The organism is Pelagicoccus sp. SDUM812002 (genome assembly GCF_031127835.1).
Lineage (GTDB): Bacteria > Verrucomicrobiota > Verrucomicrobiia > Opitutales > Opitutaceae > Pelagicoccus.
In genome coordinates this window covers 402191-458747 of sequence record NZ_JARXHX010000001.1, presented here as the reverse complement: position 1 = coordinate 458747, position 56557 = coordinate 402191, and the positions used below count along the sequence as shown (strand labels likewise).

Sequence of the window (56557 nt, the reverse complement as noted above, 5' to 3'; positions counted from 1 at the left end):
GACTTTGAAGGCAGCGCCGCCATCCCAGTACCCGTAGATCCGCTTGCTGAATCCCGGCCCTTCGAGGTCGATCCAGCAGGTTACGTCGACGTACGGGTTGTCGTAGTCGCCGTTCGCCTCCAACAGGATTTCCTGCATTTCCCAAACGCGGACTTCATTCGCCTCCGCGCGAGCATGTCTCAAGTCTAGGCCGCTCCAGGCAAGTGCCCAGACGCAGCAAAGCATCACAATAGGGGTAGAAAAAAGCATGCCCCTAAGCTAGGCCGCCCCTAGCCCCCAGCAAGAGCGAATTGCCACCAACGCAGCTCAAGCTATAGCGCTTGAAACGCTGGCCGGCTGAAACCGTTGGGAACCTACTGAATATATCGAGGTAGTGCTCTTTTTAACCGCGAATGGACGCGAATGGACGCGAATTTTTGGTTTAAGGCGTAGCCTGATGGCTACGAAGGTGAGGATTGAGGATTATCACTCTGATTCACCTATTCGCTTTGAGCAGAACACAGGTTGCGGTTAACCGCATCGTTTGTTTTCGAAAATATTTGTTCGATGATATTCGAGGAATTCCTGGTTGGGGCCGAACCGAGTGGGGAGAGTGATGGTCTTGCCTTCGTATTGAATGAAGTTTTCTCGGATCGAATCCACTGTCATGTGACCACGGATACGTTTTGAGAGCACGATTCTCAGCTTTTCGTCTAAGGTGATAAGACCCTTGTCGAAGGCGGCGTCTTGGGTTTTGGCGAGGCAGAGGCCGTTGCTGGGATTGAGCTTCTCCTCCGCAGTGCTGGCCGCCCAGGGCTTGATGTGGCTGGCGGTGAGGAGCTGGGGAAGGGGAATATCTGTGATGCAGCAGCGCTGCTGGTAGTTATCTAGAGTGTAACGACGGAATACATTTTGGTTGAAGCGGGCCTTGATGGTGCGGAGGGTCTCTATGCCTTCCTCCCCCTACCAGTTTTCGAGCAGGTGTTTGGGACCGTGATTTTGCGCTTGAGGCGGGACGCGGTTCTTCCGCTTCGCCTTGGAAGGAATCGTAGCGTTCTAGGAGATCGCTCTCGTAGGCGTGTTGGATGAGGAATTCCTGATAAGAGCGGATGGCGGCGGTGCAGTAGCCGTTTTGCAAGTAGCTGCGGGGAATTCCACGAACCACCCAGATGCTCTTTCGCCCGAGATGCTTTTGCTCGTTGGTAACTTCGTAGAGCTCGTTGAGTCGCTTGAGGGAATGAACCGAGAAGATGTCCTGGCAATCAGCGAAACCGAGCGGCTCGTATTCAATCATCCGCGACAAGTGCTCCAATGCCTTGAGGTAGGAGCTCGCCTTGCCGCTGCCGGGAAGGTTGACCGACTCAAGGTGTTGTTGGAAGAGGTGGCGCAAGTGATCTTGTTCTTTTTATTCAGTGCCGAAGTTGCCGTTGTGCGATGTTACTAATCAGAGAGTCGAGTAGTAGTTTTTGAGTTTTACGGCCATAAGCATGCGGCGTTGTTTGAGGAACTCGTCGTAGTTCTCTAGTTTCAACTCATGTAAGTTTTCCGGAATGCAGTTCGTTTCAAGGTTGGCGGCTAGGTCTGCTGGATTGTTGATGGCACCGTAGCTCATTTCACCGCCATTTGTTTGGTTCACTACATCGGCAAAGTAGACGCTAGGTTCGCGGTCGCGGATTTTGATATTAGTCTCGGTCTGAGTGATGGCGAAGTTGGCGATTTGATTGTAGCGACTGCGGGGGATCCCATGCTTCTTGAGGAAGTTCCTGGGGAAGATGTGGTGGAGATCGCCGCGATTGAGAATGATGTCGGTGACTGTGATATCCTTGGAGAGGAAAGCCTTGTCGTTGGCTTTGATTTGAGCCGCTAGAAAGAGCTTGAAGAACGGACTGCTGGCTACGGAAGTCTCTAAAGACTGAACAAGGCCGAATTGCCAGTAGGCGTCTCCTAGCTCCGCTTGTTCGATCGATTCGAGATGTTCTATCGGACCGCGTTCGTTGATACGACGGATATCCAGGTCGAAGGCAGATTCGGGATTGCCGCTGTATCTGCGTGTGAGGATTGACATGACAAACCATCTTCGCACGGCGGATTCGATGAGATTGGAGTCAAGGCCCAGAGAACGCATGTGTAGGTAGAGTACATACGCGAAATTCAAGGTGTTGCCGGATCCAATGAGTGAGGGATCCACAAAACCGGTTGAACGGATGATCATAACGAAACGCTTGAAATTGGTCTCGCTCATGAATGCATCGAGGCCGTCCTGTAGTTTTGCGAAGCTGGATTCAGCGATGCTTTCCTCGTAGCTGCGTGTTTCGAAGTTACGTCCGGAAAGCAGGGCGACTAGATCCTGAAGTTTCCCGCGACCGAATTGTGTGGTGAAGGCCACTCGCAGCATGTCAGTGTATTCGGGATCGTAGAGATTGTCGTTCTCGTTGCGGAGCCAGGCCATGCGTCTGAAGCGGTCCGACTGGCAGTACTCGGAATCGCCATCTACGAGCGTCTCGTAGAACTCTGGCGCGATCGCGAGGTGACAGAAGTAGTCGATTGTCTTGCGGATTTTGTCTCCGCCATACTTTTCGCTGGAGGCGATTTTCGACATGGCGAAGTCCGCTTGGCTGAGCACGGCACCCTTGCCGTTGATGCGTATGAAAATTTCGGTGACGGTTTCGATATCGAGGGAGCCGTCCAGTTCGATCAGGCCAAGTTGATTGCTGGTGATGCTAGTGAGTAGATCCATGCCTTCGAAGGCTTTGTCCTCGTCGGCCTCTGGATTGGCTTCGCAGTATTTTCCAACCCACTTGTGCGTTTTGAATTCGGGAGCAAAAGCGAGTGCTATGTCGGTTAGCCAAGCGCTATCCTTTTCAATCGCTTTGTTGAAAACTTCGAAGCGTTGATCGATGGGGTGGTAGGCGATGCGGATGCGGGTGGACTTGTAGTCCTTGTCGAGAACCTTCATTCCGCTGACGGCAGTCATGAGAGCGGTGACGCGTTGCTGGCCATCGATGAGGATACGTTTCCCTTCGGAGGTGGTTCCGTCCTTGAGCTTAATGTTGGGATTCTTCCATGCGATCAGGTAGCCGACGGGGAATCCGCGAAGCAGGGAGTCCATAAGGTCGCGAACTTGAGTCTTGCTCCAAACGAAGGGGCGCTGGATTTCCGGAATAGCAATTTCGCCCTGTTGTATCCATGCGAGCACTATGGAAATGGGGTGTTGGTTTACGGAGTATTTGGCTTGGGACATAATTCAGGAGTTGGTTTGAGGAGTTGATGCCGAATCTTCCTCTTGTTCAAGTGGACGCACCATTGCTTCTCTTTCGAAACGGAAGAGATGGTTTAGAACCAGAAACACTGAGAGGAGATCTTCGGGCGAGGAGTTCTTTTCGCGGTGGGCTCGTGGGTTGCGGAAGCAGGAGTAACTCTCGATGATGAAGTTTGCTCGGACGGCTTGTTCGCTGTGGGGGATACCTTCCCATTGGAGAACAGAGTCTTTGTCGCGGAAAGCTCGCGAGAAGAGTTTAGCTCCGTGCTCGTCGCTTTCGCAACGTTGGCGTACGGAGTCTTCGAAGCGGCGGAAGCCGGTCAGAATGTGGTCGCCGGGGCTTTGCCAAAATTTTATCGCCAAATCTTGGATACGTGAATCGATGATTCGAAAGGGAACGGGCAAAGGGAAGCGTTTCCAGGATTCAGATTGTTTTGTTCGTCGATTGACTAAGGTGTAGTCGTGATAGCGTGTTGGGCGAACGGGTGGTAGTGACTCCAGCTTTTCAAGATCACTCCGCTTGAGAAGAGCTTGGTTGATGCGATTGAATAGTTTCTCGCCTACTTCGAACTCGTCAATTTCGACGTCGAAGTCTTCGAGAAGGGATAGGGCATAGGCAAGTCCGCTTGGTCCTTCGCCTCCGTAACCGGATGCAAATCCGGCACGGACAACGATCGTGTTGCTCGTTTCATTTGGATTTACCTCAGCGTAGAGAATGAGGCAGTGATGATTGCCGCAAGTAATGATCTTGGCTTTGCGGATCGGGTCGTCGCACTGGAGGTAGCGTATGACGCTGTCTATGCAATCGCGAGTAGTACCGGTTGTTCCGACGTATTGAATATGTTCACACGGTGGATTTTCGGTAGAAAAGATGGATTCCAATTTAAGCTGAGGCTGAGAGTTTGGGGGATTTTGATTTGAGCGTACTGCAGATCCTGTAGTTCAGTTCGCAGCGGCTGTGACGAAGGATTGATTCGATAAAAGAGAATTCACCATGAGGAAACCAGATCGGTGTAATGCCTAGGTTTAGTAGCTCGGCGTTTCTCGAAATCAGTCCTTGTTCGGATGGCTCGCTGTTGTCATCGACAGGTATTTGTTCGAGAGAGAAATGTTGTGGCAGGTCGAGGTCGCCTATCGCCTCTTTTACAGCTCGAAAGACTTGAATCGTTCGGTCGTTGTTGAGGCTGCACCCGACAAAAAGCAGACTATTCGTAATATAGTGGTATTTTAGAAGTTTGGGAATTGGTAGCGACAGGTCGATGGACTCCGAGCCATATGCATCATCATATTGTGACCTGCCGAGGATGCAGCGTTGGGGAGATCGTATGTCGCCATGGAGTTTGATGATTGTAGTCCTGTTGGAGGCGGGCTTCACCATCGCGTCGAAACTGTGGAAAACCTCAAATTCATCCTCTGGCCCAATGTCGAAGGATGTTTCGATCAGTCTGTCGTAGTTTGTGGTGATGAGAGTGTCGGTAAAAAGGTCTGTAATGATCAGTGTGATTTCTTCGAGATCACCGGTCTTTGAGAAAACATCACGTATTTCCTGAGCGAATACATCCTTGCCTAGTGTGGATTCGATTTTATCGATGATTGTCTCGAATTGTCCGTCTGAGAGTAACGATTCAATAGTTTCTAGTGGGATGCCTGCTGTCTTTCCTTGTTGCCTGAGATGGTTTTTCCAAGTGGGAAATCCGCCTGCAACAGAAACGCCGGCACCGATAAAAGGAACCGCTGCATTGTCGAAGAGCTGGTCTAAAAATTGATCGAAACGCGTTTCGTTTCGTTCTGACCAATGAGAGTCGCCAAATGCGTCATCAAGGAACTCCGTGCTTAGGACCTCCTTTCGTTTCTGCAACCTGTATTCGCGAAATGCTTGTTCGTAGGCTTCGCGGTCGCTTGCGAAGAAGGCTTTGCTCGGATGGGTTAGCTTATTCAATCCGAATCTTGTCTTAAGGGCTTTCGCCTCTTCCTCGTCACTATCAATCCAAGCGTTGAAGTCGGTGAACCGGTCGAACGACTCGTGCTCATCTTCGCTACACCAACTCTTGGTTTTCTTGGCCATGCTAGTTGCCTACAGCCGAACTGGCGAGGGTGTCGGTGAGGTGGAGTTGGGTGGTTTGGGCGGCTTGGAGCTTGGCTTTTAGGGCGTCGCAAAGCGACATCAGTTCATCGACTTTGGCCACTATGCGACGTTGCTCGGCGAGGGGGGGAATTGGGATTTTGACAGTCTTTATCTTCCCTGCACTTAGGCCTATATTTCCCGCAGTGGTTGCACACATTGCCTCAATTGTTTGGCGGGTTTGTGCTGAATTCATTGCGAAGCAGATATAACGAGGAGAGTATTTTGATTGATCGAATCGAAATCTAATAAGTTTGTCTGGGTTTACTTGAGTTTTGCCCGTAAAACCTCGGTATTCACTGAATTTCCCGACGAAGTGTAGATTTCCATTGTAGCGGCACGCTAAAAGATCTCCAGGTTTCAATTTGTACTTTTCTACTTCTGAAGACTGGAGATCAACATGCTTGAAATCGGTTTCATCGACATAGAAGTCATCTCTAGACGTTCCGGCACTGATCTTGAGAACTTCAATTGCCGATGAGTCTTGTGTAGGACCTTTGGATACGCCATTTATTGATGCGATTGAAAGCAATTCCCCTAGTGAGCTGAAATCAGGAGAACTCTTTCGTTCGACGAGTTTGCCCATGACGGCGAGTTGGAGGATGGTTTGCTTGAGGTGGTCGATGCTGGATTCGGTGGTGAAGAGGGTGTCGAAGTGGGCGGCGATGCGTTGCCAGGCTTGGGCTAATTGAGCTGGGGTGCTGGCGGCGTCAGTGAGGGCGGCGAGCAGGGTCTCGACGAGGGTTTGATGTGTGTCGAGCTGCGTCTCCGTCTCCCGCTCCAGTCGATCGCAAAGCTCCATCAGCTCATCGACTTTGGCCACGATGCGTCTTTGCTCGTTTTCAGGAGCTAACGGAATTAGTGCGGCCCGAGCCTTGTCCGTACCCATTCGCGGTAAATTCATACCGTGAGTTGAGTCATTGGCATACTTGATGAAGCTCGGAGTCTTCATGGATAAACGGAGAAATTCAGGCTTGATTGACGAGTAGCCTCTCAGCGGAATCATCTCTGTTGTGCACACCCCTGGTTCGTCAGCGACTATGACTTTGTCGAGATAGGGCCGTAGCTTTCCATAAACTACATCATTCTTTCTGAAACGATTTTTTGAACTCTTGAAATTTCGATCTTTGAATCTAACTTTTTGAAGAAGCTTAGAGGTCGATTTTTCGATATCTTCGAGTTCCAAGACCCAAGTGCTTTCGTTTACGTCTGATGATTCGGCCTTATCGGATTTGCCATAGTTGGTTGCCTCTCCGAGTCTGGTCCACTCCCACGATTCGGGAAGAGCGAATGGTATGTCCGAATCATTGATTCTGGGCAGCTTCTTCTGTTTCTTGATTTCTCCATCCTTGATCAGTTTCGCCTTTACGCTCGCGATCCGCTTCAGCAGTTCCGAAGCCGGTTCATCGTTCGGATCCTGTGGAACGAGCAGGCCGCGGACGGCGAGTTCTAGGATGAGTTCGCGGAGTTTTTTGATACCGTAGAGTTCGCGCTTCTTGCCGGCACCGCGCCCGGCGCTGGACTTTGTTTTTACGGAGGCGGTCCAGGTTTCGAGATGCTCGGTGATGAGTTTTTCAGCGGCGGACATTAGTTGCGGGTACTGAGAGCGTCGGAAAGGATGGACTTGAGCTGGTCGCGGAGGGATTGGATTTCCGCCTGTTGAGTCTCGTGTAGGGCAAGCAGTTCCTCGGGATCGTGGACGGTTTGTTCGCCGACGTGTGGATTTATTATATCCAAATTATAGTTACGGGCGACGATGTCTTGGATGCTGACCTTCCAGGCTTGCTCGGTTTCGACGCGGGTCCTGAAGCCGTCGGACTCTTGGCCCCACCAGGCACGTTCGGTCTCGAACTCTTCGAAGCGCATGGGCTTGGTCTTGTTGTAGCTGGAGACGCCTTCGGGGTAAGGGTGCTCGTAGAACCAGACTGACTGGGTGGCGGGCTGCTCGCTCTCGGGCTTTTTGGTGAAGAAGAGGATGTTGGTCTTGATGCCGGTGTAGGGGGCGAAGACGCCGTTTGGCAGGCGCACGATGGTGTGGAGGTGGCACTTTTCGAGCAGGTCCTGCTTTAGGCGGGTTTTCATGCCTTCGCCGAACAGGAAACCGTCAGGGAGGACGACAGCGGCCCGGCCGTTGTTTTTGAGCAGCTTAACGATGAGGGCCATGAAGAGGTCGGCGGTTTCGCGGGTGCGGTAGGTGGCGGGAAAGTTGTTTTCGATGCCGTCCTCTTCCATGCCCCCGAAGGGAGGATTGGTGCCAATGACCTGCTTGCGGTCGCTTTCGCCGTACGATACGTAGGATTTGGCGAGGGTGTTGTCGTGGAGGATGTTGGTGGGAGTATCGATGCCGTGCAGGATCATGTTGGTGACGCAGAGCATGTGGGGGAGGGCTTTCTTTTCGACGCCGTAGATGGAGGCGGCGATGGTATCCTCGTCCTTGGCGGACTTGCGGTACTTTTCGCGCTTGTGGTCGATGGCACAGGCTAGGAAGCCGCCGGTGCCGCAAGCGGGGTCGAAGAAGGTTTCGTCGAGCTTGGGATCGAGGCGGTCGATAATGAACTTGGTGACGGCACGCGGGGTGTAGAACTCGCCAGCGTTTCCGGCGGACTGGAGGTCCTTGAGGATTTGCTCGTAGATAGAGCCGAAGGTGTGGCGGTCGGCGGTGTTGTTGAAGTCGATCTCGCAAATCTTGTTGACGACCTGGCGGATGAGGGTGCCAGACTTCATGTAATTGTAGGCGTCCTCGAACACGTCGCGGATTATCTTGGCGCGTTTTCCGGCGGCACCCTGAAGAGAGAGCTTGTCCTTGAGCGTGGGGAAGAGCTGGAGGTTGACGAAGTCGGAGAGTTCGTCGCCAGTCATGCCTTCGGAGTCGACCGCCCAGTTGCGCCAGCGTAGGTGCTCGGGGAGCGGGGACTTGTAGTTGTCTTCGAGAAGCTCGATTTCCGCTTCGCGGTCATCGTAGATCTTGAGAAAGAACATCCAGACGAGCTGAGAGATGCGCTGCGCGTCGCCGTCGACGCCGACGTCTTTGCGCATGATGTCTTGGATGGTTTTGATGATGCCAGAGATGTTAGACATGGGAGAAAGGGTGAAATGGGTTAGGAGAGGGGCTGGTTATTTGAAGGATTGCAATCGGAGTCAACCTGTGCTTCGTAGAGTGCATAGCCTGCCATTACTGAAAGTCGTCTCCATGACGTCGCCGCGAAAGCGGCTTAGGTAATCGGCGGGCTTAATTTGTTTTTGGAGGTCAGCGGATTCTTCTTGTCGTACCAGTTTTTGTAACCTTCGTAGTTCGCGCTGTCGTAGAGATCGACTACGAGACGAATGCGTTGCTGTAGGTAGTCGTAGTAGCGTGTTTCGCCTTTTTCGAACACGCGCTGAACGGCCCAGCAAAGGTAGTCAGCAATGTTGAGCAGTGGCTCAGTGCGAGGTGTTTGAACATTGAATACAACGTGGCTTTTCAGGTCTTCCTTACTCCATTTCTTCAGGGCCCGTTCATTGGCGATAGAGAGAGCCTCGGTGAGGATCTTGTCGCGTGTGCTGGAGCCGCGAGCGGCTATGTTCAGTACGAGCTTTCCGCTGCGTTTGACGCGTCTTTTGATGAGATGGGAAAGGAGGTCCGCGTAGAATTCGTTTTCTTTCGCGTGGTGTTGTTTTTCGAAGAGCGGTGGGATCTTGCGAGCGACAACGGCTTCGAGCTCGCACGGGAGGGAGCGGATGTACTTCAGGAAAGGGCTCCTGACATCGGGCGTATCCTTGCAAGCATGGAAGTAAAAGCCGCCGGATTCTACTCTTTTGACGACGCTGGGAAGCGTGTTGAAAAGAGGGTCGTCCTGGATGTCGGCTTGGAGTTGGGCGACTTCCTTTCGCACGTCTTGAATCGGGCGGTTGATCTTGAGGATCCCGATTCCAAACGAGAGGGAGACGCCCTGGTCGCCGACAATGAGCTTACGGCCCTTCCCGAAGAAGGTGGTGTCTCCCATCTCGTCGAGGTAGCGATGAAAGGTTTCGGGGCTTTTCTCTTTTTTGGTTTCGCTCACGAGATGAGTGGAAAGAGGCGAGCGGATCAGGCCGAAGATCCCTCCTCGAAGAGGTGGCTCTCGAGGTCTTGTATGGCGGCCTCGTACTTTGCCTTTCCGCCGAAGATGTCTCTGATAATTTCCGTAGGTGTCCCGATATGATCAAAGGGAGTGAGCTTCAGGACGTGGGGGCTCTCGATGGTGAGAACGCCTTCGTCGGCGTATTTGTCCAGTAGGGCTTCGAGGACGGCCCGGGCTCGCTCGCCGTACTTGGTGAAGTAGTTGCGCTTTTTGACGTTGTTGGCCCTTTCTTGGCGGGTGAGAGGGGGCTGGTCGTAAGCGATGTGTCGGATGAGGTCGAAGGCATCGTAGTCCTTGCCCACTTCGTCGGCTAGCTTGGGTAGCTCGATGCCGTACTCTTCTAGCTCCTTGACGATAGCCTGTTTTTTCTTGGTGGCGTTCCAAGTGTTGAGAAATTCGTCGAGAGAGTCGAATTCACCCCGAATGTGTTTACGGCTGTAGTCGCGGTAGGACTCGGTGACGAGCTCGCCATCTTCGTTTCGGTATTCAACCCGCTTGGACAGGATCTTTACGTCTACGCCACTGACGCGGATCTTTTTCGATCCGTAGCCGCCGGGTTCTTCTTCGACGGGATCATCGTCTGGGTCTGGCTCTGGGTCGGGCGGTTCTGGATCGTCGTCTGGACCGGGCTCGAAAATGACGACAGGCTCTCCATCGAATGCAGGGTCACTGAAGAGTTCGGTAGCCCGCTTGAAGTCCATAATGGTGAAGTAGAACTTGCCGTGTTCTTCCTCGATGCGGGTGCCGCGCCCAACGATCTGCTTGAATGTCGTCATCGAGGTGATGGTCTTGTCGAGAACGATCAACTTGCAGGTCTTGGCGTCGACGCCGGTGGTAAGGAGTTCGGAGGTCGTGGCGATGACTGGGAATTTCGACTCTGGGTCGATAAAGTTGTCGAGCTCCGCCTTGCCCTCGACGCTATCGCCAGTGATGCGCATGACGTATTTGGGATTGTCCAGAGCAAGCTTTCCAGCGGCGTTGGTAATGGCGACGCGCATCCGCTCTGCGTGGTCGATGTCTTCGCAGAAGATGATTGTTTTCGAGAATGGGTCGGTCGCGTTGAGTAGCTCCATGACCAGCTTTGCGACGAGTTTGGTACGCTTGTTTAGGACCAGGATGCGGTCCATATCCAACTGGTTGTATTGGCGTCGCTCGATTTCCTTTCCCAAATCGTCGACCATGCCTTTCGGTGGAGTCCACCCAAGCAAGTCTTTGTCCAGGTCGTAGCGAACGACTTTGTAGGGTGCTAGGAAGCCATCCTGTATGCCTTGCTTGAGGGTGTAAGTGTAGATGGGGTCTCCGAAGTATGTAATGTTGGATACATACTTGGTTTCCTTCGGTGTCGCGGTGAGGCCAAGCTGGATCGCGTCCGAGAAGTAATCGAGAATTTCCCTCCAAGCAGAATCCTCTGCCGCGCTACCTCGGTGACACTCGTCGATGACGATGAGATCGAAGAAGTCTCTGGATACGGTCTTGAAGATTTTGTCTTCTTCATCTGGACCGGTGAGGGCTTGGTAGAGACCGAGGTAGATTTCGTAGGAGGGGTCTATCTTGCGGTTTTTGATCTTGGTCATGACCGAGCCGAAGGGCTTGAAGTCGTTGACCAAGGTTTGGTCGGCTAGTACGTTGCGGTCGACAAGGAATAGGATACGCTTGGCTCTCTTGGCCTTCCAGAGGCGCCAGATGATCTGAAACGTAGTGTAGGTCTTGCCTGTACCAGTTGCCATGACGAGGAGGATTCGTTTGTCCCCTCGAGCTACCGCTTCTATGGATCGGTTTATCGCTTCCGCTTGGTAGTAGCGAGGCTCCTTGCCTGAGCCGTCATCGTGGTAGGGAGCTGTGACGAGTTGCTCTTCATCATCCTCTTCTATCCCTCGGTGCTTTTTGTAGCGTCGCCAGAGCTCGTTTGGTAGAGGAAAGGCTTCCAGAGGAAACTCGGATTCGATGTCCTCGCCGGGGTTCGGTATTTTATTGTGAGAGGCGAACGCGTCGCCGTTTGAGCTGAACGCGCTGGGGACTTCGAGGATATTCGCATAGCCGAGTGCCTGCTGCATGCCGTGACTAACCGTGTGGTTGTTGTCTTTGGCTTCGACGATGGCGATCGGCACGCCTTTTTCCCACTGAAGGACGTAGTCGGCAAATTTCTTTTTCTTCTTGTTTCGTGAGGAAAGGTTTCCTCGAACAATGACTGGACCAGGAGTGAGCGTAACCTCTCGACGGATTTGTTTTAGCTGATCCCATCCAGCGTTGATAATGGCAGGGGTGATAAATAGGTCGCAGATGTCTATCTCGCTGAGTTCCTTTTTCTCTTTTGGGTCCATGGGCGCAGGTCGGAGATTTTACAAGTGGCGAAGATCGATGACCTTGGCGAGCTAAAGGTTTTTACGTAGTCAATTTAGTATCAGCTGTAGTTGTGGGGCAAATCTAGCAAATACCACTCTCCCATTATCCGTCCTCGGAGATAGCCCGCAGCTTATTTGAGACGGCGTTAGTGGTCGAGGCCTTCAATAAGTAGAGCTATTGGTGCGAGCAGGAGTGGAGGAGGTGGCTCTTTCTATTCGCGTATCCAAAGATTACATACCGGGCGAGCCAGGTCACACTTGGGTGCAAGCGATGATCGGGGATCGGCTCTGGCGCATCGAGTCCACGAGTGGCCACATGCGTGTAGCCAACTCGGACTGGATTTTGGACAAGTACGAGGCGGTGGCTACGATCTGGCGAACCGAGAAGTAGAGCAACCTAGGACTTCATGACACCTTTTCAATCAGAAGGGGGCCAGCTGGGCTGAGCCTTCTGCGAGGAATAAACCGCTCGGGCAGGTCTTTGCGGAGCTGGGCGTTCCCTAATTCTCTGCTGCCGAATCTGTGTCTCCGGATACGATTACGTTGCCTTCGCGTTGGAGCAAAGCGGCTTGGGCGCTGCCGGAGATTTGGATCGGGTCGGAGTCGTCTTCGAGCCCGGCGAAGGTATTTCCGCGCGCTTGGATCGGAGTGGTCCCGCTGACTTCGAGTTTCGCTCCGTCTATGAAGCGGTTTCCTTCGATCACGACTTCGCCCCGCGGCTCGAGCGCAACGACGGTATCCGCTTTCAAGCCTTTGGTGTGGGGCACCACACTGCTAGAGCCAAACGTGTTGTTCCTAATCGTCGCGCTCCAGATGCCTGCGCCGCCGTGCCAAGTGCCTCTGCCCGAATGGGACGAGAGCTCAACCTCCGTGTAGAATTCGCTGTCCTCGATCGTGTAGTCCAGTGCTCCGGGGATCAAGACGCCGGGATGATTCGTGATGTCTCGCGTCGTCACGCGGCGGATGACGGCGGAATCGAAAAGTGTGGAGCCAAGGAGAACGATCTTCGTTGAGGCATCTGCAACGAAATCGGGAAGCGGCTCTTCCAGCTCCAGGACGTAGTTAACCAAGAATGCTTCCGGCTCGATCTCCTTTTCGAAAAAGCGGGTCCAGTCCATGGTTTGCTCGCGATCAATCTTGAATTCAGCGGAGCGGATGGTGGCGCGTTTGCCACTCAAGGGCAGTCCACGGTCTTGAGTCGGCACTCGAAATTCGATCCAGTCGCCGGCTTCGATCATGAGCGGAAAGTCGAGGAAGTAGTCGCCTGCCGCCTGCCGTGAAGTGACTTCTATGCGAGTGGGAGAGAGGATTTTGGTGATGTGGAATTGGAATCCCCAGAAGGCGAGCATGTCGTCGCTGGTCCGTTGAAAGGTGGAGTCCTCCACCAAAAGGTCGCCCTTGCAGGCCCGCATGGTAAGACCGTCTCGCCGGGAGACCCACCCTCGGTTCGAGCCGCGGGCAGCGGGGTCGAATTGGAGATTTTGCACGGTGATGTTTTCGCAGCCGACCGGAAGCAGGATGTGGCCGAGGGCGGTGACGATGGTGAGATTGCGCAGCGTCAAATTCTCGACTTGGTTAGCGACGAAGGTCTTCTCCGGGGCATGGTGCCATTGGATCGGGTAGACGAGCCCCATGCCGACTTCGCCGACCTCAACGTCGAGCACTAAGCCATGGCCCTCAGTGAGCGAAGCCATGGGCGTATCGCGGGGCGTTTCGAGGACAACTTCCTCGCCCGTGATTTCGTCCCAGCCTGCGCCCACAGTGATCTTCTCATGCACGATCTCACCGCCTTCCGGGTCGTAAAGGAAAACGTATTCAGCTCCTTGGATGAACGACTTGGGTTTGACGACTTCCGGCCAAAGCTCGACCCAGGTACGGCCGTTTCCGACTTTAGTTATACGCCCGGACGCATTGGCGCCGGGAAAATCGAATAGCAGGTTTTCCAGGACGACGTCCTTACTGCGCGATACCCACATCCAGTATTCGACGGTGAATCGGGGACCGGCTTCGTTGTAGATCAAGGCGGTGGCCGGCTTGCCTTCCGCATCGAGGGTGCCGCGCAAAGTGAAGCCCTGCTCAGCGCCATCGATCGCCAGGCAGACGCGGCGGTCGTTGTACGGAGACTTGCCCGTAATTTCCGTGACAAGGTAGTCGCCGGCGTCGAGCTCCACGAGCGGATGGTCCTCAGTCAAAGCGGCGTCGATGGCAGCCTGGATTGCCTTGGCGTCGTCGATTGAGTCGTTGGGGATGGCCCCGAAATCGCGTACATGCACAGCTCCGCAGGTGGAACTGGCTAGGATCAATACTGAAAAAAAGGAGCAGCGTAATAATGGGATTGAATACATGAGAATAGTGTTGGAATCAGAATGGAATTCGACGGTTTACGCTCTCGTCAGCGACGGTTCAAGGGCGGGCTCCCTTGTTATCTATTGGCGAAGGTGGGAACCTGTCATGGGGAGAGAACTACAATTGATCGACGGCCCGGTTAGATTTAGAGAAATCCCATTCGAGCCCGTTGCACCTCGTTGGCGATGGTTTCAAGCATGTCGCCCATCTTGGTAAAAAAGCGCCAAGTTTGGCCCGTTCCGTTGTGTTTATCCCGTTTTGTAGCGTGGTAGGTTCGGCTCTCGGTCGCGAAACAAGAGGATTGTGAGATTGCCCACCGAGACGTTCAGGAAGGAAACGAAGCGTTCGCTAGGCATGGTGGACCGCCTATCGGGGGTATTAATACATGCTGCGTAGATCTGAAAGTGATTCCTTAAGGAGCTGGGCGATAGTAAGAGACCTTCTGGCCGCGTCGGTTCATGTTGATAAGGATCAGAGAATCAAACACTCGGAGACGCGGACCATGAAACCTAAGTTATTGATTTTTTATCAAACTGCGGTTTTGCAAGAACCGCTTCCGCGTTAGCTTCCTTTCTATTCGAACTCTCCGCAATTCTCGTCTGGCACATGGACTCCGGCTGCTTGCTGATAGACGAGCGAAGCGCCAAGGTGGCCGACGTAAACATAGCCCCGCCTCCAATGACCGCGAGGCTGAACGAGAGATACTGCAGGGTCCGCTTCGCTTACAACCTCGGGACGGCCTGCCCCGGATCGCAAAGTGCGGCTATAGAAAAGAAGATCCCCGAGATGTAGCTCCAGCGTAGGTGTTTCTTCAATACGCCGGGATCGCAGAGACGGCGGACTTCCACGTCATAGGCCAGCTGGCCGGTGTAAAATGCGATCCAAAATGCCAAGAGCCCGCTCCATAAGAGCAGGCTGTAAGTGAATCTCAACGACGAGAAGGGTTTTCTTTTGCGGAAAAAGGGGAGGGCGATCGCGACCGCCGCAGCCAGCGAGAGGAGTGCAATGGGAAAATGGACGGACAGAGGCTGCCAAAGCTCTGTCCGCCACATGGACGGAATGCTGTCCATTCAGCCTAGAGAATACTAACAGAGATCGGTTCGAGCCGCTGGCCTTTCCGCTCTATCTGAACCTCGATTCGGTCGCCCTGCGACAAGCTGGAAAATGCAACGTTCTGTCCGTCTTCCAGTAGCTGGGTCTGTTCGGTGAAATATAGCTCGAGGGTCTTGCCGTCCTGCGTTTCCACGTAGATTTCCTTTTCCTCCGGATCGACCTCTTTGGCGGTTCCGGTGTAGGTTCCCGATTCGACGATGTCCGTGTCACTCAGCTCGACCGAGCCCCCTTCGTCGCTGCAACCCGCCAACAGGAAGAAGGCGAATATGATGCTCAATATTAGAGGTGTTTTGCTGTTTTTCATGTGTGTTATGGTTCGATTGTTTTGGTGATCAGGAATGCAACGTTACAACCTGCAAGGTTCGGTTTGCACCTTGCCTTTGCGAATGGTTCACCGCTGCTCCGTGGAGTGTATGCATCCTCTTTGCAGATCCCATTCCGTTTCCGTATACAGAAGCGCAAAGGCGGATTGGATGGTATCCATGAAAAATTTAAGGGCTCACCAGTTTTGCATAGTCCTGAAGTGAATCGCTTACGCTCGATTTGGCAGGTCCTGAAGCGCCGAAATGAGTCACAAATGGAAAGGCCCCCGAAGTCGTTGACTTCGAGGGCCTTATGGGTGCAGGGGTTGGATTTGAACCAACGACCTTCAGGTTATGAGCCTGACCTCTGTGTTGATAATCAACGATTTGTGTTGCGGTTGCCACGATATTTGGCAACCTTTAAGTCGTTATGGAATCCGCTCAACTTAAGATCACCAAATACAAAAACAAACGGACGGGTTCTCGTTCGTGGCGCGTAACAGGTACGGTAGACGGCAAGCGAGTCAGGAAGAACTTCCTCAAGCATGCTGATGCTCTGGAGGAAATTCAGAGTTTGCGAATCAAAGCCCTCAACGGCGAGACCCACCGCTCAGCCGTTACCACTCTCACGGATCTGCAGATCGCGGAAGCGCAAGATGCTTTTGATCGCTTGAATGGACGCTACTCTTTGCGGGAGGCAGTCGACTACTTTCTCGGGAACTACAAAGAGCCGACCTCGAGCTTCACGATCTCTGACGTGCTGGACGAATTCCTTGACGCCAAGAGGGCTGCTGGAGTCCGCGAGAGGTCCATTAAGCAGCTTAAGAGCACGCTCACGCAGTTTACCAAGGCAGTGCCAAAGCAGCTGCTCCACGAGATCTCAATCGCTGATTTGGAGGACTACATAAAGTCCAAATCCTGGTCGCCCAAAACCCAGAACAACTTTCGAGCTGATCTGCATTCCTTTTTTGAATGGTGCCTTTTGAAACCACGCCAATGGCTCTCAGAGAATCCCGCTTCCGATCTGCCTAAGTTCAAGCTCGAGCGGGGGATTCCTCAAATACTCAGGTTCAAGGAGGCGAAAGAGTTGATGCACTACGTTGCATGGAAGGATCCCGAGATGATCCCTTATTTCGCCTTGGCGTTGTTTGCGGGGATTCGTCCACAGTATCCGGGCGGAGAGCTTGGCAAGATCGCTCAGATGGGCGCTGAGGCGTGGAGTTTGATCGACTTCCGCAACAAGGTCATTCGCATCCCGCCCGAAGTTTCGAAGACCGGAGAATATCGCACGATCAACATTCAGCCCAATCTAGCGGACTGGCTGAAGCCCTTTGCGAAGGAGAAGGCTTCAATCGCGGTCACGAACTTCGAGCGCCGTTTGAAGAAGATCCGAGCCGGGAAAAAGCTCGGTCACGACGTCCTCCGCCACACCTTCATTTCGATGCACGTGGCAAAGTTCAAAAGTGTAGGTGCCACAGCGCTACAGTCTGGAAATTCAGAAGCCATCGTTCGCCGTCACTATTTGAAGATGGTCGCGGAAAACGAGTCCAGGCAGTTTTGGGCGATCAAGAAACCCACTGAGGCGGAGCTTGAGGAGATGCAGAAGGGAGAGGCTCCGAAGGAAGTTGAAACGGCTTGCGTATAGGGTGCGGATCCGCTTCGTTTCTTCTAACCTGGCAACTGTGTTGGTTCGGGGAGTGGGGTGTTCTTGTCCCACTCTTCTAGATTGACTGGGAGGTCTTTCTCGGGGTTGGGGTAACCGTAATTGAATGGGGATAGCCTCTTGGCTCGCTGAGAGGCCCATTTTAGCCATTTCTCTTGGTCTGGGGTAAGTGCTTGGCTTTGGGCTTCCTGCCAGCGTCTTTCGCATTTGGCGGCGAATGCGGCGATGGCCTCGGAACGGCGGTCGAGCTCGATGGCTCGAAGCAGATTGTCATCGTGTTTTCGTTCGAGTTCGTAGGCGAGGTGTCGTCGTTCTTCCTCCCTAGCCTCTTCAGCCCATCGCCGCTTTTGTGCCTCCCTTTCTCGCTCCTCGGGGATGAGTTTGTCGTATGATTGTATTATGTTCTCAATTACGCGTGCGAGTATCCATTCAATCGGTTGACTATCGGTTTCATTCCAGGAGCGTTGCCCGGGAAAACCGGGATCGGCGACGAGTCGGAATTTGAGGCGACCGTTCATGATATGTTCGTAGCGGGGATTGCCAGAATACGTGAGGTTGTAGCTCTTTGTGAGGTCGGGTATTTTCTTGTCGTATTGCTCTTCAATTTCGATCCAGACGAGTGCCCCTTGTTTTTGGAATCCATATCTGCCTCGTTTCTCACAGGTACCTAGCTCGATCCCGAATTCCTCTAGTGTGCAAATGAGCTGATGAAGAAAGCGGATCGCTTTGCTGCGTGTCTGTTCGGTCACTATGATTCGGAACGCTTTGTCCGGGCCATCTGTTCGGTAAGTTTCTATCGGTGAAGGGGTGTCGGCTTTGATATCCTCCTCCATGCGTTCCGCTTCTGGGTGTAGTGTCTCGCCTTCGGTCACGAGGGGGATCGTTTCGGGTATGATTCGCCGTATTGGTGCTGATTTGTTCTCGGTGGTCACGTAGAGTAAACTTGAACCAGTCTAAGCCGTATTAGAAGGCATGTCTCCTTTCGGCTTTCCAACTCTTGTCGAGAGGGCTCTTCGCTTTTCCCTTTGGCGTGCGAAATCGCTTGGCCTTGCCTGCCTTTTGGCGGTCTCAGTTTCCGGTTCGCTTCTCGGGGAGAGTCTTGAAAAGGGTCCTGTCTATTTTTATGACCGCTACGGTTCGCAGCAATCGAGCAAAGCGGTTGTGGGCTACAAGATCTACACTCCGTTCAAAGGGCAATATGTCCCCATCGAAGAGCCGTGTTTGATCCGCGTCTACAATAAGGAGGACGTCAGGCTCGAAGTCCTCTATTCCGATCCCAAACTCGAAGCTTTGTGGGTTCGCATTACACTGAAGGAGAAGTTTACGGATCAAAGTTTAGCAGCTGCTTTGTCAGCCTACGGTAGCGGCTGGAAGCGACTAAGCTCGGATTCATCGGTTGGCATCGAGATCCCTGTTTTGTATGCCAAAACCGTTTTTCAGAGCGAAGAGGGGAGGCTCGCCTTCTTCTTCGCAACGACAAAGCAGCTGATGATCTATTCTACCGACGCTATTGAGGCTTCGAAAGCATATCACCAAAAGCGGACAGAGGAGCAGTCGAAAGTGCCGGTGTTTTAGGCATAGCAAGGCCGTCTTTGTGGAAGCAAATCAATCCTGGTATCCAATTAATTACGGACTCGGCTTTTCAACTTCTTCTTAGCTCTAGGCTGTTTCGTTTCAGTTGAACCCCGTGCTCGTCTCCGAACTCTAACTACTTTCTTCGCGGGTGGGGATTCATCAACTTTTTCTTGAAGGTCATCGGCTCCTATAGCGTTGGTACGTTCGAGTAAGGCATTGTAAAGGCGGTCTGGGATTTTTTCTGGATTTGCTTTTCGGTGGTCGCGAATGACTGTGTAGGGGTTTTTTAGCAATGCATAGCCAAGCTCGGATTCAGCACTCGCTGCGAGCTCAATGAAGCCAAGTTCCTCTAGGATTTTGATCCGCCCCCTCCACGTGTGTACGGCTCTTTCTCCGTTAAAATTACAGTAGAATGCCATTTGTTCGTGTAGCCCACCTAGTTTGACGAAGGCTTGCTCGGGCGTGAAGACTCTGCACCAAAGATCGAGGTACACGTCAGATACGGGCTTCCCTTTCGGTGCCATCGCATTCATAATCCTCTGGATCAAAGGAAATGCTCGTGGGATGTAGTACCATCCGTTGCTTGTGGATTTTTGCCACAAATCATCGTCTTGTATCTTTGGCCAGTACTCACTTCTTAGGCGAACCTGCTCATCGTTGATTTTTTTGTGCTTTGACTTAATGATTCTTGGAAAGGTCATGGCTGAATAAAGTTAGGTCGGAGCTGGCTTTGGACGCCAGCTCCTCGCTTCAGTTGTGTTTTGAACAGTCCGAAAATGTGCTTACTAAGTTTGGACCTTGATTGGCTCATTTCGTCGAATTGAAGCATGAGCTAATGAGAATTAATAAGTTGCTGAAACACAATGACTTAAAGGTTTTTGTTCAAACTCGCTCATCATTGGTTGGTTGCGACTGAAAGTGTTTAATTGCGCGAAATATTACAATTCAATTGATGTACTGTATGAAAAATCAACTGGATCCGACGCAAACAATTGATAGGCATGGGCTTCTCCGAACCTGCGTAGTCATCTAACGTAATCTAAGTTTTCTTGGTTCTCTTTCGTTCTCATAGTTTTCACTGTTTTTTGGGGTTCAAGGGGCCTTTTAGAACACGGCTAACTTCCTGTGCTAGGTCTCCAAAAAATCCGCTCTCCGATGAGGGAGACGCGGTCTTTGAGTCCTTCGTTAGTCGGAGGAATTACCCGTTAGGTGGCTCAAGGGAATACGAGAATGTCTTGCTGAGATCGACGTTGAGCGGTGTTGTGAGAGCTCAGCTTTCTTCGCTTCCCATTCCCAATAAACGCTTTGAGGTCGTCCTGGTTTAAGTACCTGAATCCTTGGGGTGGTTGAATATTGCGTTCTCTCATCGCTGAGAGACTTGTCGGTCGCGGGAGTTTGAATACTTCGTCGATAACAATGCCAAAACCGCTTTCCAATCCATCAAAGTAGTCTTTGAAATCCTGGTAGTCTACTTGAGAGTTGCTTCCGACTTTTCGCCAGAGTCGCTCTATGTTGCCAGATTCCAAACTCTCTACCGTGAAGACTCCTTGGATTTCGCAAACAGGAGAAGTCACATACACGATAACTAAGTCACCGGCCTGCAAGCTGGGAATTCTCCTTCTAAGTTCGACTGTTTTGGTCCCATCAAAGATTGCGTTCGCGTAACGAGGATGGATTGAAAGTAGCACTGCTTTTTGGCTCATGGTTTGGTTAAAGGAGGTTGAATCCACGTTTGTAGATTTCGAGAAATTGCGATTCGGTCAAAATTGATGGTCCAGCGATCATGCCTCCAGCGTCAATCGCTCGGGCTTCATCCAACTTCACAGGAGCTTCGAAAATCTCGGTGTCTGCGAAATGATACGCTGTGACAGTCGCTTCAGGGTCTCCTTTGACCAACGCCAAGACATCGTTCCAGTCATACACTCCTAGACGGTTGAATGCCTTAAATGCCTCTTTTGCTTTCATTCGGTGGCTTCGGATCAGACGGGAACATCCACAGATTTCCCCAGAACCAAGAATTTTCTTGTCGCAGGTGGTGTACCATAGGACTCTTGCCTGGTACTCTAGCGGCGCTGAGATCGACTTGCTGTAATAAACATTCTCTCGATTGAGAGCAAGAATTGGACTTGGCCGGAATAGTTCTTGTTCGGCGATTGTGGAATGGAAGAGCTTTCCCGCCCAATGTGGCTTGATTGGAATCAAAACTGATTTTAGGTCGGCCCCAACTGTTTTAACTGGCCAACGTGTTTTCTCGATGTGTTGAGCCAATTCGATTGCATGCTCTCCATCGGTTATGCCTTCGGGGAAAGGTCCTAGATCTTTTAGCTTTTGATCGTCGAAGTTTCTAATATCGAGCACCCCGTATCCAATCTTTCGAATATAGACTTGATCATCCCAGTAAAATTCTAACTCGACCAGAGCCTCATGAACTTCGGTTGAATAATTTGTATCCGAAATTACGATGCACTTCGCCTTCGAAGTTGCTGCATTGCTGATGAGACGCAAGAGAACGCTTCGGATCACCGTAGGAGCAAATCGTGAAGTTGTGGACCTTAGGAACTCAACCCGTGCCGTATCGCCATCTATGCGATGGGTGTAGAAGAGAACTGGATTACCCGCATCATCTTCAACAAGCTTGCTGATGCCGCTATGACCGGATCTTACGCGGGAGGCCTCGACGAGAAGTCTTTCGCGAAATTGGTTCCTCTTCTCGCCATTTTGGTAGGACAAGAAAATGTCTGCAATTCTCACGATATCGGATGAGCTGATTTGTCGGTCGGATATCGTTGTGCCCGAGAGTGATGCTGGTGAGTACGATGCGGCTCTTTCGCTTTGGTCTAGTAGCGAAATGAGCTCTACGGGTCTCTGGACTAGTAAATCACAAGCTTCGAGAAGTTTTTCGGCTTTGTTCAGCATCTCACCGTCTCGAGTGACGAACACATCGCAATCCGACGCGGCAGCACGTGAAAGTTGGTGGATATCCGATTCGCGGCTCGGAGTGAGTGTGTCCCAATTCAAAATTTCCCTGACAATCGGAAATAGCTGCTTTGCCTTTTCCTCATCGTGTTGCCGCTCTTCGACTGATCGTGCCTTTATCGTTAGCGAAGATCTATCTGATTCGTCTTCAATCCGGTTAATCTCATTGAATACCTCATTGACTATCGAAAGAGCTATTGAGTCGGACAACCATGGTTCATCTAGCGCTCGTGACTCCTCTGCAGCCACTTGCTCTCCGTCTCCAAAAATGTCGATGAAGATGTTTGTATCCATCACCACAGACAAACGACTGTCTTCGGCTTGGATGGCTTCTGAAAAAAGATCAGGGACTCCAGATTCCCAAGTGAAAAGCGTTAGCGGTTTTCTTTCCTTTCCTCGACCTTCCGACTCATTGCGAGCAGTAAACCCAACTTTAGGCCAAAACTTGTGAATATCATAATCGCGACGACACTTTAGGGATATACCAAAGCAATCTCGCTTTCTTGCAGTCTCCTTGAGGTCTTGAATAAGCCCCTTGGCAAGGCCGGCTCCTCGGATGCTTCTATCCACACAGAGATGTGCTAAACGTATCCAGTTCTTGGTTTCTCGAAACGCTGCGTAACCTAGAACTCGACCAGACTCATCCTTTGCTATTCGGATGTTTCCATTTTCTGCGTAGGTCTCGAATGCTCCTTGAGGAAAGAAGCCAAGCGTTTGCCGGTCAGGTTTCCAGAGCTCTACGACTTGGGGCAATTCATCGGCAGTAACAGTGCCGATTTGCATTTGAGTTGAGGTGTTTAGGGAGGATTCCATTGGTTCGGTTTGCCGGACGTCTTCGTGTTTATTTCAAAAAATACTTGGTCACATCGATATGCTCAAACTCTTGCTTCGTCTCCAGTATCCAAGTTTTTTCTACATGCACGAGATGGATATGCCAGTAATGCTTATCCTCGCCTGTTGTCGTGTTGAAAAAGTCTAGCCATCCATTCAGCTCTTCTCTCGGAATCAGGACGATTTGCTCTTCAGTTCCACATGCGAAGGCGATCAATGCTTTGTCGTATTGAGCAAGTGCTTCGTGTTGCTTGCGATGGTACCCAAACCAGTAGTTGGTTCCTTTCGATCTATCGTGGTACTCGCGAGAGATTGGAACGAGAACTCCTAGCGAATCATCGGGCGTAGAGAATGTTGCAGCGCTCTGCTTGACCAAGGTTTCCCCAAGGTGCTTTTGCAAACGCTCAACGCAGGGTGCCCTAAAGTTTGCTGTGGTAAACTTCTTTCCTTTGGGTTGGGGATTCGGCCTACTGTCGATGGTTGCATCTTCCTCTTCGACATCATCCGAAACGGCATCTTGAGTAGCAGTAAAGACGAGGTCGACGATTTCGTCTACCAAGGTGTATTCTTTGGGGCGTAGGATCGCGCGAATCTTATCGAAGGTTTCCACGTCGTCGAGTTCCTCCTTTACCGAAAGCAGCCTCAATAGGGCATCCAGTTTTATGAGGCGAATATCCCAAGCGTGGCGAGAACCTCTAACCTGCGCCTCCAAGTCGCCTGTATCCGACCGACCGAGGACGTAAAGGATAGAAGAGTGCTCTTCTTGCAGTTCACCTGCTTTTATTAGCTTTTTACGGTAGTTGGCTGTGGTGTCTAAGGAAAGTCGATACGCGTCAGTTGTTTTGACTTCTACTAAGATCGACTCTCCAGACTTAGACTTCCAAATTCCATCAAATCCGACTTCATTGCGGACACCACGGTACCTCCCGTACTCTATCGCAAAACCTAATCGTTTCCCGATCTGGTTAACCACATCCTGCAAAGCCAATCCCGAGTCCGTGAACTTATTGTTCAGACAGAAGGACGCGTGTTCAGCCAGAGTGCTAGAAGTCACATGGGCCAGATATGTTCTAAATTCCTCCGACGTTTCGTTGCCGTCTCTCAGCGTACCATTGCCTGCAAAGGAGAGAATCTGTTGAACAGTCTTTCCTTTCAACTGCTCAGGGCTGGATTTCCAAATGTCTACTAGGGCCATCTGATTGATAAGGGTTGGGGGGCGGATTTTCGAGAAGGGAAGCGTTCAGAAAACGCGAGGTATTCCACTTTATGAATTCGGTTTCTGGAGCACAGCATATTATATACAAAAGCAAATTTTAACATTTTAGATTATGTGGATGGCGTGTCCAATTCTAGCACGGGGCACCTACAGCAAGCTTGATTCAATTTCGGATAGGAGTGCTAGGGCTTTCTTGTGATAGTCGCTTTGCTCGCGATTCATCGCTACTAACTCGCCGAGTAGTGACTTTGCCTGTTCAGCGTTTTTCTCTACGCCATCACCATTCCAATAGTATTGGGAAAGGCGATACAGTGCTCCAGGTCGCGTTATGTCGGTTTTGTGGTACAGAATGCGCCAGTTCCATTCAACCGCCTTCTTCGGGTCGTAGAGCTTGAAGCCTCTATCCCCGTATAGAAAAGCCAGTTCGATGTCTGCATCTCTGAACCCGAGTTCTGCGGCGCGATGAAGCGTCTCGAGTCCCTTTTCGGCTTCCCCTAACGTTCTACAATACAGCTTTCCAACTAAGACCAATGTCCGCAGGTCTCCGTGATCTATGGCTCTTTCGAACCATTCTGCGGCTTTGGTTGGGTTTTGTTCAACCCCGGTTCCTTCTCGATAGGCAAAAGCGACGAATACCATTGCTCCTGTATCGCCTAGGTTTGCTGCCTTCATATACCAAGCGAAAGAGGCTTTTAGGTCGTTGGATTCGCCGCCTCGTTTGAGGAGTCCGGCCAAACGTCTCATGGACTCGACATGACCAAGCTTGGCGGCCTTTTCAAACCAATGCACGGCTTGAGACGAATCGAATTTTCGCCCTAGTCCAAGAGAGTGAATCAAACCTAAAGCGAAGTAAATTTTGGGGTTGTCGCTTTCCATTAGGTCAAACAGCTCTTCTTCACATTTGCGCAGTTTGATGACCGTCTCGTTCCTGAAACACCGTTGATGTTCGAATACCCGTATTTGATCAGCAGCCCGATATTCGCGAAAAAGGCTCAAGTATCGTTCGACGGCTTCCTCTTCTTTGCCCGGTTTGTTCATGAAGTCGTTATTCCTTCGCCATTACTGTGTCATACAGCCCGTAGTGGGTCAGGCCTTCGTGGCTTTCGATACCCGTGTAGCGAAGGGAGGCGTCTTCGTAGCGACGGAATGCGAAGACAGCTGCATTCATTTGCTCTGTGTTAAACACCCTCAGGCTCACCAGTAGATGGAAGTCTTTTACGGTCAATCCGGTGACTGTCTCGAAGAGGTCTGGCTCTATCTTTGTGATAACGTCCTGGAGTGTGTTCTCTCGGAAATCGGTCAAATACATGAAGGCCGGAATGCGAGTGGCGAACTTGATCAACTTCTCCTGAACGAGCTTTCGCTTCGATTTGAATTCACGCTCTTCGTCGCTGAGTTCCTTCTGCTCCTTTTTCGTCAACTCTCCTTCTTTGGCCTTCTTCTTGATGTCTTTGATCTTTTCGGCCTTGTTAATAATGGTTTCGATGACGTTGTCGCCAAGGGCCCGCCAGCCTTCGATGCGTGCTACAGCAGCCATCGCGTCTTCGTTCTCGAGAATTCGACGTAGGGTGTCGTTGTCGACATTCACCAACAAGGCGCTTTCCCATTTGCGTGCAAGCAAGGTGGCGGATGTACCTGCCATTGCCATATCAAGGATACCGCCGGCATCGATCTGAATCATTCTCGATCCGTCGTAGGCGAGTACTGGTAAAAAGGATACGAGATCCTTTACCGCGTTTTCCGGGTTGGGTTCATTAGGAGACAGTCCAATTCCGTATTCAGAAATTTGGCGCAGTGCTCGTGTGGGTGCGAAGTCGAAAACAAAACAGACTGGCTTGAGAATTTCCTCTTCGTTCGGATCATCTCCATTCGGGTTTTTGATCGACCAGGGAGACTGCACACGGAAAGCGGCCTGAAAGTAGCTTTCGGGCGAACTCAAATTGCGGAGCATCAGGATCGATGACCATTGCGGGACTGTGACTCCCGTGGTTAGCTTTCCACATGAGAGCGTTATTGTCTGCGTGTCGAAGCCGCTGCCAACGGCTTTCCGAACGGGAGGCAAGGCCTGCAGTCCGATACCTGCCGAAGTCCCGGCAGCTACAACCACTTCATAGGTATGCCAAAACGTGTTTTGTCTTTCGGCCAACAGATTTGCCATGGCATGGCATGCCGCGACGTTGGGTAGGAACCAAAAGGAATGCTGCAGGTATGGGAGCAATCTAACGTCGGAGTAGGGAAATGGCGGTCGTGTCCCTGCCTTCAACTGCTCTGCCGCTTTCGCGGTGTACCCGCCGCGTATGATATCCAACCACTTCTGCACGTCGCTTTTGTGAGTGAACTCAGCCTCATCGCCGAGACCCGACGCCTCGAAAAAAGCGTTCAAATCAAACTCGTCGAATTCTCCACCGCTTGCGATGGAGAGCAGTTCGTCCGGCATTTGATAGGTAAGCAGGCGCATTTGGGGCAACGCCCCATAGGGGTTGCGCTGACCTGGGTGCTCTTTAGCGAACGCTTCCTTTGCTCGCTGTTCGTCAGTGTAGGTCCAGTTGAAAATCTGCTCTTCGATGAACTCGCCTGTCGCAAGCGCTTTGAAAGGAGTGCCAGAGAGGTAAAGATAGGCTTTTGTCGTGATGGGAAGGAACTCGCTTTCCTTTGAGGAAAGTTCTGACAGGTCCTCGTTTACGTTTTCCAAACCTGATGCGTATTCGAGTTTCGCCTCCTCCTTCGATTCGGTGTCGTCTTCACCTTCGAAGAGTTCTTTTGCGGTCTCTCGCCATGCTCCAAAGTGGTATTCGTCGAATACGACCAAGTCCCAATTTATAATGTGAAGCCATTCATTCTTGGCCTTGATGTTTCCGGCCCTGTCGCGTCCCAGAAGATCTTGGAACGAACCGAAATACACGAGCGGTTTGTCATTGGAATTCTGTGACGGGTCGCTCTCTGAGTTGCGAGAGAGGTATTGCCAGCCATCGAAATCCACGTGCGATTCGAGGTCAGCTTGCCAAGCATCTTCAACGGCTGGCTTGAAGGTCAGAACCAGTACACGCTTCGCTTCCAACTTCTTGGCAAGCTGGTAAGTGGTGAAGGTTTTGCCGAAGCGCATTTTTGCATTCCACAGAAAGCGAGGTATTGCTTTTTCATCTTCATCCCAACGGGAGTGGAAATAGGATAATGTCGTATCTACCGCATCTTGCTGCTCTGATCGCATCGGGAAAGTTTCGGCATGAGTGCCAGAGATCCGTTTGCCGGTACGCAATTCGATGAGGACCGTTTTGACGTCCTCGACAGTGCAACGCATCCACTCTAGCTCGGTGTTCTCAAATCCCTTTTTAGCGAGCGCGGCTCTAACTTCGTGATCGGAGAATATCGAGCCATCTTCCCGCTCAGCAGCTTCGTCGAGTTCGATTCGATAATTCTTGATTGCTGCGGTTTTGAGCTGCTCGGCGATACGTTGTTTCACGTCTCGCGTTGTCTGCCCTACCTTGAGCAAGCCCGCATGAGCCTCGTCGCCTATTGAATAGGCATAGATGCGGGGTCGAGCCTCCGGTTTCGGCGTGAGGATTTGATCGATGGAGGGCTTTGTCATCCTAGCCGTTGTCTGGATTCATGGGGCGGATTTTTGATTCGATGTAACTAATCTCGTCTTTCGAAATTCCATATTTCTTGAAGAGCTTTTTATCATTCCAAGGCTTCGAGAAATCTTGTAGCGGAACAAACGAGTAAGCTGATCGAGCGAGATCCTGTGCCGATGATCGAACGGCAATAAGGAATCGGAAGAATTTCGTCGTCACATACGAGAAACAGTTTCGAGCCTCTTCTTCAGAATCGAAAGCTCCTAAGAGCACGTACGTCTCTGTGACCACAGAACCTGGCGGAATCACGCCTGATAAAGAGAGAACACGGCGTTGCCCATTCTTGTCCACTTGGCCCGCGTGCTCTGATGAGGATTTTGAAGTGAAGACCTTCCACTTATCGATCAAGTCTTGGCCTGCTGATATTTGATCTCTTGAAGTCCAGGCTCTACCACGGCTCTGCAAGACTAACAGATCGTTTTTGGACGACTTCTTGTCTACCCCTCGGAAAAAAGTGCGAAGACCAAAGGGCTTCTGTGAACTCACTTGTACATCAAAACGTTTGTCTTCCGGTAGACGTAGATCACTCGAACCCGAACCGTTTTCGAAGGCCATAACCTTCTTTAATATCGGAAGTGCTTTGTTGCTTCGTATGAAGATATCAGTGCCTGGTTCGATCAAAGGGCGCACCACCTCGTCGGGTGCTTGCCCTGGCTCGTGCGCGACAACAGAGCAATCACCAGAATTGTCACGATCCCAGAGGAAATAGCAGATCCCACCCGCCACATCGACTCCTTGAAAGACTTCGCGACTATCTGGGAAATCTATAAGCTTTCGCATGCTTCTATCGCTCAACATAGCTCGTCGGAAATTATCTAATCCACGCCCTCCAAAGAACCACCTGGAGGGGATAACCATCGAAATTAAGCGTGGTTCAAGGGCTTTAGCTTGGTCGACAAATTTGTTGTAGATCGGAACTGCGCTAGCCCCAGCTCCCCCATCTTCAAGCTGATACGGTGGGTTTCCAATGATAACGTCGAATTGCATATTATTTCCAAATAGCTCAGCGATCCGAGCCTTGATGTTGTCAGTGTGAATGAATGCGTACGCGTGCGTCTCGCGATCTTCGCCTCGGTCGAAAGTTTTCCTGTCAGCCCCACAGAATTCGCACTTGTTACCTGCCCAAGTGTGCTCGATGCGCTCAAACCAGACATTCCCTTCATCGCTGCCGAAGGAGCGAGCAATCGAGTGCTCACCGTTGGCCTGCTTTGAACAATATAGACTACGGCGAGCAAGCAGGCTGGTGATACTAGTGATCCCGATGCCGAACACCTGCTTGGTCAAGATATGGTCGACGCGCTCTTGAAGGTCTGGAATCTCTTCTTTCAGGCCTTTAGTAAGGCGACTGGTTATCTCTCTGAGAAAAATGCCAGACTTCGCACAGGGATCAAGGAATGTGACGGTCTTGTCGCTCCAAATGTTAGCCCCATTGTGGCTTTCCGCCCATGCCTCGGCTAATGTGTCGAGCATTCTGTTGGCGAACTCCGGTGGAGTGAATACCTCGTCGTTGGATAGGTTTGCAATACAGGTCAAAACATCTGGATTGCGCCCCTTGAGCATGAATGGGACTTGTTCAATCATGAGGCCCCTTTCGATGTATCTGCACTACTTAGTTCTGCCAAATTGCGAGCAGTCATTGGCGGGTAGGTTTTCGCTGGGGTGAAGATCTCATGTTTGCCGACTTGGGCAAAGAGAGAGCCTTCTTCACTGAACACCGACGACTGAGTTAGCGCATCGAAACGGAAATCCCGTCGCTGGAATTTACCCTTCCCAAGGTAGCCCCACTCCGCGAATGTAATCGCGTCGCCATCGTGGCTGCACATGGTTAGTGCGTCACCGTGAACAAGATTCTGAGAGAGCACGTAAAACGCTGCTCGATAGAGGTCATCGGTTGGGTCGAGGGCGAGGTACTGTGCGAAGATCTCCAAAAGGTTCGCTCGGCACTCAGCGATATTGTCGGGTAGTAGCTCGACACCGTACAGACACATCATACCGAACAAGGCATAGTGTCGCCGTTCGAAGTCAGATTTGCCGTATTTCAGCTCAACAGCTGCGAGCTTTCGCATGAGAATCTTCACGAGGAAGTTTCCGCTACCGCAGGCCGGCTCAAGGAATCGAGAGTCAATGCGCTCGGTCTCTCCCTTCACGAGATCCAGCATCGCCTCGACCACCCATTCGGGGGTGAAGACTTCCCCGTGGTCAGCGATCCGTTGTTTCGAACGAATTAGGTCCATAATTCGAAGGCAGGAACTAGGTTTGAATCATCCGACGGAGGCAACTTGTACGGTTTGGAGCAGGTCGCTGTGGGCAGTTTATGGTTTTCAAACAAACGGGTCATTTAGGGGAGAAATCTGTAAGATCTTTGCGTAAGGGAGAAGCTAAAGGTTTTTACCTACCACCTTATCGATGGCGAGGTGAATTTTTCGAGAATATCACAGAGCATAGGACAGGAACTGTCCTAGGGGGTCTGCTAACGTCGTTTTCCCCGCGAATCGGCGAGCTGTTGCCGGATCGGTTAACTCGTAATCAAAACCTCCCTAGAAGAAAGGAATCCTCAAATGCCAAAATCTCCTCGACGTAAGTTTAACGCCGATAGATTTCTCGATAAGTTCAAGTGTTTCGAAGGTGTGCTTCGACGCTATTGCGACCAGTGGAAGGAAGGCCTCGACGGCTTTCCGGAGATGCTGACGGTCGAAACGTTCAAGGATTGGCTCCGGTACTCCGCAGGAAATCGCTTGGCGTACAAGGGGATGCTGGAGGGCATCTATCGGGCTTACGACCTGTCGACCAAGCAGGGGCAAGAGATTCTCATGGATGCCCTTGAGCAGTTCGGAGTGGAGATCCCTGGCGTCCATTCTCTGCATGTGGAAGTCTTGGCGCTGCGGGTCTTGTCTGAGTTTCCTGAGGTGTTTGAGGTGGCCTACGATACCTTGACCGTTTCGCGGGTAGACAAGTTTACCATGTTTCGCGGGAAAGAAGCTCGGGAGCTAGAGGCTCTGGAAGAAGGAACTGAGCGATTTGCCAAAGCTCTAAGGAAGGCCTTCGCCGTCCGGAAAGGCACGGAGAAGGTTCTGGTGAAGCGGTTCACCGATGGGGACGTACAGAACTTCATCGTGTACCACGAAGAGCGCGTTCAAGCCGTTCTCGAGATGAAGGAGAACGGCGAGACCATCGACATTCAGCCTCTCATCTTTCGGCCTGTGAAGCAGGACTTCATCGCCTACTTCCCTCGTTTTGGAAAAATCGAGATCGAATCCACGACAAAGAGGGACACCTCAATTCTGCGAACCACCTTTGGCAAAGTGTTCTTGGATGATCCTGAGTTCTTCGACTCGGAGGAATCAGAAACCTTGATCAACTTGGAACGGCTGAAAGATCCTGCTTTCGTCTTTGATTTGGAGTCAGGCCACTATGCTTCGTTAACAGACGTACGTTGCCAGTTTGGCGGGAAGGAAGCCCATCGGGTTGATTTCAATTCGAAGGACGTTTTCCAGACGCTGGAGAAGCTCAATCTACGGCCATCGCTAGGAGAAGCTCGCTTAGCCTCAGCCAAGATCAAAATCGTATTTCCCGAGTGCCGTCGTGGAAAAACGGTTACGCTTTCCGACTCGAACAAGATCTCCTTCAATCGCTCGACGCGATCCATGGAGGTTTTTCGCTATCTTCGACGCTGGGGGCTCTTGTCGGCGTAATGAAAGTTTCTGACGACCTCTCCTTTCTCTGGCGTAGAGTCAGCGCCGTCGAAGAACCTCTTTTTCGGTATCGCGAGCTGCAACGCTACGAACCCGGTCTCTGGGAGCCATTGATTCGCAATGGCCTGCTTGAAGAGACTCCGATTCCAGAAGCCTATCTGGATGAAAAGCTACGCTGGATGATCGTTCGGCAGGTGAACGGGAAGCTTTTCGGCGTCGAAGACTCCGACGAGCCGAATGGCTTCGAGGTCTTGAGCGAAGACGATGTACGGCAATACTGCTTTTCCGCTTCCAGGTTTGCCGATTCCTTGCGAGCGACAAACGCCATCGTCGGTAAAGGACTTCAGGAATCAGAGAAATTCGTTCGCTTGGGAGACAAACGTATTTCAGCGTCGGATACGCTTCGCGTCTACCTGTCGATTGGCAGTGGCTTTTTCGATTCGCTGGAATTGAGATTGAGAGCGCTTGCTCGTGAACGCAGCCGATCCGCTAGAGTGGTAGTCTTTCCTGTCTATCCCGATCTCGATTCTGCTACAGAAGAACTGCTCGAAGCCTCGAATCTCTTCATCACAGATTTTGATACAAGCAGCTTTGAAATCAACTGGCCTCTGTCGCTAGGCATCGAGAAATCGAAGCCTCAATATGCACTGATATGCGAGGGTGCCACCTGGCGTTTCATCTTTGATGGCGAGGAAGCAACGGTTTCTGACTCCAAGGGGATTCGATTCCTAGCCAAGCTTTTGAGCAAACCCACTGAGAATTTTTCTTCGTTTGCTTTAGCAAATCCTGATGCTGTTCAAGACTCCGTTGAAGTCTCAGACTTGGAAACAACCGACAGATCCTCTCTTCGCCGCTATAAAGAGCGTTTGCTCGACATCGAGGAAGACTTGGAGGAAGCCATGGCCTTCGAACGTGAAGACGAGATAGAACGGCTGGAGGACGAGAGAGATTCGATCCTCAAACATCTTTCTGAAGTGTCCGGAGTGGGCGGCAGATCGCGTTTGCAAGGTGAAAAAGAGAAAGCCCGTCAATCGGTCAGCTCGAACCTCAAGCGTATCGTTGCTTCCTTGCCTTTCGGAAGTGCCCATCTCAAAGCCAGATTGAAAACTGGATACATTTGCACTTACACACCCGACGCTGGCGAGGTTTGGAAAGTGGAGGCCTAGATTCTGCATCCACAAGAATTACAGACTGTATTCGTTAAGGCGCTGGATCCTACTGGAAACGAATGGACCGATCCAGTTTGCTGAGGGCAAACTACCTTAACCGTATCGAGGGTTGAGACAGGAATCAATCCACTGAACCCCACGCCGATTTGTACATTTCTACGATACAAAAGGTTTCTTCTTCTTTTGTGGTCTATTTCTAATGCTCCAGAGGCGCATGCCAACTCGATGTTTTCCGTGTACGCATCGATTGTGGCATCATCGTAGACCGAAATATAATCCGACCCGGTCGGAGGAAGCGTATGCTTCTCAAACTTATCCAGCAGATAACTGCGCCCCGTAGGGTTGCAGGATGTTATATCGATTGGGCTCACTAGTCCCAATGCTTTCCAACAATTGTTACAATAATAGGTATTCATGCCCTCCTTTACACGGCAAATCGCAAACGAGGAAATTTCTGGTAGAAAAAACTCAAAAAAGTGAAATGTGACGCCAAATATCACAGTTGTGACATGAAATATCGCGCCTTGGGGGTGTTAGCAGCTCCTCCAAGAAACAAAGACACGGTGTCCTAGTAAAGGAGGGGCTGCCTAATGAATCAAAAATCATTATGGCACAACTTACTCAGCCCCAATCTAACTCCTTCGAAGTCGGCGAAGTCGCTCCGGCGGGAACCTTCATCGCCACTTGTCTCGAGGTCCTAGACCAGTTCGGTGTCGAACGCCCGAAGTTCGAGAATCCTAACGAAATGGAGAAGCTCGACGTCACCCGTTTCCTTTTCGGCTTCAAGGGTCAGGACGGAAACCTCTACAAGGTCCAGTCCTACGAATTCCGAATCAGCGGTTCACCCAAGAGTAACCTCTACAAGTTCCTCTCGGCATGGCTTGGCCATCCACCCGCCTACGGTTGGGACTACTGCGAACTGAAGGGCCAAGGCGGAATGATCTCTGTCGCCCAGAAGCAAAGCCGCGATGGTACTCGCACGTTTGCGAGCCTCAACAGCATCTCGCCGGTCATCGAGCAACTGAAGAACCAAGTTCTTCCGCTCGAAGTCTTCGAAGCGAATCAAGCTCCACAAGCTCCCGTATCCGCTCCTCAAGCACAACTTGTAAACGTACCGGCGGCACACATTCCAGCCAACGCACCAGTACCGTTCCCGCAGCAGTACAACGCACAGCCGCCAGCTCCCACCCGAGCAGCTCCACAGCCAGTGCAGCCACAGGCTCCCCAGCAAGGCGGAGTCGGTTCCTGGGATCCCTCGAACGATCCCAACGGCAACAACTGCCCATTCTAGGCCACGCTTCCCGCAAGTCCTAGCAACCAGAACCTAGAACCCAACAACCTAGAAATGGCAGTTCTCAAAAAAGACAGTGGTTCCTCCTCCCACTGGTACAAAGAAGACGGAAGCCCCTGTCATCGCTTGCCCCGAGCGAGCGGTGACGGGCTCCGTCCCACCACTATCCGCGACGCTCGCCGTCTGCGTTTGTATCCAAGCGTTACCTCCATCCTCGGAATCTTCGCCAAGCCTCAGCTCGATCGCTGGAAAATGCGTCAGGTCGCTCTCGCTTCGATGCGACTCGACCGCACGAAGAACGAAAGCGACGAGTACTTTGCAGATCGCATCATCGAAGAAGCCTTCGCTCAAGTTGGAGAAGCCGCGGAACTCGGTTCGCGTATCCACGACGCACTAGAAAAATACTTCGAAGGCGTTCCTGTTGCCGAAGACCTCCAGGTCTACACTCAGCCGGTCATTGACTGGAAACATGAGAAGCAAATCGAGTTCGTTGAACGCGAGAAGACGCTGGTAAATCACAAGGAAGGATTCGCGGGCACAATGGATGTAGCCTGTCGCTATGGGGAGAACGGGATCGGCGTAATCGACTTCAAAACTCGCAAGACTACCCCCGGCCAACCCGTGTATCCATACGATGGGCAAGCCATGCAGATCGCAGCCTATGCCGCGACCTACTGGGGCGAGGAGAATCTCGGAAAAGTCTTCGGAGCCAACGTCTACATCTCCACCACCGAGCCGGGACGCCTCGAAGTCTGTTCCTACGCTCCCGAGCTTCTGATCGAGGAATACGACGTATTCAAAAAAGCCTGTTCGATGTGGCGACACATTAAAGGCTTCGATCCCAGAAAGAAGGTGGCCAATGCCTGACAAGGCATGGAAGGCCCTAGAAAGACGCGTTGCCACCTTCTTTAACACGGAACGCAACGCTCTTTCTGGCGGCAACTCCAAGGTCACTCGCTCAGACACCTTGCACCCCGATCTCTTCATCGAGTGCAAGCAGCGCCAGAAGCACTCCGCCGTCACGCTCTGGGACGAAACCAAGCAACTCGCAGACAAGGAAGAGAAAACTCCTGTGGTCTGTTTGGCTGAGAAAAACCGTAAGGGATTCTGGATACTCGTCCACAGTGACGACCTTTCGAAGCTCTAGTTCTCAGCTCTCCTCATGGCCCGTCCACCGTCGGGCGGGCCTCCTTTTCTTAAACGCAATCACGCAACTGAATGCACCCTCGTGTGCTTAAACCCGAAAATCTAAATGGAAAATAGTTTATCTACCGAATCTAAACCAAAACTGGTTGATGCCAACGGACTCCTCGAAGCGCTCTTCGATAAGTCCTCCCGTCCCTCCGTTCGCTGGGTCCGTCAAATGCAGGCCCAACGGAAAATCCCGTTCGTCAAAATCGGACGTTTCATCCGCTTCGACATCGAGGAAGTCCGCAAGGCGCTTAGCGAAAACTGCACCGTCAACCCACGCCGCCGCTAGCAATGATCGCCCTTGCCTCACCATACGCCAGTCCGCAAGCGAGCGATCCAAATCAGATCGATCTCCCGTTGCCGGTCACTGGCCAGAATGGCGGATCCTTCCGCATCTCGCACAAGGAACGCCAGATCTTCGGCTTCGACACCGAAACGTATTACACAAAAGGATACGACGTTCGAAGTCTCGGAGTTGACGCCTATGTCGCCGATCCTCGCTTTGATTGTTACCTGGTCTCTTTCTGGGGACCGCACGGCAATTTCGTTGGCCATCCTAGCGAGTGTCCTTGGGAGGAATTCGACAACTGCGTTTGGATCTCCCACAACGCCCGTTTCGACCGAGCCGTCTTCTACCGCCTCAAGGAACAAGGAATCATCCCGACTCGCATCCGTCCTCGTGAATGGCATGACTCTGCCGCTTTGGCAGTCTATCTCCAAGCCCCTCGCAGCCTCGCAGGAGCCGCAGAGAAGCTGCTAGGCGAGAAGCCGAACAAAGCCATCCGCGACGCGATGAAAGGCATGCAAACCGGTCTGCTCTGTCACGACAAAGCGGTTCTCGACTACGCCCTCGACGATGCTCGCCTCGCCTGCGAACTCTGGATCTCGCACAGCGACAAGTGGCCGAAGAAAGAACGCATTCTTTCAAGCCTCACCATCGAGCAAGGCGAGTACGGCGTTCACCTCGACCTTCAGCGAGTCCGCGAAGGCATCGAAACGCTTACCAAAGTCTGCGAAGCCGAAGCGGCGAAACTGCCTTGGGTTCCCCGCTTGAAACCCAGCAGTCCCAAAGCCTTCGCTGAAGCCTGTCAGCAAGCCGGAATCCCCGTTCCCAACTCCACCAGCGAAGACGATCCAGTCACTCGCGAATGGGTTGAGCGATACGGCGAACGGTATCCATGGCTCAAGCACATGTCCGAATGGCGAAAAGCCAATCGCATGCTCAAGGTTCTCGAAACCATGCAGAGCCGCTGTCGACGCGACGGAAGCCTCCCGTTCGGTCTCAAGTACTTCGGAGCCATCGCAACCGGACGCTGGGCAGGCGACGCCGGATTGAACTTCCAAAACTTCAACCGCGAAGCTCTTCATGGAGTCGATCCTCGCAAGTGCCTCGTCGCCCGACCTGGTCACAAGCTGATCATCGCCGATCTTTCCCAGATCGAGCCTCGCGTTCTCGCGTGGCTTGCTGGCGATCACGAGCTGCTCGACAAGATCCGCAACGGTCTCCCCATCTACCAAGCTCACGCCGAAACCTCGATGGGCTGGAAAGGCGGCGATCTAAAGAAGGAGAACCCACGACTCTACCTTCTGGCGAAGTGTCGTGTCATTGGTCTTGGATACGGAGCGGGTTGCAAAACCTTCCAATTCCTCGCCAAAAGCTACGGTCTAGAAATCTCCATCGGCGAAGCGAAACGCACGGTCGACGATTTCCGCAAGGCAAACCCTCGCATCGTCAGCCTCTGGCAAGCGATTGAAGACTCGATGGGCTACCATCTCGGCAGCACTTTCTTCATGTATTTGCCGAGCTTTCGCACGATCCGCTATTTCGACGTTCAAGACGACAACGACGGCTATTACGCCGCGACGGAAAGAGGCGGAAGATCGATCAACTGGTACGGCGGAAAACTCACCGAAAACCTCGTGCAAGCGACTGCGAGAGACGTTTTCGCCGAAGGCCTCCTGCGTATCCATAAAGCGGGTATCCGCATCCTTTGGACGGTTCACGATGAAGTGATCTGCGAAGTCCCCGAAGACTCCGAAGTAACGGTTGAAACCGTCACCGAACTCCTAGCTCAAACCCCAGATTGGATTCCCGGCCTGCCTGTCGCAGCCGATGGAATCGAAGCAAAAGCCTACACCAAATAACCGATGGCCATCTTAAAAAACACCACCAAAGCCCTTGAGGAAACTCTCAAGCACCCACCCGAGCCCGGACAACGAAACGTCTGGCTCTACACCGTCGCCAAGCGAGCCAAGAACGTCGCCTCACGCGAAAAGATACGCTCCTTCCTACTAAGCGTAGCTTCTCAATGGAACGACCGCGATTTCACTCCGGAAATTGATCGAGCAATCGCCCGAGCCTTCGAAGAGCGTTCCGCACCCTCGGAAGAGGACCGCATCCCACCTTGGCCCGAGTTCAGCCAAGACGCCTGGAATCGACGCATCGACCACCCGATACTCTTCGGAAGCGAAGGCACTCAGTTGCCTGCCAGCGAGGTCATAGACCGCCTTTTCTCCGAAAACGCATTGCTCTGTCTAGCTCTTGATACCAAGAGCGCTGTCACTCAACTGCGCCAACAATGGCGGGGCAAAGAAGCTGCTATGCAGTTCTTGGTTCCCAATGCCATGACTAAGGAGACAGGTATCACACAATCAGGACACCCATCCCCCAGATGCCTCGATAATGCCACCAAGAGCAAGGTCTATCAGGTAGTTGAGTTCGATAGAGGCACCTTGAAGGAACAAGCAGCCATTCTTTCGTCATTACACACCGAATACACGCCCCTAATCATGGTAGTCTATTCGGGAGGCAAGTCCCTCCACGGTTGGTTCGATGTTCGCACCCTAGACGAAGCCTCCAAGCTCCGGTTCTTTCGCCACTCAGTCTTTCTCGGATCCGATGCCTCACTTTGGGATGCCTCCAAGCTAGTACGAATGCCAGGAGGACGCCGGGATAACGGCAAGACTCAGTCCATCCTATTCTTCAACCCAATCGCACCCAAGCACCCATGACCACCGACCTCATTGAAATCTGGAAGGAGATCGAAGATCCCGACTTCCACGTCACCGAGAACCAACTACACCCGAAGCCAAAGCCCTTCACGATCCTCACAGGATCAAAGCTTCGTACGGTGCCCATCCCCGAGAAGGTAAACATCCTCGGAGATGGAGTCATCGCCCTTGGTCAGCTGACTACAGTCATCGGGCAGGGAGGCACCGGTAAGAGTCGCGTAACGATGCAGGTGGCTATTACTCAAATCCTCGGTTGGAGTTTCGCTGGTTTGAAGACGCACCCGACGCCCCTGAAGCACCTGCTCATCGGCACGGAGAATAGCATTTATCGTCAGAAGTCGGAGTATCAAAAGATGACTCAGTCTTTGTCGCCTGAACAGAGAGAGAAAGTAGATGCCCACATGTTCTTCCACGTGGTTCAAGAGATGGACGATGCCTTCATTAACCTGGGAGACGAAGAGATCCGTAGCAAGTGGGTGGATACGCTAAGCATCGTCAATCCCGACGTGGTCTACATCGATCCCTACGGTGAGATTCACGTGGGCGACATAAACAAGGACGCCGATGTTCGCCACACTCTCCGAGAGATCACAAAAGTATGCCGCCGATTCAATCCTCGCACTGCGATCGTTATCGTCCACCATGGCCGAACGGGCAGGGCGAACATCGCTCAAGCGGTCGGCTGGGACAAGGGAAACTACGCCCTCGGATCCAAGGCCCTCTATTCAGGAGCTCGAGCCCAGATCAATATCGCCCCCGCCGATGCCGAAGATCCGAGCCGCATAATCATCTCCTGTGGAAAGTCCAACGACGCCAAACCCTTCGATCCCGTGGGCCTCAAACTCGATGACGCCACCATGCTCTACGGACTGGATGCAGCCTTCGACCTTCAAGCATGGAAGGACGATCTCGACGGCAAGCAGCGCGGCCAAGCTGTCAGCGTTAGAGATGTGACCGATGCAATTCGTGACGGAAAAATCCGCCATAAGGACATCCTCGAATACCTCACAGACGACGTCGGATGTGGCAGAGCAACCGCCGCCCGCCGGATCGCCGAAGCTCTTGAAAAGGGATACGCCAGGAAGACTTCGAGCGGCGAATATTGCCTCGGCAAGGAGTAAAATCTGAGACCTCAAAGCCCGTACCGTCTCAAGTCTCTCACCCCTTTATGGGGTGAGACTGAGACTACACTGATTTCGACACTCAAAATTCAGACTCATGAACGCTTCAACTGAAGAGCAATTACTCTCCGTGAAGGAGTTGGCTTGGAAGCTCAACCGCCATCCTAACTATGTCTATTTGATGCGGAAGGCAGGCTTCCCAATGCCTGGCAACCGAACAACCTTGGACGAAGCGTTGGCATGGTTGGCGAAACATCCGAACTGGAGGAGGTCGCTCTGATCAACAACCCCTCACTCGCTCCGCTCGCTCGGTAGTCCTCCTCCCGTTGGTCGTCGCGCTGTCGCGACAACTTCCACCCAACTCGACTCCACCCGCAGACGCTGAGATCTTCGATCTCTCCGTTCCATTCCGCTCAGCCGTTCGCGTCGGCTATCCCTCGTTTCTGCTCGTGCCACTCGCTCAACCGCTACCGATGCGGCGATTCCAGATCTCGGGCAAGCCGAGCACTGGCCTCGCTTATCGCATCGTCCGCGGATTCGCGTCCTGCTTCGCAGGCACGTGGCACCAGCAGCCCCGAGCCGCCGCCACTGAAACGGCACGCTCCATTTCACTACGATCCCTCAGACGTCAGCGACTGCTCGCCCAACTTGCAATCAACACCCTTCGTGGTCGCCCGTTCGCAGAGCTAGCAGCAGCAACCGTCTACGCTTCGTTCCTCAGCTACGCCTATAGCTGCAGCTACCACAGCTCGGCGGGCTCGAAGCTACCTTCATCGTTCGCATAGCTCACTCAATCCGAGTAACCCAAAACATCGCCGCTCATCGGTTGTCACCGTAACGCAACTACACCGCCCCTGCATCTTGAGTGCCAGCAAAGCTGTCACACGAAGCTGCATCCTTCCTGTACGGCTACGCCCGTACAACCTGACATTATGTCCATTTCGTTCACGCTTTGCTCACCTTCGCTTGGCCATGTCTGCCTGCTCTCAGTCACGAGATGGCACATAATGTCGTATTGTACGCATCCAGGAGTGGGCGGCTCCGTTGCTTCGCTGGCTACCGCCAGCCTTCGCGGCTTCTGTCGATAGTCTGGCCGCATAGCGTCAGTCGCGTTTTAGCTTTTCGGCTCTTATCGCTTGTAGCTGTTCCCAGCCACCCGGGTCCCGGCTGGGAAGGGGAGTCGAGTGCAGCCGAGCCGAAAGAGACGTCCTTCGCTTCGCTCAGTCCTGAATAGTGCGGGCTACCCCGCCCCCGCCCGGGGTTCTTGGTGGGTCGTCGCTTGTTCGCCTGATCCGTATCCGCTTGTTGGGCACGATCGCTCGGCTGCTCCAGGCGGCCCCTGCCTACAAGAGTAAAGCAGGGGCCTTCCCCCCGCCACCCGAGGCGGCGCGGTGGCCCCGCGCTCTCGCCAGCTTCGCTCCGCCCGCTGGCGTCGGCGCTTACGCACCGCCAGTGCGTCGATTCGCCTGCAGCTTCGCTGCCAGTCGCCGTGCGGCAGAGCCGCCCGCATTAAAAGGTCACCTCTCCACGGTCGCTTCCCAGTCTGGCCGCATCCGTTCGCCCCTCAAGGTAGTGCTCGCCAAGGCTCGCCTCCACCTTGACCGCCTCGCTCTGCCGCCTTCTCGAACGCTCGCCGCTTGGCAGGTTGCAAAATTCGCTTCCACTAAAACTCTGCGCTGATGGCCATTTGCGTTGTGCGCGCCAACCCACTCAAAAGCCTGAGCTGTAACGCAGCCGCGAAGCGGTTTTCGTTGCCGCAGTGAAAAGCGGTTGAAGCCGGTGAACTTGACGCCTCGCGATTCGCTTAGCCCGGGCCAGTATTCGTTCGTGTTATGGCGTTTGATATTTCTCCAGACCTTTTGACGATGGGCGTCTCAGCTGCTGCCGGCTTCTACATGAAGCATAAGGCAGAAGAGCGGAAAGAGCGCCACGCCGAACACATACGAGCCTCCGAGCGGCGCCACCTCTCGGAGGCTTCGCGTGTTCGAGCTGCCAACGTAGCTGGCAAGTGGATACGCCGTGGCTTGGTGGCCGCCATCGTCTTCGCGGTAATCCTCGCGCCCTTCATCGTGACCGTGTTCACTGATGCCCAAACCGTTCTCCAGTACTCGGAGCAAACCGGAGGCAAGCTCTTTGGCTTGTTTGGCCCTACTAAGAACGCCGTTCGCTTCCAAGCCATTGATGGCTTTCTAGTCACTCCCGAAACCCGCCAAGCCCTCCTCGCGGTGGTGGCCTTCTACTTTGGACAAGGAGCCGCCAAGTGAAACGCATCCTGATTAGCCTGCTAGAAGACCGAGTTGCCCTCATCGGCTCTGCCGGAACCGCCTGGACGGTCGCCCTCAAGCACATCCACACCTCAGTGGGCATCCTCGTTGGCCTGCTGACGATCGTTTACCTCACGATCAAGATCCGCCAAGAGCTCAAGCGAAAGCGCGACGACTGAGCCGCCTCGCGGGGAGGGGGGCTGGGGGGATGGGCAAGCGAAGCTCCAAAAAACGCGCTCGCCGGAAAACGCGAAAAATCGCGCCGCCGAAAATCGCGCGAGGGCATCCGAAGGAATCGCGAAGTCGTCTGCTGACGGGATTGATCCGAAGGGGCGAAACCTAAGTTGGCGACTGAAGCGAGCTCATGCTCCGATTGCGAAGCAAGAAGGAGACTGAGTGCCTGAGCAGTCAACTAGGTCAGAGAAGAGCCGATATATTCAGCATGTTACGCTGCTCTTACACCGGGAAAATTATAGAGGGTGCCTCAGACGCGATTTGGGACGACGGTGAATGGATAAGCTGGGAGTACATCGAGAGATTCTCTCAAGAGGATGAAAATGCGACTGAGGATGAGTATGAGCCTGACTACGAGCTAGAGGAAGTTTTCGAGACCTTGCTTGAATCTGCGAAAGCCTACAGAAGTCTGACAGGCCGCTATCTATCAATTTGGGGCGAATTAGGAGAGCTTCATGCTGAGCTTCACTATGGCCTCAAGAGGCACAACCCGTATACGAAGGGTTCCGATGGGCGCATAGGCAACGACTGGGTCGAGGTGAAGACGATATCGCCCGAGAAGCAGTCGGATGTGGTTCGTGTAAAGCGAGAGGGTAACTTCAACGTGCTGGTGATCGTGAAGATCGATGAGGATTTCAATTTCAAGTCCCGCTTTATCGAGCGAAAGAGCCTGAAAAAGGGTAGCGGCAAGTTCATCACCGCAAAGTGGAAGAACTGAGTTTCTTTCCGGGGCGGATTGGTTTGGCTTTGTTTTGGTCGGGATGGAGACCCGCGAAGACTACTCTCATCCTACCTCATTTTGCTGCAAGGCGGTTGCCAGCCGGTTGCCACAAAACCGTTTTTCATGGCAAATCGCGTCATCTTGTCGCACTTTGCTGCCTTTTTGAGTTTGGCCTCCAACTAACTCTAGAGGCTACGTAAGTCGTTGATAGCCATATAAAAGGCGAAGGCCCAACGCTTTACGCATTGGGCCTTCATGGGTGCAGGGGTTGGATTTGAACCAACGACCTTCAGGTTATGAGCCTGATAAGTCGTTGTTTGTAAGTTGCTTGTGTTGAGAAAGTTGCTCGCGTTTGATCGTGTTTTCTTGACTAACTGGGGCCAAAACGTAGTCTTGTGCCACTTAAGCGTGCAATGTTGTTAACCTATGTTTCAGCTTGCTGCATTAGCCTGAATTTTGGCGTTCGAGGAACTGTTTTAAGACTTCCCCGTGCCAGAAGCGAATAGGATCAACCGAGGGTGGTGAAGGAATACCGCCAGTCTGTTTGTCGCGTGAAATGCGACATTTCTAATTCACTTCAACAAAAGAGAATTCATGGCACTGGCAATGAAACGGGACTCGAAATGGTTCTACGGTCGGATAATGGTAAATGGCGTTAAGAAGTCGGTTAACTTGGGCGTTGCGATCAAGGGGAAGCGTCCCAGTAGTCTTCGTGAAAAGGGAAGCGCGCTGTTCGAAAGATCTCGAGGGCAGGCGCAGGAGAAGCTTCGTAAGCTGCAAAGCGAGGCGATGCAGAAGAAAGCGAGTGTGGAGATCCTTCAAACCATACACGAGGCTCGTACAGGGGAGCGCGTTGGGTCGGTACCACTGCGTTTGCGAAAAGGTGTCGCTGGTATGTTTGATGCGTGGCGGAACGTACCTCGAAAGCGGGCTCAGTCCGAACTGTATGTTAAACAAATGCGGTCTTTGTTCGATAGGTTTATCGACTTTCTAGAACGGGAGTTCTCGGAAAAGAAAGTGAAGGAGATGTCGGATGTGAGAAGCCAAATGGCCCGGAGTTTCATGTTGGGCGAAGAGGACAGGGGAATTTCTCCGAAAACGTATAACAATAATTTGATCGCGCTTCGTTCTGCGTTTGGAGCGCTGGCGAAAGAAGCTGCGATTTTCGAGAATCCGTTCGAAGGGATTCCTACTAAGGATGAGGAAACTGTATTCAGAAAACCATTCTCCATCGATGAGCTTTCGAAGATTGTCGAGATTGCGAGGCTGGAGCGTCACGCTTTCATTCGTCCGATTATTTACACTGCCATTTGTACGGCAATGCGAAGGGGCGATTGTTGCTTGCTCTCTCCTCGTTCCGTGGATTTTAGGCAGGAGTTTCTGAAAGTGAAAACGGGTAAGACCCGCAAGATGGCGCAGATTCCTCTTTTCCCTCTGCTTCATGAGGAGTTGAAAACACACATCGTGGAGGATGGTTGCGAATACTTCTTTCCTGAGCAGGCTCAAATGTATCTTAAAAACGCGGACGGCATTACTTGGCGTGTCCGGAAGGTTCTGAAGGAAGCTGGGTTTTACGATCGTAAGAAAACTGAGACTAAGGCTGCCCAGGCTAAACATATCGCGAACGTCCATGCCAAAAGGGATAGTGGCTTACGGGCTGCTTCGATTCGCGACTTCCATTCCTTTCGGGTGAGCTGGGTCACGCTCGCATTGACCTCTGGTGTCGATTTGGAATTGGTCCGAATGGTTACTGGACACAAAACGGTAGACATTGTGCTCAAGCACTACTTCCAGCCAGGTCGGGATTACTTTAAGCAGAACCTTCAATCGAAGATGCCGGGGCTGTTGATGAACGAGGCAGGTACCGGAGATATCGGAAATCGTGATACGAAATCGAATCTTCGAAAGCTCCTCGAGCTTGCGAGTAAGTTGAGCGAAGAGGAGCTTCAGATTTTGGGAGTTGAAGGTCTCGAAAGCCTTAAACAATCACTAGGCGATGATGCCCCCGGCGACGTCAACCGAGTTGCAAAGTTGCTGCGTCAGCCGTGAGCAGATCGCTTGCTGGTATTTTTGGGGTGGGCACGTCTTGCGTCCTTATGCTGCAGAGTTGCTGGGTATCCCTCTTGCTTTCGGCGCATACTTCGATCGTTGCTGAGAAAGACCTACCAAGTCGCTGTAGTTGTAGCGGAATACGCCTTCGAAGATTTCGACTGGTTTGATCGTGCCCATGTTTACCAGTCTCCAGAATGTGACTCGGCTGACGCCAAGCTTTTTAGCCGCTTTGTTCATCGGTAACAGGAGGGGCTCGTCTGGATTCGAAGATCTCGTATTTGCTTGTTCTGGTAGGGACCCGTTCAGAGCGTTCTTGATGAGTTTAGCGATTTGGCAATCGACTTGACCGTCGTTGCTGATGGCGAGTTCGATTATAGTCTTTGTCGATTCTTTCACGGTGTTATCCTCGCAATTAGATTAGCGGGAATCCGTGATCGCGAATAGGGAATCCTGAGCTTTGCCTGTTCCCCGTTTATTGCACGTGTACGCTATGCTTACAAAGCTAGCCGTTTACTTGTGGTTCAGGTGGTAGCGGGTGTGTTTGAGTTCACCGGTTTTTGTCAGGGTGTTCTTCTTGATGAGATCCGAAAGGTCTCGGCCGGACGTGTGCGATGAGTTTCCCGTCCGCTGCGAGGACACCTTTTCGATGTTGCGCAAGCTGGGGCAGTACCGGTTCTCGCGCGGATGCCGCAATTGAACGCAGCTGCATTCCGCAATCAGCCGCTCATCAACAGAATCCCTTGCTTTGTGGCAAAAAAAGGGTACTTTTTGCCACAAAATAGGTTAACCATAATAAATGCAATCGGTTCAAAATAAGGTAGTTGCGCGTGTTTATGGGAAAGGAAGGGGTTGGGTCTTTACTCCGATTCGTTTTCTTGATCTTGGTTCACATAGAGCCATGGCAATGGCTTTGTCTCGTCTAGAAAAGGCGGGAACCATCCGCCACCTTGCTCGCAACGGTGGTAGAACATAAGAAAGCCTTTTACCGGAGCGCTTGGGCGAGCTACGAGACTGCGGTGCGTGGGATCTTAAGATTGCTGCCGAAAGAAGAGCGTATCAAGGAACTGGATGCGGACTTGAAATCCATGACGGAAATGTTCTTTGGCCAACCACCGAAACTGGATTCGGTCATTCATACGCTTCGCGTGTGGGAAGCCCGTTTCAACGGCGGCTCTCAGTGATGGCGGCTTGCTGCTGTGTGCTGCTCGACTTCGAGCTTAGGTCTTTTTTAGCTCTTGGATCCTCTGTCTCTATCACTTTGTAATCGTTTTTTGGGTACTAGTTTCAAGTGGAAAGCAAAGCTCTGCTCGCACGCTTGAAAACCTGCCCTTCGGCGAGAACGGGGACACAAGACGCAAGGGAGGGGGATCGCCCGACCTACAGGCGAAGCATGAACCGCAGATTGGGGACACCCTTGCGACGCGTGAGGGGCTGGCCCCTTAGCCGATTCCCTTGGTCATTTCCTCAACCGCTGGGGCGAATCTTGTTCGTGAATTGGGAGCAAATCGAGTACACAGAAATAAGGGAACGGGAACATCGAATTGCAGGGCTGAGGTTTTGACGAGTGCTTCTCGTCTCTCTTTTTCTGTGTGGCGTTTCTTTTTATGATTTCCCTGGGGTTTAGGGGAAATACAAGACGGTCAGGCCAGCATCTAAATTGTTCATTCGTTTAGTTAATTCTAGCACCTCTGGTACGCGGCTCAATTCCGGAAACCAATTGGCATCTTCGTATCGGTCTAGTTCCTCTCTCGCATCAGATTCATCAACTGTAGCTGAACTAAATGGAGGTGGTGGCCTGTTGGTGAGAACGAACGGGAGTTTGAATTCGGCACGAGAATAGGACCATCGAACCACACCATTGTATGTCCAAACCAGAACTATTTTGTGGCGAGAAATGTCTACATAGCGAATGGCGGTTGCCGTAAGTGTGGATTCGAATTCGGCTGCTAGTTTCCCTATCAGTTCAAATGAGGGGAATTCTCTCCCACAAGACTTTCTGAAGTAAAAAGTAGGCATAAGAAGTTCAGCAGCGAAATGGTTGGCCTCAATCTCCATTGGAGACCTCCCGTAGTCTCTCATGTCCTCCTCGTTGCAGAGAAACTGTGAGGTGTTTTCATGCAACTCCCAGTGTCCAAGTTCATGGGCTACTGTAAACCTGGTTTTACCGGGGTAGAGCTCCGAAGGAACTGCGTTTATTACACCTATTCCGTTTTTTCGGATCAATCGTCCCTCGGCTCCTTTCATTGAGCCATAGCGTACGAACGCATTCCTGTAGGCTGCCAACTTTTCCAGGGGAACCTCCCTTGGATGCGGATCGCCCAGTTCTTTCCAAAGCTTGAAGGCGGCGGCTCTAGCTCGAGTCAAATTGGCTTGGCTACTTGTCTGACTCCTCATTAAGCAAATCCAAAGTCAGAAGCTCAGCTTCGAGTTCGGCAAGATCTTCTTCGGGCGCTTCTTCGAATTTCCTGCAATATACCATAGCGGTATCGGGTGAGGCGTTTTGGAGCGAACTTAGCTTATCCATGACTCTTTTCCTTAAGCCATCGGAAGCCGAAGCCAGCTTCTCCTGGACGGCTTCGAACTTCTGCAGAAACGCGATTCGCTGTTGTCCAGCCGCTTCAAGTTTGATGCGAGCGTTTGCGCCACGCAGTTGTTCTGCGGCCCAAGACTTCAAGCTCGACGTATCGATTTTCTCCTTTGCCAGCAGATTCTTGGCCTCTTCGTGGGGTGGCAGCGAGTCCGTTTCGTAGGCGTACGACGAGAGCTTGGCTAGGAAATGGGTTCCTGAGTCGTTGTTTTTTTCAGTACTCATAGGTTCTCCTAAATGCTTTATTGTTGGGCTGGCTCGTTTTCTTGCCGGAATTTTGCGATTAAATCCGATTCGAGTATTTTTCTCATTCGTTTTCTGGCTGCGTCGTACTCATCAGTGGTAATCTCTGCGTCTTCAACTATCTCGGCTCGTTTACGAGCCCCATTGAATATAGCCATAGCGATCCTTTGTTCAATAGAACCTTCTCCAAGGGCTTCGAGTATCTCAATTGCCCTGTCCTCATCTTCGCTGCGGATCGTGAGCTGAAGAGGGGTAAGCCCGTCGTCTTCGATCGTGTCGAAGAAGTTGATATCCTCGTTTTCGTCGGGTTGAGGATCGCGGAAATTTTGGTTTTCCCAAGACCTCACGAGGTTTGCTATCTCCGTGCTCACAAGCCTCATCAAGATGGTCGAAACGCTCAAGTCTTCTCTCCATTTTGCTCCTCTCAAAAGCTTTTCGAATGCCGTTTGTACGATGGCTTCGATGGTCAATCCTTTACACAAAATGTCTTTGGAGCGGATTCCCCGCCAAGTGAGTTCCCGAATTCTCCTCGTCGCGTAGGCAGTTAGCCTGTCGACGAGAGTGTCGATGTCTTCTCCTGATGCTGCCAATCGGTCGTCGTTTCGCATTACAACCTAAGGTTTTCTATTAAATTTAGGAAAAATCTATCTTTTTCGGCAATTTTTCTCCGCAGGCCAACAATAGCTCTTGGAGACATAAATTTATGATAAAGGAAAACCTAGATAGAGACGAAAATGGGGATCCCTCGAGGGGGATCTCGTTTATTCAAGATGCTTTCGCCACAGAGCAAGAGTGTCTTTTTACAAGCCTGACATCTTCGAGGAGGATTCGGCATTGCGGGGATCGTGGAGAAGTCAACGAGATCTATTTTATTGAGGCACTCAGGCGTTGTCTTCCCGATCGTTACACAGTCGATAAGGCAGCAGTTCTCGATTCTACCGGCAAGGTAAGCGACTCGATTGACGTTGTGATTTTCGATCGTCAATATACTCCGACGCTCCTGGACTCGGATCATCACCGATACGTTCCGGCGGAAAGCGTCTACGCGGTTTTTGAATGCAAACCCAAGATCAACAAGGAGTATTTGGAATACGCTGCAGACAAGGCCGCTTCAGTTCGTATGCTGAAACGCACGAGCATGGGGGTCATGACCATCGATGGACCCAAGCCGGCTCGACCTTTGCCTGACATCATCGCGGGTATTCTGGCAATAAACGTCGAATGGTCGGACGGGTTAGGAAAAGCCTTTGAAAGTACATTCTCCGGGCTTGCTGGCGAACGCCAACTGGATTGCGGTTTCGCTGCCGCTGGTGCCACCTTCGACACGTTTGGCGATGGAAGTCTAACTTTTGGTCCTGAAGGCAATGCGTGGACTTTTTTTATTTTCCGGCTCCTCGACCGACTCAGAGTCGTAGGGACTGTTCCAGCAGTTGATTGGTCGGCTTACGCGCAGGCTCTCTCCAGTCCTATCGTGAAGGAGGTGGCGAATGTTTGATTATTCCAAGCAAATCGAATCTTTCAGAGACAAGAAAGTTCGGCTCGGGAGCGACCTCAAGCAGAAGCTATACGATCACAGGAAGGCGAATCGCGATCGCCTAATCAATAGGCTTCCCGGATACATCGAAGACCTGAGAATCTCATCAGGTTCATTCAAGCCTCAGGGGTCGATGGCGGTTGATACCATCATCAGAACCAAATTCAAATACGAGGAGTACGACATCGATGATGGGCTTGTTCTATGGCGGGATGACCTCGTTGACGAGAACGGGGCCGAGGTTTCAAGCGACCAAGTCCGGAAAATTGTCCTGAAGGCTCTTAAGGACAAGCGATTCGTAAAGCAGCCTAAGCTGGTAACGAATGCTGTTCGTGTTTTCTACAAAGAAGAAGACGAGGAGCGGCACCACATCGATATTCCTATCTACCGGAAATTTGAAGACAAAGACGGTAGGACTATTAGGGAGCTTGCTGGCGAGGATGGTTAGATTGAATCGAACCCCACTCAAGTCAACAGCTGGTTCAATGGTCGTGTTGCCACTTTCAACGAACAGGAGGCAGGCAGGGGCACACAGTTCCGGCGTCTAATTCAACTCCTTAAGAGGTTCTGCAGAAGTCGAGACAACTGGGATATGCCTAGTGGCATGAAGCTGACGATGCTCGTTGCTGAATGCCAACCCAATACTGTTTTGAGGTTGGACGAGGCGTTTCGGGAGTTGTTGGAGAACGCAAAGAACAGGCTTCGATACGACAAGGTCATTCGAAATCTAGCTCATCCTGACCAGCCTGAGCTCACGCGTTCGGATTCGGACAGCAATGTGGAGGAACTGGAGCATAAGATTGATGATGCTCTGGATCAGTTGGCGGTTTTGGATTCCGTCGAAGGAAATAACGAACGTTCCACCCGCTCCGCTTGGGACTGGGTCTTCAAGACTGACGGGTATTTCCGCGAATTTGACGAAAAGCAAGCCAGGCTCGAGGAGAAGGTTGGTTTGATCAATTCGGGATCCGCGTCTACCAGCTCGATTGGCGTCATTGTTTCGGCTGGTGGAGTGGACAACCAACCTCATCGGTTTTATGGCGAGGATTACTAGGTTTCCCAAAACCAACATCTACCGAAGAAACTGCCTCCAGGCATTCCTGATGAGGCGTAATTTTCCAGGTTTTGCCTGTCATGTAGGCCAAAAAGAGCTAAGGTGCATTGGAAAGATCGACCCAGACCCCGAAGGGGTGGATTCGACGGCTTACACGGTTGAAATCTTTTATGGTAAGCTTCCTCTGGTTCGGATTGTTGATCCCTACATCGAACCAAGGTCTGAAATCCACATGTACCGGAGCGGAAACTTATGCCTCTACTACCCGGGCGACTTGAAATGGCATGAAGGCAAAAACCTTCACGAGACCATAGTGCCTTGGACTGCTGAATGGCTAGTGCTGTACGAGTGGTTTCTTCACACCGGAAAATGGGAAGGGCCAGAAGCTCCTCACCGTATCGATTGGCAGTGAAGTGAGATTTTCACTGATGTTTGTGTCCGTCGAATTAACTCTAGAGAACTAAAATAGAACAAGCTAGATGTGACCAATTAGGCACTTGTTGAAAGTGAATTCCGGCCTAGGACTAGATACTTGCTTTATGGGAAAAAAGAGGTAGTTTTTCCCATGAAAATAGAAGGTTGGTGATGGGACAATCCGTTAGAAATAAGATAGTTAAGAGGATTTACGCAAAGCATAGGGGTTGGGTGTTTACTCCAAGCCGATTTCTTGACCTTGGCTCGCGGCGATCTGTTGATGAAGCACTGTCTCTCTTGGAAAAGGCGGGAACCATCCGCCACCTTGCTCGGGGGCTTTACGACTACCCAGCCTCGCATCCGAAACTGGGGGCTCTGAGCGCTCAGCCGGATATGATTGCCCGGGCCTTAAGTGAGAGCGAATCGACCCGCCTGCAGCCTTCTGGCGCCTATGCGGTGAACCTTCTCGGACTATCGCAGCAAGTACCGGCAAAGTATGTGTACTTGACGGATGGGGCTTCGAAACGGATTGAAGTCGGAAACTTGGAAATCCGGCTCAAGCAGACGACACCGAAAAACATGAAGACCGCGGGCAAGACATCAGGTCTAGTCATCCAAGCGTTTCGTTACCTGAAGAAAGACGGGGTCACGCTGAACCATGTTTCGCAGCTGAAACGGACCTTGTCTGAGCAGGACAAGGCTCAGCTCTGGAAGGATCGCGTCTACGCTCCGGCATGGATGCATGATTACTTTAAGGAGATCGCGGAGAATTAGAAAATGGATACCTTTGCAAAGCAGGACGTTGTGGAGCGTGAGATTTTCTTTCGGGAAGCAGCTGTCAAAAAGGGGCTGCAGGCTCACATCATCGAAAAGGATTTTTGGGTCTGCTGGACCTTGAAGCGTCTTTTCGAACTGGATACGCTGAAAGGCAGACTGCTCTTCAAGGGTGGCACTTCATTGTCGAAAGTTCACAAGGCGATAAACCGCTTTTCGGAAGACATAGATCTATCTATCCAGCGAGAGAGCCTTGGTTTCAGTGGCGACTCGGATCCTGCGATTCCTAGCATGAGCAACAAGAAGCGTACAAAGCAAATCGATGCGCTCGCCGATGCAGCCCGAGAGCTGGTAAACGGCAAAGCCCGCGAGGAGTTGACTCGACAGATTGAAACGCACCTTGGTTCTGAAGGTTGGAGTTTAGAAAAAGACGAAACCGACCCTGAAGGACAAAGCCTGGCGTTCGTCTATCCGCGGACGTCGATCACCCAGGCGCCAGCCGCTTACCTAAAGCCCTCGGTTAAGATTGAGTTTGGCGCTCGTGCGGATCACTGGCCAGCTGCGGAACATGAATTGACTCCCTATCTGGCGGAGGCACTTCCCGAAGCGCTGGATGAGCCTTCCGTGAATATCAAGGTCCTTGATGCCAAGCGGACTTTCTGGGAGAAGGCGACGATCCTGCACCAGATGGCGCATCTAGCGGGCGTTAAGAAACTCCCGGCGCGCTACTCGCGTCACTACTGCGATCTCGCTTCGATGATCGAGAGCGGCATCGGCGAGGAAGCCGCCGCAGATGAAGCCTTGCTCGCAACGGTGGTAGAGCATAAGAATGCTTTTTACCGAAGCGCTTGGGCGAGCTACGAGACTGCGGTGCGTGGGACCTTAAGATTGCTGCCGAAAGAAGAGTGTATCAAGGAACTGGATGCGGACTTGAAATCCATGACGGAAATGTTCTTTGGCCAACCACCGAAACTCGATTGGGTCATTCATACGCTTCGCGTGTGGGAATCCCGTTTTAACGGCGACTCTCAGTGATGGCAACTTGCTGCAGCCTGGCTAAAGTTCGACCTTAGATCTTTTCCAGTTTTTGAATCATCTATCACTTTGTAATTATTTTTTGGGCACTGGTTTCAGGTAGGAGCAAAGCTCTGCTCGTTTGAAAACCGGCCCTTCGGCGAGAACGGGGACACAAGACGCAGGGAGGGGGATCGCCCGATCTACAGGCGAAGCATGAGCTGCAGATTGGGGACACTCTTGCGGGGCGTGAGGGGCTGGCTCCTTAGTTCAGGTAGAAGGGATCGTTGTTTGCTTGTCTAATCGTCCCACTTAATGGGGCATTAGATGTCATTTCGCCTTCCACCTATTCAATCTGTTCTGGCACTCGTTTCTTGGGTAGAAGCTATCCTGTTCGATCAAGTGCTCTAGTTTTGCGGCGGCAGTCGGCTTGCTGAGCAGTTTCGCCGCAATCAGTTGATCGAGAATCCACAGGGTCCCGTGGACTTCAACTTGGTGTTTCGTAGCCCCTTTGCGTAACGGTTTGTCGCCGCTGAGAAGCATCGCATCCGTTTCGATTGCCAAAAGCAGAACGCTACAGTTGGTGATGTCTGGACCGGATCCGATTTTTGTCATCAATTCAAATGCTCGTACTAGGAATTCTCCTGAGCACTTGTGGACTGCAATGTTTCCGTTGGAAACGTGGCTTAGTGTTTCTTTGTGAGCGCCGACCTTGAGTTGACCGACTACTAAGTCCGTAGTTGTAGTCGGGTGCCCTAGTTGGAACCACAGGTCAAGGAGGCCTGCGATCTCCAAGTCGATTAAAACATTGGCGTCCTTGACCGCGACCTTCATTGGAAGACGGCGTACTCCCTTCGTATTTGATCAACGGATACTGCAAGAAGCTCGGCTGCTTTGGAGCGAGTGATCTCTCCCTCTGCAAGCGCTCGATACACTAGCTGCTTGAATCGGGTGGAGGTTTCGTCTCCGTGGTAGGCGTCGTCACCTGGTTCCTTCTCTTTCCAACGCTCTTCCTTGTAGGTTTTCCAGAAACGGTTGTACATGGATTCGTTGATGCATTCGAGCTGTCGGGCTCGTACCATGATCGAGGCGATAGATATCCCGTATTTTATTTTCACATCGATTAGTTCGGTTAGCGAAAGGGAAGTGCGACTTTTCCCGAGCTCCATGCGGAAGGCTTCTGCGGGAAGCATCAATGCTCCAGCGAATCGAGGGGCGAGTTTCTCCTCCAATTTTTCATCGACCCCATCAGTTAAACGCCCCTTGAAAAGGACATGTGCAAGCTCATGCAGGAGGGTGTGTCGCTTTCGGGTTAGGCACTGATCGTTGAGGTGCCGAGCGACTCCGGCAATCGGATGTTGGTCGATCCAACCAGAGAAGCCGTCGTGAGTGAGAGGGGCGTCCGCTTCGTATACCTTCACGTTGTTCTCTTCGAGCATCTGGTGAACGTTGGGAATAGCATTGAGTCCGAGTCTCCATTTTTCTCGAAGCGATACCGCCGCATTCTCGGCGTCATCGGGGGTTCGAATCCCTCCCTCTTCGAGAGGATTCTTGAATTCGTCGTTGATGCCGAGAATGGAGAGAATCTCGAAGTAGCGTTCGAAGAAGTCGGTAGCTTGCTGTTGGATAGTGTCGGATTCCTTCTTGCCTGACTTGGAGATCAAACGCCGAAACTTGATGTCCACGATTTCAGAATGTTTGGGGCGAAAGAAGAAGCCATAGCTCTGCCCGGTTGCTTCCGACACTGCCATAAGCACGTCACTGTTGGGCATCATTTCTCCCTTCTCGTACTTGCTGAGGGCGTTGTACGAAACGACGCCACCGATGGCCTGCTCCAGCTTGCGCAGGGAGAGGCCGGACATGGCGCGGGCCTGCTTGAGGCGTTCGGCAAAGATCGCTTTGGGGGCAAGTTGGATCATGTTGACAAAATAAGTGTTGAAAATCTGTTTTGTCAACCTATAGCTATGAAAGCTGAGCATATGCCCAGCTACGCGAAAGCCCCGGCGAATGCCGAGGCTTAGCGGTTAGGTTCTTGTTCGAATCGCTCCTGCAAGGACCGCTTCGAATTCGAAGCCTAGATCTGATGTGAGAGTCGTGATCGTGGTTTCTTCGGGTTTGAGGTCAAGCGCAACGATGCGCATTTGGAGCTACAAACTAGAAAGTGAAATAATGAAAAATTACTACGTAAATGACAACGCTCAACCAACTGGGGAACATGAAGTACACCATGACCAATGCCCCTATTTCCGAATGATGCATAGCAAAACCTATCTCGGGGTTTTCTCGACCTGCCAAGAAGCGGTTCGGGTAGCGAAGGGCGTCTACCGAGATGTTGATGGTTGTGCGACTTGCTCGCCATCGTGCCACACACGGTAAGCTTCAGAAAGCAGAGTTATGAATGGTAAAGCTCACAGATTCATTGGGGGAGCGACTGGTTTTGCTTACAGCGTTCATTTGCACCAGGAGAAGCTGAAGGAAGATCCCGAAGCTGAATTCGATATTGGTAGTGCTATCTTGTATATAGGATTGGGGATCCTAGGTGGAAGTCTGCCGGATCTACTAGAGCCGGCGACGAGTCCAAATCACCGCGGGTTTTTTCATAGCCTTGCCTTCGGGGCCGCAGTTATGGCGTTTGTCTACGGCGAGCATTCGGAGGAATGGGACCCGGAGTTGCGTAAACTGGCGAGGGCTTTTGCTAAGTCGTACCTTTCGCATTTGGCTGCGGACCTAACGACTCCGAAGGGGTTGCCGCTATTGCATCCTAGAATCGCTTGATTTCTGTTTTTGATTCGCTGAAGGCTTCCGAAGGAAGCAGTTCGAATGGGGGAGGGTTGGGATTCCTTTTCTGTACCAAGAAATTGTATACAAATTTTTGACGGAGTAGGAGCTTTGCTATTCGAGAGTTGGCTTTAGGCAGGTGGTTTTGTGAAAAATTGACCTCCGACGTTTGACCCCTTCACGATCGAAGTACTGATCCCATTGGCCGCTTCGACCATGCAATTCAAGGGCTGACCCCATTCGACTGTTCTTCTAGCTGGCGATAAGAAACTACCTGCCCGCTACTCGCGTCACTACTGCGATTTCGCTTCGATGATCGAGAGCGGCATCGGCGAGGAAGCCGCTGCGGACGAAGCCTTGCTCGCAACGGTGGTAGAACATAAGAAAGCCTTTTGTCGAAGCGCTTGGGCGAGCTATGAGACTGCGGTGCGTGGGACCCTGAGATTACTGCCGAAAAAAGAGCGTATCAAGGAATTGGATGCGGATTTGAAATCCATGACGGAAATGTTCTTTGGCCAACCACCGAAACTCGATTCGGTCATTCATACGCTTCGCGTTTGGGAAGCCCGTTTCAACGGCGGCACTCGGTGATGGCAGCTTGCCGCAGTGAGGCTCAACTTCGAACTTAGGTTTTTCAACTATAGAATCCTCTATCGCTTTGTATTCGTTTTTTGGGCCCAGGCTTCAAATAAGAGCAAGACTCTGCTCGCTCGCTTGAAAAACTGCCCTTCGGCGAGGACGGGGGACACAAGACGCAGGGGAGGGGGATCGCCCAATTTACAGGCGAAGCATGAGCCGCAGATTGGGGACACCCTTGCGGTGCGTGAAGGGCTGGCTTGGTGTTGAGGAGACTTTACCCAGTGTGATTAGTCTAGCCTCGGTCAGCGGGAGAGTGAGGGGGAGTCGAATGTTGGTGAGCGATATCAGAGGGATTTGACTTTCGACGTTGGACTCCTTCTTCGATCTACGTATCCATTATTTGGGCAATTACCTCTTAAACGTACACACGTTCTGACTCCGTCCTTTTCGAGGGGGGGTAGAGGTGGATTGCAGAGAGGCCAATCGCAATAAACTATGAGCTGACCCAATGCGCGGGGAGTCGAAACGGGTGACGGCAGGATTATTGGAATCCTCAGAGTACTGATCGTAGGAAGTAAAAAAAGTCCATTGTGACGTTGACTTGTTGATTTTTGTCACCTCAATTGAGGTCAAATTTATCAACATCTCACAAATGGAAGCACTTATCATAGACAACCCTGAAGAAGCTAACAATCGACTCAACGAGCTTGGGTTGTCTGAGAAGGACCTCATTGACATTGCAATGGCAATGGTTGGGGCAAAGCGTGACACCACCAAAAACGACGTTGCGGGTGCAGGCGGCTTAAGATCCTGGATGGACGGTACCCGAAGGGCACGCGAGATCCTTACCATGCAAGGCTGGAAAAGGGATAGAACGGCACAAGTTGAGTCTGTGGCCAATAAGCAGCTAGGCATTAGGCTCATCGTTTGCAACACTGACGCGAGCACAGGTTTGCCCAACAGCATCCCGCAAAACTCCTCCAAAAAGGGTACGGGCACTCAAAGCAACGTTAACTGCAACCAGCAAAATTTTTTCAGCCAACTTGGCTTTGAAAACCAAGCCTCAGCGGGCAGCGAATTTGTAACGTGGTACCTTTGCGTATACGGCGGCAAGGAAACAATGCGAGCTGAACTCTCATGCCCAACTGTTATGGCAAACGGGTATTTTGTTGAGTTCCGTGAGCGAATTATACTCTCAGGCGAAAATGATGATTTCAACGGCACCAAAACCGGGCGCAAGCCCGTTGCACCAACAAGTACCCCTGTACAAGAATACGACATATCTGTCGTCCGTAAGACTGGCACTGAATGAACTTTAACCCACTTCGACTCAGCCTCGCCCGCAAACGGCGTCAGCTGAATCAGAAGCGGTTAGCG

General features: G+C 51.9%; 58 protein-coding genes (2 of these 58 cut by a window edge). 30 read left to right on the top strand and 28 right to left on the bottom strand.

Going from position 1 to position 56557, the window contains the following annotated elements; translation table 11 throughout:
* From QEH53_RS01900 to hsdR, 10 genes are all read right to left on the bottom strand, one after another.
* On the bottom strand, window positions 1-249 hold the 5' end (the start) of the coding sequence (locus QEH53_RS01900; protein ID WP_309021423.1) for a DUF5060 domain-containing protein. Its footprint begins 1683 nt before the window's first position; only the first 249 of its 1932 coding nucleotides appear in the window; it begins with the start codon at window positions 247-249; the stop codon falls past the left edge of the window.
* Window positions 250-510: 261 nt separating this feature from the next.
* Entirely contained in the window at window positions 511-843 is a 333-nt protein-coding gene (locus QEH53_RS24370; RefSeq protein ID WP_369426414.1) for an HNH endonuclease, read from the bottom strand.
* Between the two features lie 19 nt (window positions 844-862).
* Complete coding sequence (locus tag QEH53_RS01895) at window positions 863-1369, bottom strand: hypothetical protein (protein ID WP_309021422.1); 507 nt, start codon at window positions 1367-1369, stop codon at window positions 863-865.
* A 54-nt stretch (window positions 1370-1423) separates the two neighbouring features.
* Window positions 1424-3220, bottom strand: a complete 1797-nt coding sequence (locus QEH53_RS01890) for a DUF262 domain-containing protein (RefSeq protein WP_309021421.1) — start codon at window positions 3218-3220, stop codon at window positions 1424-1426.
* 3 nt (window positions 3221-3223) lie between these two features.
* The gene (locus tag QEH53_RS01885; protein WP_309021420.1) at window positions 3224-4120 is read right to left on the bottom strand and encodes a TIGR02391 family protein; all 897 of its coding nucleotides are present in this window, start codon (window positions 4118-4120) and stop codon (window positions 3224-3226) included.
* 1 nt (window position 4121) lies between these two features.
* Window positions 4122-5303 carry an SIR2 family protein gene (locus QEH53_RS01880; RefSeq protein ID WP_309021419.1) on the bottom strand — a complete coding sequence of 394 codons (1182 nt, stop codon included), beginning with the start codon at window positions 5301-5303 and terminating at the stop codon, window positions 4122-4124.
* A 1-nt stretch (window position 5304) separates the two neighbouring features.
* Window positions 5305-6948, bottom strand: a complete 1644-nt coding sequence (locus QEH53_RS01875; protein WP_309021418.1) for a restriction endonuclease subunit S — start codon at window positions 6946-6948, stop codon at window positions 5305-5307.
* Complete coding sequence (locus QEH53_RS01870) at window positions 6948-8438, bottom strand: class I SAM-dependent DNA methyltransferase (RefSeq protein ID WP_309021417.1); 1491 nt, start codon at window positions 8436-8438, stop codon at window positions 6948-6950. The genes QEH53_RS01875 and QEH53_RS01870 overlap by 1 nt, the downstream gene beginning before the upstream one ends.
* Before the next feature lie 134 nt (window positions 8439-8572).
* Entirely contained in the window at window positions 8573-9400 is an 828-nt protein-coding gene (locus tag QEH53_RS01865; RefSeq protein WP_309021416.1) for a hypothetical protein, read from the bottom strand.
* A gap of 26 nt (window positions 9401-9426) precedes the next feature.
* Window positions 9427-11781: an EcoAI/FtnUII family type I restriction enzme subunit R gene (hsdR, locus tag QEH53_RS01860; protein WP_309021415.1), complete on the bottom strand. Its 2355-nt coding sequence runs from the start codon at window positions 11779-11781 to the stop codon at window positions 9427-9429.
* Window positions 11782-11980: 199 nt separating this feature from the next.
* Here hsdR and QEH53_RS01855 point away from each other — a divergent pair, with 199 nt between their 5' ends.
* Window positions 11981-12193 carry a hypothetical protein gene (locus tag QEH53_RS01855; RefSeq protein WP_309021414.1) on the top strand — a complete coding sequence of 71 codons (213 nt, stop codon included), beginning with the start codon at window positions 11981-11983 and terminating at the stop codon, window positions 12191-12193.
* A gap of 109 nt (window positions 12194-12302) precedes the next feature.
* Here QEH53_RS01855 and QEH53_RS01850 read toward each other — a convergent pair whose 3' ends face one another.
* The 3 genes from QEH53_RS01850 to QEH53_RS01840 all read right to left on the bottom strand — a co-directional run bounded on the left by QEH53_RS01850 (window position 12303) and on the right by QEH53_RS01840 (window position 15565).
* Window positions 12303-14147 carry a hypothetical protein gene (locus QEH53_RS01850; RefSeq protein ID WP_309021413.1) on the bottom strand — a complete coding sequence of 615 codons (1845 nt, stop codon included), beginning with the start codon at window positions 14145-14147 and terminating at the stop codon, window positions 12303-12305.
* 723 nt (window positions 14148-14870) lie between these two features.
* Window positions 14871-15218 (bottom strand): hypothetical protein, encoded by a 348-nt coding sequence (locus QEH53_RS01845; protein ID WP_309021412.1) that lies wholly within the window; start codon window positions 15216-15218, stop codon window positions 14871-14873.
* A 5-nt stretch (window positions 15219-15223) separates the two neighbouring features.
* The gene (locus QEH53_RS01840) at window positions 15224-15565 is read right to left on the bottom strand and encodes a hypothetical protein (RefSeq protein ID WP_309021411.1); all 342 of its coding nucleotides are present in this window, start codon (window positions 15563-15565) and stop codon (window positions 15224-15226) included.
* A gap of 428 nt (window positions 15566-15993) precedes the next feature.
* Between QEH53_RS01840 and QEH53_RS01835 the strand changes: the two genes are divergently transcribed.
* Window positions 15994-17208 (top strand): phage integrase N-terminal SAM-like domain-containing protein, encoded by a 1215-nt coding sequence (locus tag QEH53_RS01835; protein WP_309021410.1) that lies wholly within the window; start codon window positions 15994-15996, stop codon window positions 17206-17208.
* A gap of 23 nt (window positions 17209-17231) precedes the next feature.
* Here QEH53_RS01835 and QEH53_RS01830 read toward each other — a convergent pair whose 3' ends face one another.
* Complete coding sequence (locus tag QEH53_RS01830; RefSeq protein WP_309021409.1) at window positions 17232-18158, bottom strand: hypothetical protein; 927 nt, start codon at window positions 18156-18158, stop codon at window positions 17232-17234.
* Window positions 18159-18198: 40 nt separating this feature from the next.
* Between QEH53_RS01830 and QEH53_RS01825 the strand changes: the two genes are divergently transcribed.
* Window positions 18199-18801, top strand: a complete 603-nt coding sequence (locus tag QEH53_RS01825; RefSeq protein WP_309021408.1) for a hypothetical protein — start codon at window positions 18199-18201, stop codon at window positions 18799-18801.
* Between the two features lie 47 nt (window positions 18802-18848).
* On the opposite strand, the gene QEH53_RS01820 is transcribed toward QEH53_RS01825, so the two are convergent.
* From QEH53_RS01820 to QEH53_RS01785, 8 genes are all read right to left on the bottom strand, one after another.
* Window positions 18849-19502, bottom strand: coding sequence for a hypothetical protein (locus QEH53_RS01820; RefSeq protein ID WP_309021407.1), 654 nt, complete (start codon window positions 19500-19502; stop codon window positions 18849-18851).
* 513 nt (window positions 19503-20015) lie between these two features.
* A complete protein-coding gene (locus tag QEH53_RS01815) occupies window positions 20016-20504 on the bottom strand; it encodes an ASCH domain-containing protein (RefSeq protein ID WP_309021406.1) in 489 nt (162 codons plus the stop codon).
* 7 nt (window positions 20505-20511) lie between these two features.
* On the bottom strand, window positions 20512-22560 hold the full coding sequence (locus QEH53_RS01810) for a GNAT family N-acetyltransferase (RefSeq protein WP_309021405.1): 2049 nt from the start codon (window positions 22558-22560) through the stop codon (window positions 20512-20514).
* A 58-nt stretch (window positions 22561-22618) separates the two neighbouring features.
* Complete coding sequence (locus QEH53_RS01805) at window positions 22619-23803, bottom strand: hypothetical protein (RefSeq protein WP_309021404.1); 1185 nt, start codon at window positions 23801-23803, stop codon at window positions 22619-22621.
* Window positions 23804-23971: 168 nt separating this feature from the next.
* The gene (locus tag QEH53_RS01800) at window positions 23972-24862 is read right to left on the bottom strand and encodes a tetratricopeptide repeat protein (RefSeq protein WP_309021403.1); all 891 of its coding nucleotides are present in this window, start codon (window positions 24860-24862) and stop codon (window positions 23972-23974) included.
* A 7-nt stretch (window positions 24863-24869) separates the two neighbouring features.
* On the bottom strand, window positions 24870-27410 hold the full coding sequence (locus tag QEH53_RS01795) for a DEAD/DEAH box helicase family protein (RefSeq protein WP_309021402.1): 2541 nt from the start codon (window positions 27408-27410) through the stop codon (window positions 24870-24872).
* A 1-nt stretch (window position 27411) separates the two neighbouring features.
* Complete coding sequence (locus QEH53_RS01790; protein ID WP_309021401.1) at window positions 27412-29037, bottom strand: Eco57I restriction-modification methylase domain-containing protein; 1626 nt, start codon at window positions 29035-29037, stop codon at window positions 27412-27414.
* Window positions 29034-29690, bottom strand: a complete 657-nt coding sequence (locus tag QEH53_RS01785; protein WP_309021400.1) for an N-6 DNA methylase — start codon at window positions 29688-29690, stop codon at window positions 29034-29036. The genes QEH53_RS01790 and QEH53_RS01785 overlap by 4 nt, the downstream gene beginning before the upstream one ends.
* Window positions 29691-30014: 324 nt before the next feature.
* Here QEH53_RS01785 and QEH53_RS01780 point away from each other — a divergent pair, with 324 nt between their 5' ends.
* The 16 genes from QEH53_RS01780 to QEH53_RS01705 all read left to right on the top strand — a co-directional run bounded on the left by QEH53_RS01780 (window position 30015) and on the right by QEH53_RS01705 (window position 44200).
* Entirely contained in the window at window positions 30015-31148 is a 1134-nt protein-coding gene (locus tag QEH53_RS01780; RefSeq protein ID WP_309021399.1) for a hypothetical protein, read from the top strand.
* Window positions 31148-32314: a hypothetical protein gene (locus QEH53_RS01775; protein ID WP_309021398.1), complete on the top strand. Its 1167-nt coding sequence runs from the start codon at window positions 31148-31150 to the stop codon at window positions 32312-32314. The genes QEH53_RS01780 and QEH53_RS01775 overlap by 1 nt, the downstream gene beginning before the upstream one ends.
* Window positions 32315-32924: 610 nt before the next feature.
* On the top strand, window positions 32925-33608 hold the full coding sequence (locus QEH53_RS01770; RefSeq protein WP_309021397.1) for a hypothetical protein: 684 nt from the start codon (window positions 32925-32927) through the stop codon (window positions 33606-33608).
* A 54-nt stretch (window positions 33609-33662) separates the two neighbouring features.
* Window positions 33663-34475, top strand: a complete 813-nt coding sequence (locus QEH53_RS01765) for a hypothetical protein (RefSeq protein WP_309021396.1) — start codon at window positions 33663-33665, stop codon at window positions 34473-34475.
* Complete coding sequence (locus QEH53_RS01760) at window positions 34468-34755, top strand: hypothetical protein (RefSeq protein ID WP_309021395.1); 288 nt, start codon at window positions 34468-34470, stop codon at window positions 34753-34755. Before QEH53_RS01765 ends, QEH53_RS01760 begins: the two co-directional genes overlap by 8 nt.
* 105 nt (window positions 34756-34860) lie before the next feature.
* On the top strand, window positions 34861-35088 hold the full coding sequence (locus QEH53_RS01755) for a hypothetical protein (protein WP_309021394.1): 228 nt from the start codon (window positions 34861-34863) through the stop codon (window positions 35086-35088).
* 2 nt (window positions 35089-35090) lie between these two features.
* On the top strand, window positions 35091-36944 hold the full coding sequence (locus QEH53_RS01750; RefSeq protein WP_309021393.1) for a DNA polymerase: 1854 nt from the start codon (window positions 35091-35093) through the stop codon (window positions 36942-36944).
* A gap of 3 nt (window positions 36945-36947) precedes the next feature.
* Window positions 36948-37811 (top strand): hypothetical protein, encoded by an 864-nt coding sequence (locus QEH53_RS01745; RefSeq protein ID WP_309021392.1) that lies wholly within the window; start codon window positions 36948-36950, stop codon window positions 37809-37811.
* Window positions 37808-38932: an AAA family ATPase gene (locus QEH53_RS01740; protein WP_309021391.1), complete on the top strand. Its 1125-nt coding sequence runs from the start codon at window positions 37808-37810 to the stop codon at window positions 38930-38932. The genes QEH53_RS01745 and QEH53_RS01740 overlap by 4 nt, the downstream gene beginning before the upstream one ends.
* 97 nt (window positions 38933-39029) lie before the next feature.
* Window positions 39030-39212, top strand: coding sequence for a hypothetical protein (locus QEH53_RS01735; RefSeq protein ID WP_309021390.1), 183 nt, complete (start codon window positions 39030-39032; stop codon window positions 39210-39212).
* A gap of 46 nt (window positions 39213-39258) precedes the next feature.
* Window positions 39259-39717, top strand: a complete 459-nt coding sequence (locus QEH53_RS01730; RefSeq protein ID WP_309021389.1) for a hypothetical protein — start codon at window positions 39259-39261, stop codon at window positions 39715-39717.
* A gap of 448 nt (window positions 39718-40165) precedes the next feature.
* Complete coding sequence (locus QEH53_RS01725; protein WP_309021388.1) at window positions 40166-40612, top strand: hypothetical protein; 447 nt, start codon at window positions 40166-40168, stop codon at window positions 40610-40612.
* Window positions 40613-40764: 152 nt separating this feature from the next.
* Window positions 40765-41196, top strand: coding sequence for a hypothetical protein (locus QEH53_RS01720; protein WP_309021387.1), 432 nt, complete (start codon window positions 40765-40767; stop codon window positions 41194-41196).
* Window positions 41193-41375, top strand: a complete 183-nt coding sequence (locus QEH53_RS01715) for a hypothetical protein (RefSeq protein WP_309021386.1) — start codon at window positions 41193-41195, stop codon at window positions 41373-41375. The genes QEH53_RS01720 and QEH53_RS01715 overlap by 4 nt, the downstream gene beginning before the upstream one ends.
* Window positions 41376-41638: 263 nt before the next feature.
* Window positions 41639-42148 (top strand): hypothetical protein, encoded by a 510-nt coding sequence (locus tag QEH53_RS01710; protein WP_309021385.1) that lies wholly within the window; start codon window positions 41639-41641, stop codon window positions 42146-42148.
* A gap of 609 nt (window positions 42149-42757) precedes the next feature.
* Window positions 42758-44200: a tyrosine-type recombinase/integrase gene (locus QEH53_RS01705; RefSeq protein WP_309021384.1), complete on the top strand. Its 1443-nt coding sequence runs from the start codon at window positions 42758-42760 to the stop codon at window positions 44198-44200.
* A 45-nt stretch (window positions 44201-44245) separates the two neighbouring features.
* Here QEH53_RS01705 and QEH53_RS01700 read toward each other — a convergent pair whose 3' ends face one another.
* Window positions 44246-44599 carry a hypothetical protein gene (locus QEH53_RS01700; protein WP_309021383.1) on the bottom strand — a complete coding sequence of 118 codons (354 nt, stop codon included), beginning with the start codon at window positions 44597-44599 and terminating at the stop codon, window positions 44246-44248.
* 563 nt (window positions 44600-45162) lie between these two features.
* Between QEH53_RS01700 and QEH53_RS01695 the strand changes: the two genes are divergently transcribed.
* Entirely contained in the window at window positions 45163-45384 is a 222-nt protein-coding gene (locus tag QEH53_RS01695; RefSeq protein WP_309021382.1) for a hypothetical protein, read from the top strand.
* Between the two features lie 439 nt (window positions 45385-45823).
* Here the strand turns inward: QEH53_RS01695 and QEH53_RS01690 are convergent, their stop codons facing one another.
* The 3 genes from QEH53_RS01690 to QEH53_RS01680 form a co-directional block, all read right to left on the bottom strand.
* Window positions 45824-46447 (bottom strand): ImmA/IrrE family metallo-endopeptidase, encoded by a 624-nt coding sequence (locus QEH53_RS01690; protein WP_309021381.1) that lies wholly within the window; start codon window positions 46445-46447, stop codon window positions 45824-45826.
* A gap of 130 nt (window positions 46448-46577) precedes the next feature.
* Window positions 46578-47015 (bottom strand): hypothetical protein, encoded by a 438-nt coding sequence (locus tag QEH53_RS01685; RefSeq protein ID WP_309021380.1) that lies wholly within the window; start codon window positions 47013-47015, stop codon window positions 46578-46580.
* A 17-nt stretch (window positions 47016-47032) separates the two neighbouring features.
* Window positions 47033-47641, bottom strand: a complete 609-nt coding sequence (locus tag QEH53_RS01680; protein ID WP_309021379.1) for a hypothetical protein — start codon at window positions 47639-47641, stop codon at window positions 47033-47035.
* 95 nt (window positions 47642-47736) lie between these two features.
* Between QEH53_RS01680 and QEH53_RS01675 the strand changes: the two genes are divergently transcribed.
* The 6 genes from QEH53_RS01675 (at window position 47737) to QEH53_RS01650 (ending at window position 51844) form a co-directional block, all read left to right on the top strand.
* The gene (locus tag QEH53_RS01675; protein ID WP_309021378.1) at window positions 47737-48528 is read left to right on the top strand and encodes a DUF6602 domain-containing protein; all 792 of its coding nucleotides are present in this window, start codon (window positions 47737-47739) and stop codon (window positions 48526-48528) included.
* Window positions 48521-49015 (top strand): cyclic GMP-AMP synthase DncV-like nucleotidyltransferase, encoded by a 495-nt coding sequence (locus QEH53_RS01670; protein WP_309021377.1) that lies wholly within the window; start codon window positions 48521-48523, stop codon window positions 49013-49015. Before QEH53_RS01675 ends, QEH53_RS01670 begins: the two co-directional genes overlap by 8 nt.
* Window positions 49016-49159: 144 nt before the next feature.
* Window positions 49160-49621: a hypothetical protein gene (locus QEH53_RS01665; protein WP_309021376.1), complete on the top strand. Its 462-nt coding sequence runs from the start codon at window positions 49160-49162 to the stop codon at window positions 49619-49621.
* A 49-nt stretch (window positions 49622-49670) separates the two neighbouring features.
* Window positions 49671-50033, top strand: coding sequence for a hypothetical protein (locus QEH53_RS01660; RefSeq protein ID WP_309021375.1), 363 nt, complete (start codon window positions 49671-49673; stop codon window positions 50031-50033).
* Window positions 50034-50206: 173 nt separating this feature from the next.
* Entirely contained in the window at window positions 50207-50809 is a 603-nt protein-coding gene (locus tag QEH53_RS01655; protein ID WP_309021374.1) for a DUF6088 family protein, read from the top strand.
* A 3-nt stretch (window positions 50810-50812) separates the two neighbouring features.
* Window positions 50813-51844 (top strand): nucleotidyl transferase AbiEii/AbiGii toxin family protein, encoded by a 1032-nt coding sequence (locus QEH53_RS01650; protein WP_309021373.1) that lies wholly within the window; start codon window positions 50813-50815, stop codon window positions 51842-51844.
* Between the two features lie 309 nt (window positions 51845-52153).
* Here QEH53_RS01650 and QEH53_RS01645 read toward each other — a convergent pair whose 3' ends face one another.
* The gene (locus tag QEH53_RS01645; RefSeq protein WP_309021372.1) at window positions 52154-52657 is read right to left on the bottom strand and encodes a hypothetical protein; all 504 of its coding nucleotides are present in this window, start codon (window positions 52655-52657) and stop codon (window positions 52154-52156) included.
* Entirely contained in the window at window positions 52654-53742 is a 1089-nt protein-coding gene (locus QEH53_RS01640; protein ID WP_309021371.1) for an XRE family transcriptional regulator, read from the bottom strand. Before QEH53_RS01640 ends, QEH53_RS01645 begins: the two co-directional genes overlap by 4 nt.
* A 475-nt stretch (window positions 53743-54217) precedes the next feature.
* On the opposite strand from QEH53_RS01640, the gene QEH53_RS01635 reads away from it, so the two are divergent.
* The 4 genes from QEH53_RS01635 to QEH53_RS01620 form a co-directional block, all read left to right on the top strand.
* The gene (locus QEH53_RS01635) at window positions 54218-54598 is read left to right on the top strand and encodes a metal-dependent hydrolase (RefSeq protein WP_309021370.1); all 381 of its coding nucleotides are present in this window, start codon (window positions 54218-54220) and stop codon (window positions 54596-54598) included.
* 315 nt (window positions 54599-54913) lie between these two features.
* A complete protein-coding gene (locus tag QEH53_RS01630) occupies window positions 54914-55192 on the top strand; it encodes a hypothetical protein (protein WP_345785692.1) in 279 nt (92 codons plus the stop codon).
* Window positions 55193-55832: 640 nt separating this feature from the next.
* Window positions 55833-56492 carry a hypothetical protein gene (locus QEH53_RS01625; protein WP_309021369.1) on the top strand — a complete coding sequence of 220 codons (660 nt, stop codon included), beginning with the start codon at window positions 55833-55835 and terminating at the stop codon, window positions 56490-56492.
* Window positions 56489-56557: the start of an XRE family transcriptional regulator gene (locus QEH53_RS01620; protein WP_309021368.1), read on the top strand. 1017 nt of this gene lie beyond the right edge of the window; the window shows 69 of its 1086 coding nt (coding positions 1-69); its start codon is at window positions 56489-56491; its stop codon lies off the right edge, out of view. Before QEH53_RS01625 ends, QEH53_RS01620 begins: the two co-directional genes overlap by 4 nt.

Bases quoted from the DNA above. Each gene is read 5' to 3' on its own strand.
- QEH53_RS01890 (WP_309021421.1), bottom strand. From the start codon at position 3,220: ATGTCCCAAGCCAAATACTCCGTAAACCAACACCCCATTTCCATAGTG.
- QEH53_RS01880 (WP_309021419.1), bottom strand. From the start codon at position 5,303: ATGGCCAAGAAAACCAAGAGTTGGTGTAGCGAAGATGAGCACGAGTCG.
- QEH53_RS01875 (WP_309021418.1), bottom strand. From the start codon at position 6,948: ATGTCCGCCGCTGAAAAACTCATCACCGAGCATCTCGAAACCTGGACC.
- QEH53_RS01870 (WP_309021417.1), bottom strand. From the start codon at position 8,438: ATGTCTAACATCTCTGGCATCATCAAAACCATCCAAGACATCATGCGC.
- hsdR (WP_309021415.1), bottom strand. From the start codon at position 11,781: ATGGACCCAAAAGAGAAAAAGGAACTCAGCGAGATAGACATCTGCGAC.
- QEH53_RS01850 (WP_309021413.1), bottom strand. From the start codon at position 14,147: ATGTATTCAATCCCATTATTACGCTGCTCCTTTTTTTCAGTATTGATC.
- QEH53_RS01845 (WP_309021412.1), bottom strand. From the start codon at position 15,218: ATGGACAGCATTCCGTCCATGTGGCGGACAGAGCTTTGGCAGCCTCTG.
- QEH53_RS01840 (WP_309021411.1), bottom strand. From the start codon at position 15,565: ATGAAAAACAGCAAAACACCTCTAATATTGAGCATCATATTCGCCTTC.
- QEH53_RS01835 (WP_309021410.1), top strand. From the start codon at position 15,994: ATGGAATCCGCTCAACTTAAGATCACCAAATACAAAAACAAACGGACG.
- QEH53_RS01825 (WP_309021408.1), top strand. From the start codon at position 18,199: ATGTCTCCTTTCGGCTTTCCAACTCTTGTCGAGAGGGCTCTTCGCTTT.
- QEH53_RS01820 (WP_309021407.1), bottom strand. From the start codon at position 19,502: ATGACCTTTCCAAGAATCATTAAGTCAAAGCACAAAAAAATCAACGAT.
- QEH53_RS01815 (WP_309021406.1), bottom strand. From the start codon at position 20,504: ATGAGCCAAAAAGCAGTGCTACTTTCAATCCATCCTCGTTACGCGAAC.
- QEH53_RS01810 (WP_309021405.1), bottom strand. From the start codon at position 22,560: ATGCAAATCGGCACTGTTACTGCCGATGAATTGCCCCAAGTCGTAGAG.
- QEH53_RS01805 (WP_309021404.1), bottom strand. From the start codon at position 23,803: ATGGCCCTAGTAGACATTTGGAAATCCAGCCCTGAGCAGTTGAAAGGA.
- QEH53_RS01800 (WP_309021403.1), bottom strand. From the start codon at position 24,862: ATGAACAAACCGGGCAAAGAAGAGGAAGCCGTCGAACGATACTTGAGC.
- QEH53_RS01795 (WP_309021402.1), bottom strand. From the start codon at position 27,410: ATGACAAAGCCCTCCATCGATCAAATCCTCACGCCGAAACCGGAGGCT.
- QEH53_RS01790 (WP_309021401.1), bottom strand. From the start codon at position 29,037: ATGATTGAACAAGTCCCATTCATGCTCAAGGGGCGCAATCCAGATGTT.
- QEH53_RS01785 (WP_309021400.1), bottom strand. From the start codon at position 29,690: ATGGACCTAATTCGTTCGAAACAACGGATCGCTGACCACGGGGAAGTC.
- QEH53_RS01780 (WP_309021399.1), top strand. From the start codon at position 30,015: ATGCCAAAATCTCCTCGACGTAAGTTTAACGCCGATAGATTTCTCGAT.
- QEH53_RS01775 (WP_309021398.1), top strand. From the start codon at position 31,148: ATGAAAGTTTCTGACGACCTCTCCTTTCTCTGGCGTAGAGTCAGCGCC.
- QEH53_RS01770 (WP_309021397.1), top strand. From the start codon at position 32,925: ATGGCACAACTTACTCAGCCCCAATCTAACTCCTTCGAAGTCGGCGAA.
- QEH53_RS01765 (WP_309021396.1), top strand. From the start codon at position 33,663: ATGGCAGTTCTCAAAAAAGACAGTGGTTCCTCCTCCCACTGGTACAAA.
- QEH53_RS01760 (WP_309021395.1), top strand. From the start codon at position 34,468: ATGCCTGACAAGGCATGGAAGGCCCTAGAAAGACGCGTTGCCACCTTC.
- QEH53_RS01755 (WP_309021394.1), top strand. From the start codon at position 34,861: ATGGAAAATAGTTTATCTACCGAATCTAAACCAAAACTGGTTGATGCC.
- QEH53_RS01750 (WP_309021393.1), top strand. From the start codon at position 35,091: ATGATCGCCCTTGCCTCACCATACGCCAGTCCGCAAGCGAGCGATCCA.
- QEH53_RS01745 (WP_309021392.1), top strand. From the start codon at position 36,948: ATGGCCATCTTAAAAAACACCACCAAAGCCCTTGAGGAAACTCTCAAG.
- QEH53_RS01740 (WP_309021391.1), top strand. From the start codon at position 37,808: ATGACCACCGACCTCATTGAAATCTGGAAGGAGATCGAAGATCCCGAC.
- QEH53_RS01735 (WP_309021390.1), top strand. From the start codon at position 39,030: ATGAACGCTTCAACTGAAGAGCAATTACTCTCCGTGAAGGAGTTGGCT.
- QEH53_RS01720 (WP_309021387.1), top strand. From the start codon at position 40,765: ATGGCGTTTGATATTTCTCCAGACCTTTTGACGATGGGCGTCTCAGCT.
- QEH53_RS01710 (WP_309021385.1), top strand. From the start codon at position 41,639: ATGTTACGCTGCTCTTACACCGGGAAAATTATAGAGGGTGCCTCAGAC.
- QEH53_RS01705 (WP_309021384.1), top strand. From the start codon at position 42,758: ATGAAACGGGACTCGAAATGGTTCTACGGTCGGATAATGGTAAATGGC.
- QEH53_RS01690 (WP_309021381.1), bottom strand. From the start codon at position 46,447: ATGAAAGGAGCCGAGGGACGATTGATCCGAAAAAACGGAATAGGTGTA.
- QEH53_RS01685 (WP_309021380.1), bottom strand. From the start codon at position 47,015: ATGAGTACTGAAAAAAACAACGACTCAGGAACCCATTTCCTAGCCAAG.
- QEH53_RS01680 (WP_309021379.1), bottom strand. From the start codon at position 47,641: ATGCGAAACGACGACCGATTGGCAGCATCAGGAGAAGACATCGACACT.
- QEH53_RS01675 (WP_309021378.1), top strand. From the start codon at position 47,737: ATGATAAAGGAAAACCTAGATAGAGACGAAAATGGGGATCCCTCGAGG.
- QEH53_RS01670 (WP_309021377.1), top strand. From the start codon at position 48,521: ATGTTTGATTATTCCAAGCAAATCGAATCTTTCAGAGACAAGAAAGTT.
- QEH53_RS01665 (WP_309021376.1), top strand. From the start codon at position 49,160: ATGCCTAGTGGCATGAAGCTGACGATGCTCGTTGCTGAATGCCAACCC.
- QEH53_RS01660 (WP_309021375.1), top strand. From the start codon at position 49,671: ATGAGGCGTAATTTTCCAGGTTTTGCCTGTCATGTAGGCCAAAAAGAG.
- QEH53_RS01655 (WP_309021374.1), top strand. From the start codon at position 50,207: ATGGGACAATCCGTTAGAAATAAGATAGTTAAGAGGATTTACGCAAAG.
- QEH53_RS01650 (WP_309021373.1), top strand. From the start codon at position 50,813: ATGGATACCTTTGCAAAGCAGGACGTTGTGGAGCGTGAGATTTTCTTT.
- QEH53_RS01645 (WP_309021372.1), bottom strand. From the start codon at position 52,657: ATGAAGGTCGCGGTCAAGGACGCCAATGTTTTAATCGACTTGGAGATC.
- QEH53_RS01640 (WP_309021371.1), bottom strand. From the start codon at position 53,742: ATGATCCAACTTGCCCCCAAAGCGATCTTTGCCGAACGCCTCAAGCAG.
- QEH53_RS01635 (WP_309021370.1), top strand. From the start codon at position 54,218: ATGAATGGTAAAGCTCACAGATTCATTGGGGGAGCGACTGGTTTTGCT.
- QEH53_RS01630 (WP_345785692.1), top strand. From the start codon at position 54,914: ATGATCGAGAGCGGCATCGGCGAGGAAGCCGCTGCGGACGAAGCCTTG.
- QEH53_RS01625 (WP_309021369.1), top strand. From the start codon at position 55,833: ATGGAAGCACTTATCATAGACAACCCTGAAGAAGCTAACAATCGACTC.